Source organism: Streptomyces sp. NBC_01260 (genome assembly GCF_036226405.1).
GTDB lineage: Bacteria > Actinomycetota > Actinomycetes > Streptomycetales > Streptomycetaceae > Streptomyces > Streptomyces laculatispora.
The window spans coordinates 9043404-9099351 of record NZ_CP108464.1; the positions used below are offsets into that span (position 1 = coordinate 9043404).

The 55948-nt window shown below is 68.4% G+C and carries 53 protein-coding genes and 14 pseudogenes (2 of these 67 only partly in view); 34 read left to right on the top strand and 33 right to left on the bottom strand.

The genetic code is table 11. From position 1 onward, the window contains the following. Positions 1-111, bottom strand: partial view of a hypothetical protein gene (locus OG322_RS40360; RefSeq protein ID WP_329305865.1) — the 5' portion only. It extends 282 nt beyond the left edge of the window; 111 of the gene's 393 nt are visible here — the first part of the coding sequence; the start codon lies at positions 109-111; its stop codon lies beyond the left edge, outside the window. A gap of 436 nt (positions 112-547) precedes the next feature. Here OG322_RS40360 and OG322_RS40365 point away from each other — a divergent pair, with 436 nt between their 5' ends. The 3 genes from OG322_RS40365 to OG322_RS40375 all read left to right on the top strand — a co-directional run bounded on the left by OG322_RS40365 (position 548) and on the right by OG322_RS40375 (position 2792). Next, the gene (locus tag OG322_RS40365) at positions 548-814 is read left to right on the top strand and encodes a helix-turn-helix domain-containing protein (protein ID WP_329305864.1); all 267 of its coding nucleotides are present in this window, start codon (positions 548-550) and stop codon (positions 812-814) included. 239 nt (positions 815-1053) lie between these two features. Beyond that, complete coding sequence (locus OG322_RS40370; RefSeq protein WP_266413005.1) at positions 1054-1866, top strand: phytanoyl-CoA dioxygenase family protein; 813 nt, start codon at positions 1054-1056, stop codon at positions 1864-1866. 59 nt (positions 1867-1925) lie between these two features. Next, entirely contained in the window at positions 1926-2792 is an 867-nt protein-coding gene (locus OG322_RS40375; RefSeq protein WP_123466040.1) for an AraC family transcriptional regulator, read from the top strand. Between the two features lie 478 nt (positions 2793-3270). Here OG322_RS40375 and OG322_RS40380 read toward each other — a convergent pair whose 3' ends face one another. The 8 genes and pseudogenes from OG322_RS40380 to OG322_RS40415 all read right to left on the bottom strand — a co-directional run bounded on the left by OG322_RS40380 (position 3271) and on the right by OG322_RS40415 (position 9960). Beyond that, positions 3271-4650 carry an IS1380 family transposase gene (locus tag OG322_RS40380; protein ID WP_329305863.1) on the bottom strand — a complete coding sequence of 460 codons (1380 nt, stop codon included), beginning with the start codon at positions 4648-4650 and terminating at the stop codon, positions 3271-3273. 423 nt (positions 4651-5073) lie between these two features. Further along, a complete protein-coding gene (locus OG322_RS40385; RefSeq protein WP_329305862.1) occupies positions 5074-6198 on the bottom strand; it encodes an NAD(P)/FAD-dependent oxidoreductase in 1125 nt (374 codons plus the stop codon). A gap of 60 nt (positions 6199-6258) precedes the next feature. Next, a pseudogene (locus tag OG322_RS40390) lies at positions 6259-6498 on the bottom strand (TnsA-like heteromeric transposase endonuclease subunit); the annotation flags it as partial. A gap of 227 nt (positions 6499-6725) precedes the next feature. Then, positions 6726-6932 carry a hypothetical protein gene (locus OG322_RS40395; protein WP_123466047.1) on the bottom strand — a complete coding sequence of 69 codons (207 nt, stop codon included), beginning with the start codon at positions 6930-6932 and terminating at the stop codon, positions 6726-6728. A 165-nt stretch (positions 6933-7097) separates the two neighbouring features. Next, positions 7098-7481, bottom strand: coding sequence for a WhiB family transcriptional regulator (locus tag OG322_RS40400; RefSeq protein WP_123466571.1), 384 nt, complete (start codon positions 7479-7481; stop codon positions 7098-7100). 131 nt (positions 7482-7612) lie between these two features. Beyond that, complete coding sequence (locus OG322_RS40405; protein WP_123466049.1) at positions 7613-8269, bottom strand: RNA polymerase sigma factor; 657 nt, start codon at positions 8267-8269, stop codon at positions 7613-7615. Positions 8270-8826: 557 nt separating this feature from the next. Further along, positions 8827-9126 (bottom strand): hypothetical protein, encoded by a 300-nt coding sequence (locus tag OG322_RS40410; RefSeq protein ID WP_123466051.1) that lies wholly within the window; start codon positions 9124-9126, stop codon positions 8827-8829. 210 nt (positions 9127-9336) lie between these two features. Further along, positions 9337-9960, bottom strand: coding sequence for a hypothetical protein (locus OG322_RS40415; RefSeq protein WP_260147226.1), 624 nt, complete (start codon positions 9958-9960; stop codon positions 9337-9339). A 266-nt stretch (positions 9961-10226) separates the two neighbouring features. Here OG322_RS40415 and OG322_RS40420 point away from each other — a divergent pair. The 6 genes and pseudogenes from OG322_RS40420 to OG322_RS40445 form a co-directional block, all read left to right on the top strand. Then, positions 10227-10343 (top strand): annotated as a pseudogene (locus OG322_RS40420) (GNAT family N-acetyltransferase); the annotation flags it as partial. 1564 nt (positions 10344-11907) lie between these two features. Then, positions 11908-13374, top strand: coding sequence for an IS701 family transposase (locus OG322_RS40425; protein WP_329305861.1), 1467 nt, complete (start codon positions 11908-11910; stop codon positions 13372-13374). A 32-nt stretch (positions 13375-13406) separates the two neighbouring features. Beyond that, positions 13407-14337, top strand: a pseudogene (locus OG322_RS40430) (IS5 family transposase). A gap of 164 nt (positions 14338-14501) precedes the next feature. Continuing rightward, the gene (locus OG322_RS40435) at positions 14502-15071 is read left to right on the top strand and encodes a TetR/AcrR family transcriptional regulator (protein ID WP_260147227.1); all 570 of its coding nucleotides are present in this window, start codon (positions 14502-14504) and stop codon (positions 15069-15071) included. A 135-nt stretch (positions 15072-15206) separates the two neighbouring features. Beyond that, the gene (locus OG322_RS40440; RefSeq protein ID WP_123466062.1) at positions 15207-16412 is read left to right on the top strand and encodes an MFS transporter; all 1206 of its coding nucleotides are present in this window, start codon (positions 15207-15209) and stop codon (positions 16410-16412) included. Beyond that, a pseudogene (locus OG322_RS40445) lies at positions 16409-16636 on the top strand (leucine zipper domain-containing protein); the annotation flags it as partial. The gene OG322_RS40440 and the pseudogene OG322_RS40445, both read left to right, overlap by 4 nt. A gap of 37 nt (positions 16637-16673) precedes the next feature. Here the strand turns inward: OG322_RS40445 and OG322_RS40450 are convergent. The 3 genes and pseudogenes from OG322_RS40450 to OG322_RS40460 form a co-directional block, all read right to left on the bottom strand. Continuing rightward, complete coding sequence (locus tag OG322_RS40450) at positions 16674-17327, bottom strand: response regulator transcription factor (protein ID WP_123466064.1); 654 nt, start codon at positions 17325-17327, stop codon at positions 16674-16676. A gap of 74 nt (positions 17328-17401) precedes the next feature. Next, positions 17402-19114 (bottom strand): sensor histidine kinase, encoded by a 1713-nt coding sequence (locus tag OG322_RS40455; protein ID WP_123466066.1) that lies wholly within the window; start codon positions 19112-19114, stop codon positions 17402-17404. Positions 19115-19320: 206 nt separating this feature from the next. Then, a pseudogene (locus tag OG322_RS40460) lies at positions 19321-19541 on the bottom strand (IS1380 family transposase); the annotation flags it as partial. On the opposite strand from OG322_RS40460, the gene OG322_RS40465 reads away from it, so the two are divergent. The 5 genes from OG322_RS40465 to OG322_RS40485 are packed head-to-tail and all read left to right on the top strand — an operon-like array spanning position 19492 to position 22950. Further along, positions 19492-19797, top strand: coding sequence for a hypothetical protein (locus OG322_RS40465; protein ID WP_266413011.1), 306 nt, complete (start codon positions 19492-19494; stop codon positions 19795-19797). The pseudogene OG322_RS40460 and the gene OG322_RS40465 overlap by 50 nt on opposite strands. Continuing rightward, complete coding sequence (locus OG322_RS40470) at positions 19794-20021, top strand: hypothetical protein (RefSeq protein WP_123466068.1); 228 nt, start codon at positions 19794-19796, stop codon at positions 20019-20021. The genes OG322_RS40465 and OG322_RS40470 overlap by 4 nt, the downstream gene beginning before the upstream one ends. Continuing rightward, a complete protein-coding gene (locus OG322_RS40475) occupies positions 20018-22057 on the top strand; it encodes a hypothetical protein (RefSeq protein ID WP_123466070.1) in 2040 nt (679 codons plus the stop codon). Before OG322_RS40470 ends, OG322_RS40475 begins: the two co-directional genes overlap by 4 nt. Before the next feature lie 24 nt (positions 22058-22081). Then, the gene (locus tag OG322_RS40480; protein WP_123466071.1) at positions 22082-22549 is read left to right on the top strand and encodes a hypothetical protein; all 468 of its coding nucleotides are present in this window, start codon (positions 22082-22084) and stop codon (positions 22547-22549) included. After that, entirely contained in the window at positions 22549-22950 is a 402-nt protein-coding gene (locus OG322_RS40485; RefSeq protein WP_123466072.1) for a hypothetical protein, read from the top strand. The genes OG322_RS40480 and OG322_RS40485 overlap by 1 nt, the downstream gene beginning before the upstream one ends. A gap of 181 nt (positions 22951-23131) precedes the next feature. On the opposite strand, the gene OG322_RS40490 is transcribed toward OG322_RS40485, so the two are convergent. After that, positions 23132-23329 carry a hypothetical protein gene (locus OG322_RS40490; protein WP_123466073.1) on the bottom strand — a complete coding sequence of 66 codons (198 nt, stop codon included), beginning with the start codon at positions 23327-23329 and terminating at the stop codon, positions 23132-23134. 257 nt (positions 23330-23586) lie between these two features. On the opposite strand from OG322_RS40490, the gene OG322_RS40495 reads away from it, so the two are divergent. Then, the gene (locus OG322_RS40495; protein ID WP_148085561.1) at positions 23587-26145 is read left to right on the top strand and encodes a terpene synthase family protein; all 2559 of its coding nucleotides are present in this window, start codon (positions 23587-23589) and stop codon (positions 26143-26145) included. 88 nt (positions 26146-26233) lie between these two features. On the opposite strand, the gene OG322_RS40500 is transcribed toward OG322_RS40495, so the two are convergent. Beyond that, positions 26234-26383: a hypothetical protein gene (locus tag OG322_RS40500; RefSeq protein ID WP_164494527.1), complete on the bottom strand. Its 150-nt coding sequence runs from the start codon at positions 26381-26383 to the stop codon at positions 26234-26236. Positions 26384-27078: 695 nt separating this feature from the next. On the opposite strand from OG322_RS40500, the gene OG322_RS40505 reads away from it, so the two are divergent. From OG322_RS40505 to OG322_RS40535, 6 genes are all read left to right on the top strand, one after another. Then, the gene (locus OG322_RS40505) at positions 27079-27345 is read left to right on the top strand and encodes a hypothetical protein (RefSeq protein ID WP_123466076.1); all 267 of its coding nucleotides are present in this window, start codon (positions 27079-27081) and stop codon (positions 27343-27345) included. Beyond that, complete coding sequence (locus OG322_RS40510) at positions 27314-27847, top strand: DUF6879 family protein (RefSeq protein WP_123466078.1); 534 nt, start codon at positions 27314-27316, stop codon at positions 27845-27847. Before OG322_RS40505 ends, OG322_RS40510 begins: the two co-directional genes overlap by 32 nt. Positions 27848-27863: 16 nt before the next feature. Next, the gene (locus OG322_RS40515; RefSeq protein ID WP_123466080.1) at positions 27864-28712 is read left to right on the top strand and encodes a helix-turn-helix domain-containing protein; all 849 of its coding nucleotides are present in this window, start codon (positions 27864-27866) and stop codon (positions 28710-28712) included. 96 nt (positions 28713-28808) lie between these two features. Further along, the gene (locus OG322_RS40520) at positions 28809-28991 is read left to right on the top strand and encodes a hypothetical protein (RefSeq protein WP_123466082.1); all 183 of its coding nucleotides are present in this window, start codon (positions 28809-28811) and stop codon (positions 28989-28991) included. Positions 28992-29035: 44 nt separating this feature from the next. Continuing rightward, complete coding sequence (locus OG322_RS40525; RefSeq protein ID WP_221198159.1) at positions 29036-29500, top strand: DUF6415 family natural product biosynthesis protein; 465 nt, start codon at positions 29036-29038, stop codon at positions 29498-29500. Positions 29501-30026: 526 nt separating this feature from the next. Beyond that, entirely contained in the window at positions 30027-30269 is a 243-nt protein-coding gene (locus tag OG322_RS40535; protein WP_123466084.1) for a hypothetical protein, read from the top strand. A gap of 57 nt (positions 30270-30326) precedes the next feature. Here the strand turns inward: OG322_RS40535 and OG322_RS40540 are convergent, their stop codons facing one another. After that, positions 30327-34862: a caspase, EACC1-associated type gene (locus OG322_RS40540; protein WP_329305860.1), complete on the bottom strand. Its 4536-nt coding sequence runs from the start codon at positions 34860-34862 to the stop codon at positions 30327-30329. Then, entirely contained in the window at positions 34859-35263 is a 405-nt protein-coding gene (locus tag OG322_RS40545) for an effector-associated constant component EACC1 (RefSeq protein ID WP_185095547.1), read from the bottom strand. The genes OG322_RS40540 and OG322_RS40545 overlap by 4 nt, the downstream gene beginning before the upstream one ends. 267 nt (positions 35264-35530) lie before the next feature. Between OG322_RS40545 and OG322_RS40550 the strand changes: the two genes are divergently transcribed. From OG322_RS40550 to OG322_RS40560, 3 genes are all read left to right on the top strand, one after another. Continuing rightward, positions 35531-36100: a carboxymuconolactone decarboxylase family protein gene (locus tag OG322_RS40550; protein WP_123466088.1), complete on the top strand. Its 570-nt coding sequence runs from the start codon at positions 35531-35533 to the stop codon at positions 36098-36100. A 28-nt stretch (positions 36101-36128) separates the two neighbouring features. Further along, on the top strand, positions 36129-36995 hold the full coding sequence (locus OG322_RS40555) for an RNA polymerase sigma-70 factor (RefSeq protein ID WP_123466090.1): 867 nt from the start codon (positions 36129-36131) through the stop codon (positions 36993-36995). Between the two features lie 67 nt (positions 36996-37062). Further along, entirely contained in the window at positions 37063-37569 is a 507-nt protein-coding gene (locus OG322_RS40560) for a nuclear transport factor 2 family protein (protein WP_123466092.1), read from the top strand. On the opposite strand, the pseudogene OG322_RS40565 reads toward OG322_RS40560, so the two are convergent. The 5 genes and pseudogenes from OG322_RS40565 to OG322_RS40585 form a co-directional block, all read right to left on the bottom strand. After that, positions 37562-37792, bottom strand: a pseudogene (locus OG322_RS40565) (alkaline phosphatase family protein); the annotation flags it as partial. The gene OG322_RS40560 and the pseudogene OG322_RS40565 overlap by 8 nt on opposite strands. A 42-nt stretch (positions 37793-37834) precedes the next feature. After that, positions 37835-38101, bottom strand: a pseudogene (locus OG322_RS40570) (transposase); the annotation flags it as partial. A 99-nt stretch (positions 38102-38200) separates the two neighbouring features. Next, positions 38201-38407, bottom strand: a pseudogene (locus tag OG322_RS40575) (transposase family protein); the annotation flags it as partial. 280 nt (positions 38408-38687) lie between these two features. Then, positions 38688-39248: a hypothetical protein gene (locus OG322_RS40580; protein WP_123466096.1), complete on the bottom strand. Its 561-nt coding sequence runs from the start codon at positions 39246-39248 to the stop codon at positions 38688-38690. 311 nt (positions 39249-39559) lie between these two features. Next, positions 39560-40238: pseudogene (locus OG322_RS40585) on the bottom strand (IS6 family transposase). Between the two features lie 67 nt (positions 40239-40305). Between OG322_RS40585 and OG322_RS40590 the strand changes: the two are divergent. Beyond that, a pseudogene (locus OG322_RS40590) lies at positions 40306-40434 on the top strand (IS6 family transposase); the annotation flags it as partial. 848 nt (positions 40435-41282) lie between these two features. Next, positions 41283-41621 (top strand): helix-turn-helix domain-containing protein, encoded by a 339-nt coding sequence (locus OG322_RS40595; protein ID WP_123466098.1) that lies wholly within the window; start codon positions 41283-41285, stop codon positions 41619-41621. Positions 41622-41954: 333 nt separating this feature from the next. Here OG322_RS40595 and OG322_RS40600 read toward each other — a convergent pair whose 3' ends face one another. The 3 genes from OG322_RS40600 to OG322_RS40610 are packed head-to-tail and all read right to left on the bottom strand — an operon-like array spanning position 41955 to position 42630. Further along, positions 41955-42143, bottom strand: a complete 189-nt coding sequence (locus tag OG322_RS40600; protein ID WP_124287013.1) for a hypothetical protein — start codon at positions 42141-42143, stop codon at positions 41955-41957. Between the two features lie 29 nt (positions 42144-42172). Beyond that, positions 42173-42409, bottom strand: coding sequence for a hypothetical protein (locus OG322_RS40605; RefSeq protein ID WP_123466100.1), 237 nt, complete (start codon positions 42407-42409; stop codon positions 42173-42175). After that, positions 42406-42630: a hypothetical protein gene (locus OG322_RS40610; protein ID WP_329305859.1), complete on the bottom strand. Its 225-nt coding sequence runs from the start codon at positions 42628-42630 to the stop codon at positions 42406-42408. The genes OG322_RS40605 and OG322_RS40610 overlap by 4 nt, the downstream gene beginning before the upstream one ends. Positions 42631-42722: 92 nt before the next feature. Between OG322_RS40610 and OG322_RS40615 the strand changes: the two are divergent. The 3 genes and pseudogenes from OG322_RS40615 to OG322_RS40625 form a co-directional block, all read left to right on the top strand. Next, a pseudogene (locus OG322_RS40615) lies at positions 42723-43757 on the top strand (relaxase domain-containing protein); the annotation flags it as partial. Between the two features lie 64 nt (positions 43758-43821). Next, positions 43822-44100, top strand: a complete 279-nt coding sequence (locus OG322_RS40620; protein WP_329305858.1) for a hypothetical protein — start codon at positions 43822-43824, stop codon at positions 44098-44100. 569 nt (positions 44101-44669) lie between these two features. Then, the gene (locus OG322_RS40625; protein ID WP_329305857.1) at positions 44670-45116 is read left to right on the top strand and encodes a hypothetical protein; all 447 of its coding nucleotides are present in this window, start codon (positions 44670-44672) and stop codon (positions 45114-45116) included. A 360-nt stretch (positions 45117-45476) separates the two neighbouring features. Here the strand turns inward: OG322_RS40625 and OG322_RS40630 are convergent. Then, positions 45477-46407, bottom strand: a protein-coding gene (locus OG322_RS40630; RefSeq protein WP_443066535.1) for an IS5 family transposase whose coding sequence is annotated in 2 segments (ribosomal slippage) — positions 45477-46071 and positions 46070-46407 — 933 coding nt in all. Because the reading frame shifts where the segments join, the coding sequence is not laid out codon by codon here. Between the two features lie 81 nt (positions 46408-46488). On the opposite strand from OG322_RS40630, the gene OG322_RS40635 reads away from it, so the two are divergent. Continuing rightward, on the top strand, positions 46489-46881 hold the full coding sequence (locus tag OG322_RS40635; protein WP_329305856.1) for a hypothetical protein: 393 nt from the start codon (positions 46489-46491) through the stop codon (positions 46879-46881). A gap of 73 nt (positions 46882-46954) precedes the next feature. Here the strand turns inward: OG322_RS40635 and OG322_RS41870 are convergent. Then, positions 46955-47166 (bottom strand): annotated as a pseudogene (locus OG322_RS41870) (Tn3 family transposase); the annotation flags it as partial. A 207-nt stretch (positions 47167-47373) separates the two neighbouring features. Between OG322_RS41870 and OG322_RS40645 the strand changes: the two are divergent. Continuing rightward, positions 47374-48365: pseudogene (locus tag OG322_RS40645) on the top strand (IS5 family transposase). Between the two features lie 48 nt (positions 48366-48413). On the opposite strand, the pseudogene OG322_RS40650 reads toward OG322_RS40645, so the two are convergent. After that, positions 48414-48728: pseudogene (locus OG322_RS40650) on the bottom strand (transposase); the annotation flags it as partial. Positions 48729-48748: 20 nt separating this feature from the next. Further along, positions 48749-49825, bottom strand: a complete 1077-nt coding sequence (locus OG322_RS40655) for an IS110 family transposase (protein WP_443066585.1) — start codon at positions 49823-49825, stop codon at positions 48749-48751. Positions 49826-50300: 475 nt separating this feature from the next. On the opposite strand from OG322_RS40655, the gene istA reads away from it, so the two are divergent. Next, a complete protein-coding gene (gene istA / locus OG322_RS40665) occupies positions 50301-51716 on the top strand; it encodes an IS21 family transposase (protein WP_329305853.1) in 1416 nt (471 codons plus the stop codon). Next, a complete protein-coding gene (istB, locus tag OG322_RS40670; RefSeq protein ID WP_329305852.1) occupies positions 51713-52483 on the top strand; it encodes an IS21-like element helper ATPase IstB in 771 nt (256 codons plus the stop codon). The genes istA and istB overlap by 4 nt, the downstream gene beginning before the upstream one ends. Positions 52484-52492: 9 nt before the next feature. Here the strand turns inward: istB and OG322_RS40675 are convergent, their stop codons facing one another. Together OG322_RS40675 and OG322_RS40680 are read right to left on the bottom strand one after the other, a co-directional pair. Continuing rightward, a complete protein-coding gene (locus OG322_RS40675) occupies positions 52493-52756 on the bottom strand; it encodes a hypothetical protein (protein ID WP_260146888.1) in 264 nt (87 codons plus the stop codon). A gap of 180 nt (positions 52757-52936) precedes the next feature. Beyond that, entirely contained in the window at positions 52937-53935 is a 999-nt protein-coding gene (locus OG322_RS40680; protein WP_443066584.1) for an IS630 family transposase, read from the bottom strand. A gap of 185 nt (positions 53936-54120) precedes the next feature. Between OG322_RS40680 and OG322_RS40685 the strand changes: the two genes are divergently transcribed. Further along, positions 54121-55152: a hypothetical protein gene (locus tag OG322_RS40685; protein WP_329305851.1), complete on the top strand. Its 1032-nt coding sequence runs from the start codon at positions 54121-54123 to the stop codon at positions 55150-55152. On the opposite strand, the gene OG322_RS40690 is transcribed toward OG322_RS40685, so the two are convergent. The 3 genes from OG322_RS40690 to OG322_RS40700 form a co-directional block, all read right to left on the bottom strand. After that, positions 55096-55479 (bottom strand): hypothetical protein, encoded by a 384-nt coding sequence (locus OG322_RS40690; protein WP_329305850.1) that lies wholly within the window; start codon positions 55477-55479, stop codon positions 55096-55098. The genes OG322_RS40685 and OG322_RS40690 overlap by 57 nt on opposite strands. Positions 55480-55717: 238 nt before the next feature. Continuing rightward, positions 55718-55906 (bottom strand): hypothetical protein, encoded by a 189-nt coding sequence (locus OG322_RS40695; protein ID WP_329305849.1) that lies wholly within the window; start codon positions 55904-55906, stop codon positions 55718-55720. 30 nt (positions 55907-55936) lie between these two features. Next, positions 55937-55948 carry the end of an RNA-guided endonuclease TnpB family protein gene (locus OG322_RS40700; RefSeq protein WP_329307686.1) on the bottom strand. It continues 3762 nt past the right edge of the window, so only the last 12 of its 3774 coding nucleotides appear in the window; its start codon lies off the right edge, out of view — the gene reads right to left on this strand; its stop codon occupies positions 55937-55939.

Sequence of the window (55948 nt, forward strand, 5' to 3'; positions counted from 1 at the left end):
GTCGAACCTGCGATGAGAATCATCAGCAGCCCAACGGTGCAGCTTGGTCTGGATCTCCAGTACCCGGCGTTCGGCCTTCATCAAGGCCCATGCCAGCTCGCCGGAATTCACCGGCGACCACCTCCTGGCATTCCAGCATCCTTACTGCCGACTTGCTGGCCCCCTTCCCCATGTGGCCGGCTTTCCCGGCCTCGGAGTACTACGGAGCCTCCGTCCTGCCCGACGGCCATCAGCCGGCGATGGGCCTGCCCTCCACCGGACTGGATATCCGGCATCGGGCGACTGCGGGCAGTTCCCACGTTCACCACGGAATCGATTGACGGGTGAGGTGCCCAGCTCTACCCCGGCAGCATCGCCACGCTTACGCCGCAGGCTTTCGGCGTGGCCTCCCCACCGGTAGGTAGATCCGGCTTCGGAGTCGGCCGCCGCCATCGGCGACCGTACACTGCATCCGGCCCGCATCCGCCAGGTTGGACCGGTGTCGTAATTACGGGGCGTCAAGCACTGATTCCTCGCGTGCACCTTCCCGTCTCACTACTGAACTTGATTGGGTGATGTCAGGCGAACGGCCCGACATCACCCAATCAAGTTCAGTAGCCGCCGCCGCGCCCGAGGCAAGGTCGGCGGGCGGCCGTCGGTCGTCAACGACGACCTCATCCGGGCGGCCCGGGACATGCTGCCCAACCCCGAGAACAGCGTCACCACCATCGCCAAGATCCTCGGCGTCTCGGTCGGCACGCTCTACAACCACATCCCGGACCTCAAGGAACTGCGGACCTCCCGCGTCCCGCGCCAGCTGGAGGGCAGCAAGTGATCCCCGCCTTCCATCGGGCCAAGGGCGGCGCGGCCCAGCTCGGCGTCACGCCCGGCCTGCCGGGCCCCTTGGGGACATACGAGGAAGAGCGGGTGTGTAGTTGCGGTACAGGAAGTACCGCTGAGCCGATCACGGTCGGCTGGGCGGTGCGCCGCCTGACCGCGCTCCGGTGATCACCCGACAAAGGCGGTGCGGGGAATGTCGGGTGATCGGGGCCGGTGTCGCCGCACGATGGGGGCATGGATGACACGACCTTGGTATCCCGTTTCCTGCGCGACGGCTTCGTGAAGTTGGAGGGCGCGGTAGCGCCGCGTGTGGCCGCGGACTGTGCGCGGCTGCTGTGGCGGGAGACGGGCTGCGACCCGGACGATCCGGCGACGTGGACGCAGCCCGTGCACTGGGTGGCCGGCATGGCGCAGGGGCCGTTCGCCGCCGCGCCCAACTCTCCGTCCCTGCAGCACGCGTACGACCTGCTCGTCGGCGCGGGATGCTGGGAGCCGCGTTACTCGCTGGGCACGTTCCCGCTGCGCTTCCCGCACGAGGAGGAGCCGGACGACGCGGGCTGGCACATCGAGGGGAGCTATCTGCCGGAGGGCGAGAGCTGGTACTTCACCAATCTGCGCTCCCGGGGCCGGGCGCTGCTGATGCTGTTCCTGTTCAGCGAGGTCGGTGAGGAGGACGCCCCGACCCGGATCCGGGTCGGCTCGCACCTCGATGTGCCGAAGGTGCTGGAGAAGCACGGGGAGGACGGGGCGAGCGGGCTGGCCCTCGCGCCCGACCTGGTGGCGGCGTCCGGCCACCGGCCCGTCGTCCTCGCCACCGGGTCCCCGGGCGACGTTTTCCTGTGCCATCCGTTCCTGGTGCACGCGGCGCAACCGCACCATGGGGTGCGGCCGCGCTTCATGGCCCAGCCGCCGCTGATGCCGGCCGCGCCGTACGAACTGGAGCGGGCCGACGGCGCGTACTCACCCGTGGAGATCGCGATCCGCCGGGGCCTGGGCCAGGACACCCCCGGCCCGGACGGGGACGGCACCGATTGCAGCGCAGCGTAACCGTGCCTCACGACCACCGCTGGCAAAGTGGCCGTGAGAGAAGAGGAAGGAGGCCGGGCATGCTGGAGCGGCTGAACCAGGCCATGGAGCACATCGAGTGCCATCTCGACCAGGCCGTCGACATGGAGGAGCTGGCACGCATCGCGGCCACCTCTGAGTACCACCTGCGCCGGATGTTCTCCGCGCTCGCGGGCATACCGCTGTCGGAGTACATCCGGCGCCGTCGGCTCACCCTCGCAGGCGCCGAAGTACTCGCGGGACGTGAGACGCTGCTGGAGATCGCGGTGCGCTATGGCTACAGCTCCGGCGAGGCGTTCGCGCGGGCGTTCCGTGCCATGCACGGCATCGGACCGGGCGAGGCCCGACGTGCCGGCGCCGCGCTCAACTCCCAGTCCCGGATGGCCTTCCGCCTCACCATCGAAGGGAGGAGCAGTATGCGATACCGCGTTGTGGACAAGGCGGACTTCAACGTCGTCGGACTCAAGACCCGGGTACCGCTGGTGCATGCCGGGCCGAACCAGGCGATCATGGATTTTGTCCGCGGGATCGACCCGCCGACCCTGGAGCGCCTGGAGAAACTGTCGGACCAGGAGCCGCACGGCATCGTCGCAGTCTGCGACGGCATGGACCCCAGCCGCGCCGAGGGCACCGAACTCGACTATCACCACGGCGTCATCACCTCTCCGGCCGCTCTGGAGGGCACGACCACGTTGGCTGTCCCGGCTGGCACCTGGGCGGTCTTCACCACGTCCGGGCCGGTACCGCTGGCCATCCAGGAGCTGTGGCGGGACGTGTTCACCGAATGGTTCCCGTCGAACCCGTACCGCACCCGCACCGGCCCTGAGATCCTGCGCACCCGCCTGTCGCCGGAGAAGACCGAGGCCGACGCCGAACTGTGGCTCCCGGTGGAGCCCGAGCACGGCTGAACAAAGCGGCAAGCCCCCGGGGCCGGAGAAGGCCGGGCGCCCGACCTCCGAGACCTACGCCCCGGCCCTGGTCTGCTACGACGACGACCACACGGCGCCAACGGCTGGAACCTGCGCCTGACCCGATAGGTCACGCCTCCGTACGGTCCGGTGCCGGTTCTCCGGCACCGGCCTGGGCATCCGGTGTGAGTGGGCGTGTCGGTGGCAGCGGTTGTGCGTCAGCGGTGTTCGGTTGTTGATTGGCTGGTCATGCGGTGTGGGCGTGTGCTGGTCTGCTGTCATGAGGTGACCAAGTGGCTGCCGTTTAGCCTCGATCGTTCATGGGTCCTCGTCGGTTCGCTGATGGGGACTCTGTGCTTGCGAGGTGCGGAATTTCGTGGGCTGGGGCAGGTTGGCGGCCCGGCTGTCGCGTTGGGTGGGCGCCGGGTTCCACTGCTCCGGGATGTTGCTGGTTCGTCGGGGCGGTTGAAGTGGTTGGTCAGCCGGGGTTCGGCAGGGCTGCGAGTCGCTGGATCGCGCGGGTGATTACATCCGTCCAGGGCCATCGGGCGGTGAAGCGGAGCCAGCGGCGGCGGCCGGTGGTGACCAGCTGGGCAGCAGCGGAGAACAGCCGAAGGCGGAGCCGCTTGGGTTCCCAGCGGCGGGTTTTGCTGGTCAGGGCGAGCATCGGCATCCAGGCGAGGAGGTCGAGTGCGAGGGAGACGATCTCCAGCCAGATCTGGTTCTGTGCGGTGTCGTGCAGCGGCAGGTTGCGCAGGCCGGTGTCGCGGGCGTTTCGGATCCGGTCCTCGCAGCGGGCCCGCCGTCGATGACGTAGTTCCAGGTCGGCGAGCTGGCTGCCCTTGGTGTTCGTCGCGAAGCAGGTGAGCTGGAGTCCGTCGAGGTCGGTGAAGCGCAACTGGGCTCCGGTGTGCGGGCGTTCTTTGCGGACGATCAGCCGCATCCCTTTCGGCCAGGTGGTCAGGTCGGGCATGTCGGTGATCTCTGCGACCCAGGCGCCGGGCCGCTCGGTGCCGTCGGCGTCGTAGGCCGGTGTCCATGCCTTCTTCGGGATCTTCAGGACGGCCTGGTGGATGGCGTCGGTGATGGTCATTCCGACGGAATACGACAGCCACCGGCCCGGTTTGGAGAGCCAGTCGAGGAAGGCATGGGTCCCGCCGGCGGAGTCGGTGCGGATCAGCGTCTGCCGTCCCCGCCGCAGGTGCTTGGGAAGTTGAGCCACGGCGAGGCGGGTGGTCTCGATGTGATCGCTCGCGGTGTTGGACCCGGCGTTGCCGGGCCGCAGCAGCGCGGCCACCGGTTCCCCGGACCCGCTCTGGCCGTGGTCGACGGACGCGACGAGCGGATGATGACCGAAGGTCTTCTTCCAGGTCGCGGTGGCGTCCTGCTTCTCGGAGTGCGCAAGGACGAGCACGCCGTCGATGTCCACGATCGCCGAGCCGTCGGCGGCGGGACCGTTCGCCCCGGCCAGTTCCCAGACATGCGAGCGTACTTCCGCCCGAGCCGACCGGATCGCGGTGAGCGACTTCGGTCCGGCAGCGGCAAGGGCGTCAATGAGCCGTGAAACCGTCGGGTCGGATGCCACTGGTCCGAACACGTCGGGCTCGGCCCGCAGCATGGCGACATCGGCGAGGCAGTCCCCGCCCAGAGCGACTCCGAGCGCGACATCCAGAAGGATCTTGCCTGGATCATGCACCGTCCGCGGTTCGCGCCACGGCTCCAACGCCGTCGATATCGCGGTGTCCAGACCCAACTTGCGGACCGTCTCGACCAACAGCACCGCGCCGGCCTGCGAGACCGTCCCGCTGCCACCGCCCTCGACACGGACACGCGGGTACAACCCGATACGCTTACTCACCTGGAGAGTGCTTCTTTCCGTGCAGCCAACAGGACCCTAGACAAGTCCCATCGTTGCAGGTCAGAAGCACTCTCCGCTTATTTGATCAAGACCCGGACAGGCTCACTCGCGAAAGCCCGAGGCTAGGTTGGATGTCAATGAGTCTGCTCGTGCTGACGCTGTTCGGGGTGATGTCCGGAACCTCGCTGACACGACGGTCATGTTCCTACTGACATATTCTGTGGCTGGTGCCGGTTGCGACACGTCTCTTGGCGTGGTGCTCACTGAGACGCGGGTAACTCATGCGCGAGGTGGAGTGGCAGAGGTGGCGGACCGTCCTCCCTTCCGGCCTCTGTGCCGCAGTAGCGCGGCTTTACGGGCCTGTTTCAGACGCACGGAGACGCCCCCGCCTGGTCGCGGTGCTGGTGGCACTTGCCCGGGCTGTCACGGGGAGAACCGCTCCGGGCGGAAGTCCGCGAGCATCTCGTCTCTCTTCCCGCTCAGGATCTCCGAAGCAAGCAGCCGGCCGATTACCGGCCCGAGCGTGATGCCGCTGTGGGAAACGGCCTCGTAGTAGCCCGGCACGGACGGTACCGCTCCCACCGAAGGGAATCCGTCGGCTGGGATGGGTCGGTTGGCTACCCGCGTCTGAGCGATTTGTGAGCTGCCGAGCTCGGGAACGACGTGCCGCGCCGATTCGTGGAGCAGCCCTGCGAGTTCCGCTGGGTCTTCGCCTGTGTCGATGAGTGCGTCGATCTCGCGGCTGTGGAGGACCACCGAAGAGTCTCCGTCAGGACGGATCTCGATGTGAGGCGCGTGCATGGCCCGGTGAACCGGGACCTGAGCACAGCCGATCCGAGTGACGACGCCGGGTTCCCGGCGCATCGGCAGGTGCCGTGCGATGAGTCCGGCGACGTGGGAGGCGCCGGGGCCCGCTGCGTTCACGACGATGTTGACGTCGAGATTGGTCCCATCGGATAGGGCAACTGTCCGGATGCTCCCGTCAGCACCGATACTGATGTCACAGACCGCGGTGCCGGAGCGGCGTTCGGCGCCGGATGCTACGGCCTGGCTGACCAGGCGGCCGACGAGATGACGTCCGTGCACCCAGGCTTCGTCGGGGTAGAACACGACTGGAACCTCGCCGGGCATGGTGAGAGCAGGTTCGAGGCGGCGGCGCACCTCGGCCCCCGTGCGTACCTCGACTTGGTAGTCCCAGCTAGCCAGCAGTTCGGCTGTTTTCAGGAGCTTCGCCTGGGCTGCGGGATTGTCTGCCCAGCGCAGGTGGCCAGTGGGATACCACCAGGAGTCTGGCCCGATGGTCCTGGCAAGTTCATGATGCGCTGCCATGCCCGCGACGTTCAGGTCGAAGTAGGACTTGCGCGCGGTCTTGTTGCTGGCGTTGACCCAAGAGAAAGACCAGTTGGTGACGCCTTCGCCCGGTTGGCCTGCGTCGATGAAGACCACCTTGGCACCGTGCCGGGACAGGTTCCAGCCCACGCTGGCTCCGAGGGTGCCCACTCCGATGACAGCTACACATTCCGGCCGCTTCGCGGACCCGATCCTCACAAGCGTCTCCTTCTCGGATCACCGGCGAACTCGACTCCCGTTTTCAGCATGCAGGCATGTGGAGCGGTCCCGCTCCAGCCACGACTCGAAGCCGACGTGCTGCCCGGTCGTCGCCGACCAGTACCAGCCCGGGAAATGGCGCGAACCTCTTGCCCACCGAAACGGCCGTACCGGAACCACGTCCTCGAACCTGACCGTCGCACAGTCCAGCAGGGGACGCCGCCGACGCCTGCCTGCGGCATCCACGCACGACACCTCGACGTACGGCACGGCCTCGTCCGTCCCAGCCGGTACAGCCATACAACACCCCCAGCGCGCTCACCCCGCACGACTAGGTTCGCTGTCATAGAAGCCGAAACGGCTGGGTTCGCTGTCAAATGCCTCGATTGGATGACAGCGGTCAAACGGAATGTGTGCCAGAACCCGAGAACCCGACAGCAGATGTTCACCACTTCGGAAGGCGCCTGAGAGGGCCCCGGCATCGAACTTGGCGGCGTCCGCTGACATCCCGGCTGGATGGTGTGGGTCTATTCGATAATCCGATCGAAGAACAGGACTCCGGCGGCGGTTGCTGCCGCGCCAGCCGTGACTGCCACTGGCCAGGGGTTCGCGGCGAGGAAGGTCAGCAGGCCGGCACCAAGGCCGACGAGTGTGGCCAGCAGGAAGATCATGGCGGATCGCTGGTTGAGCAGTGGCCTGTTCGCGTCGGGCTCGGGGGGATTGGTAGAGGCCATCGGTCGTTCCTCACGGGTCGGTGGCGGGTGGAGTGTGTGTCGGGTCTCGCCTGACGGTTTCTGCATTGGTTGGGGTGTATGGCGGCATCACGGAGTAGCCCGGCCGCCTTTGAACGCCGTGCTTGTGGCGGTGGTTGCGCGCGCGGTACGCGCCGCGCCCGCTCTCTACATGACCTGCTCCAAGATGATGGTGAGGTCTTCGTCCTCAAGCGGCAGGATCCCCGCACTGCGCTCGTACTCCCGACGCGCGGTCTCCAGCAGCAGGCGCCAGGAGGTCACTGTGGGGCGACGGCGCAGCAGGGCCCGGCGCTCGCGCTCGGTCATGCCTCCCCAGACGCCGAACTCGATCCGGTTGTCCAGGGCGTCCCCCAGGCATTCGGTCCGCACGGGGCATCCCGTGCATACGGCCTTCGCCCTGTTCTGTGCGGCGCCCAGGACGAACAAATCATCCGGACCGGTGGTGCGGCACGCTGCCTGGCTGATCCAGTCGGTGACCCAGTCGGAGGAGTGCCTGGGCGAGGTCGCGGTATCGGCCGAGGTCTGGGTGATGCCGACGGCGTCGGTGGTGAGTGCTTGGCCGATGGCGTCGTCCTCCAGCCGACTGTGGCCGATGGCCGGGTCATAGTCGGCGTACTCCTCGTCCAGGGCGGCACGGGCTGCCTGTGCCAGCTCGTCGATGTTCATGCGTGCTGCTCCTTTCCGCGGCCGAACCAGGACGGGCGGTAGTTCTCCAGGTGTTCCGCCAGCCGCTGTCGTCCGGCGGAGAGATGCGAGGACACCGTTGAACGCGTGATGTCCAGGTAGAAGCCGATCTGTGTGGGCGACAGATCGAGGAAGAGGTGGAGGCGGAGGCAGTCGGCCTGCTGTAGTGGCAGCAGTTCCAGCGCCTTCTCCACGTCGAGGCGGCAGATCAGTTCGCTGATGCCCCCGTCCGTAGCCGGCCGTTCGTTCATGGTCGTCAGCGGCAAGGCCCTGGGCCTGCGGTCTGTTGCCCGGAAGTGGTCCGCCAGCACGTTTCGCAGGACCTTGAAGCCGAATGCCGGTCGGTTGTCCGCCGACAGGAACGACTGCCCGGCCCGATACAGGTGCAGGAATGTCTGGCTGACCACGTCTTCGGCCTCGTCACGGGTGATACCGCGACTGCGCGCGTACTTCAGGAACACCACGCGGTGAACGTCGTGGAAGTCCGCCAGCTCGTGCGGAAGGATCCCCTGACCGACGCCGGTGTCTACCGCAGGTTTCGCCGAAAGCGCCCAGGGACAGGTGCGGCAGTCGGGCTCGGGTTCCGTGCGACGGCAGACCGGTTGGGAGCAGACAGGCTCGGAGGTGATCGTCATCCTGTGCTCCACCTCCCGCTATCCGCCCCTGCCCGTTGGTTGCGCATCCGGCCCCTCCCGAGATCTTCGACAGCGCACTGCCCTGTACAAGGGATGCCGTCGGCACGCCGCAAAGCGTCCAGCGGTCCGGCGAGCTTTTTTCGCCGTCTTCTGCATGCGCTCTGCAACGGGCCTTCGCAGGCGTTGTATCCGCGCGGCTGCTGCTTGTCACCGTGTGGGGCAGGCGGCGCGGTCGGCTGAACGGGTCGTGGCGGAGCCGGGACACAGGCCGCCCGGAAGTGTCGGGAGCGGACCGTCGCCTCCAGCCTGACCCGTGCGAATGCCGACGTGATCCCGCCCGCCACCGTGGTCTCTACAGCAGTCGGCCAAGCATGTACCGCCACCGGCCCCGCCCCCACACGCCAACCCGCAACGTCCGCAACTCCCCGCACGCGTCGCCCATCCCGGTACGCCGAGGATGCCACCGTCACGGATCTGCGGGTGAGGCCAGGGGTTTCGGTACGCAGCCGTAACAGCAGCAGTCGTCGACAAGACCACGCGGCCCGCCCTGCTGAGGCTTACGCTGTGCCTCCCCTGTCTTCCTGGGTGCGGTGGGCGATCCACTCCGGATCGCGTACGGGCGCTGGTGCCCGCGTCTCGGTGGCCGGGGTGCGTAGGATGCGCCAGCTGGTGCGTGGCGTTGTCACGGTGGCCGCCAGGACAACGACGGCCTGGCGGCCGTTGCCGCCCCGGGCCCATGATCCGGTGAACCGGATCTGATCGGCTGCCCAGGCGCCCAGCCGCTGCCAAGGCCGCAGCCGTCCGAGTAGATAGCCAGCTGTGAGGGCGGCGGCTACGGTCTTGACGGCGTAGGTCACAGCTGCATCCCGGCGGCGGTCAGCACAGCGCTGTCCAGGGGCGGTTTTTCTGATCAGTGGGTGGTGGGCTGGCCTGGGCTGATCAGTTTGGTGTGGGTGGCGATAGTGTTCCGGGTCGAGCTCTCACCGCTTGGTGATGGGGGACCGGGTTTCAGTTCTCTGAGCTGAGCTGCTGTTTCATCAGGTGGAGCGGGTGCTGGTCAGGTGTGGTCATGCTCCGGGTGTGTTGATCAGATTCGTTGAGTGCTGGTATGTGGTCATCCAGTACAGGGCGGTGTCGATGTCGCGGGCGGTCCAGTTGCGGATGGGGTCTGGAGCGGCGGTCAGGAGCTGGTCGATCGCTTCTATGTAGCGGCTGTAGCGTCCGGGTGCGTGGCTGAGGTTGATGCCGAGGGTGTGCAGTCCGTTGTGGGCTCGGCGGTCGTAGACGGCCATGCGGTCCGGTGCGGCTGCTGTGAGGACGGCGGAGGCGAGGGCGTCACCGGTGCGGAAACCGGGTAGTGAGGCCAGGGCTGCTCGGCCGGCTTGCGCTGCCGAGCTGCGGCTGAGAGAGGTGTCCCGGGCGGCGGTCGCGGCCGCGGCGGTTGCGCGGCGTACGTCAGCGTCCGCGAGCGCCATGAGTTCAGAGGCCCAGGGCGTATCGGCCCTGAGCCGTTTCCACATCAGCAGTGCTCCGATGTCGGCTTTGCCGATGCTTCCGCTGGTGCACGCACGGCGTGTCACTTCCTGCAGGGTCTCGTCGTAGTAAGGGCTGACGGTCTCGGTGTAGGCCTGGTGGGCGGCGGCGAGGCGCTGCCATCGATCGGGCGCGAGGGCGAGTGGTTGGTCTGTCACGGCTTGCTGCTCCGTCTTGTCCGGAGGGATGCGGCAGGGGGTGGTCAGCCGCTGACTGGGGGGTTGCCGCGGTGTTCCCGGAGTGCTTGGAGGATGCGTGCCGGGTGTTCGTTCTGGGGGTTGTCGGGGTCTGCTGGGGCGGCGAGGAGTGGGCCGAGGCGGCTGTGCAGCGTGTCGAGGCCGATGAGCGCGTCAAGGCTATGCAGGGTGTCGCTGTCGATGACGGGGAACGGTGGCCGGTCGGGCGGGAGGAGCACGGCGAGGACGCCAGCCTCACCCTCCACGAGCGCGCCGGGTTCCGCGTCATCGGCCATCGTGAGCGCATCGGCCGCCACTGGCGCGACGTCGTCCTCCTGGAACGCCGCAGCCCCACCGTCACCTGACGCGCAGCACGGCTCCCGGCACATCTGGCCCCTTCGGCGTGGCGTCCGGGGCTCACCGGTACGGCGGGCCGGTGAGCCGGTCAGCCCGGGAGTGCCGTCTTCGGGGGTGCGGTTCCATGCCTGCCGGTAGCGCTGAAGTTCGTCGTCGGGGAGGTCCAGGTGGCCTTCGACGCGGATGCTGGTGGTGTCCCACGGTGAGTTCCCGCCGCGGCGGGGGGTGAGCAGGACACCGAGCGTGGCGGTCTGCTCAGCCAGTCCGGTACGCGTGGTGACCTCGTGATGCCGCAGCAGCACGTAAGCCTGAAAAGCGGCTTTGACGCGGGAGTCGAGAAGGGTGGCCGCTCCGAAGATGAGCTGGCGGGTGTCGTCCTCGTGGAGCATGCGCCGAAAACGCCATTTGCAGTGTTCCTCGGGAACCTCGGGTACGTCGCGGAGCATGTCGGCGAGCAGGTGACCCCATTCGGTGCGGGCGTCGACGGGCAGCCGGTCGAGGTCGTACAGGAGAGCGAAACGGTTGGCTTCGGTCAGCGGGGGCTTCAGGGGGCTGAGGGCTATGTCCTCGAACAGCAGGCGGATCACGAGGTGGGCCTGGGTGCCGTCGTCCCCGGCCGGGGCCTGAGGCAGCAGCGGGGTGGAGTAGGCAACGCCTCCGGGGCCCACGAGCTCCGTGTCGAACTGCGCCGGCGAGGCGTCGGCGTCCGCGGCGGCGAACTCGTAGTAGCGCACCGGTTCCTCGCCGAGTGGGACAGAGGGCTCCTTCGCGGCGCGGAAGAGGTAGTCCAGCACTGCAGTGGTGGAGCGCAACTGGTCGAAGAGGAAGTCCCAGTCGCGGCGGGTCAGCGCGATCCCCGGCATGCCGATCTCCTGCCAGGTGACCACCGTGCCCGCGGGGACACCGGGGTGGTCGAGCAGGAACACGGCTATCCACTCGTAGGCGTTGCCGTCGACGTTCAGGATCCGCTCACGGCCGTTGACCATGTCGGCTGGCATCATCCGCAGTTGCCGGACGGTCCCTTTCGCCTGGCTCATCGCCTTGGTGGCCACCTTCTTGATCCAGGCGGCTTCTGCGGTGTCGTCCTTGGGCGCGATGGTGCGGGCCTTGACCTGCACGACCGCACCTCGATGGCCGGCCAGCAGCAGGCGGTCACCGAGTTCACGGAGGCCTGATCCTTTCTGGGCGTGGGCGGCCTGGCGGAAGACGAAGTCGGGCAGACCCCAGGCCGCCGCGGCATGATGGGCCGCCTGTTCCGCCGCAGGGCCGTGCTCGACGCCCGGGGCCAGAGGCAGCGCCGGCGGGACACGGCGGGTGTAGACCCCGGCCGGAGGGTCGACGACGAGCGTCAGCGCGGTGGCATCGTCCTCGTCGACGAAGCGCCACAAGGCAGAAGGTGATGGGGTCATGGGCGCCATTAGACGCGACCGGTCGCCCCGGGCGCCCAGGTTTTCCGCACAGGCCGGCACTGTGCCTGGCCGCGCATCAGCTAGCGGTGGTTTGTTGACGGCGGGTCAGGGCCGTAGTAGGCCGGTAGCAGAGGAACGTCGCCTCGCCGCCTGGGGGCTTGTGATGACTCGCCGTCTGCCGTGTCCGCCCGCTCCGGGCCCGCTGGAAGCCTACGCCGCGCGCTTCGATGACCTGCTCTCGACGTTGGCACAGCGCCGCGGGTTCCGCGAGTACCTCGCGGGACTGCTGCTGCCGCGGGACCGGAACAAGACACTGAGCTGCCTGGCCGGCGCCGAACCCGTCGTCGGGGCCCAGCGCGCCTCGGTACAGCGGCTGCAGTTCTTCCTGTCCGAGTCGTCCTGGGACCACGAGCAGGTCAACGCCCGCCGACTGGAACTGCTGCTGACCGATCCCGCGACCGCCCCGCACCCAGGCGGGGTGCTGGTGATCGACGACTCGGGCGACCGCAAGGACGGCAAGGCGACCGCGCACATCGGCCGCCAGTGGCTGGGCCGGCTGGGCAAGACCGACAACGGCATCGTCACCGTGACCACCTGCTGGGCCGACGAGAACCTCTACTACCCGCTGCACGCCGTGCCCTACAGCCCCGCCCATCACTTCCCCAAGGGCAAGAGCGACACCGGCTTCCGCACGAAGCTGCAGATCGCCGCAGAACTGGCCCACACCGCGAAGGCTGCCGGGGTGGCCTTCCGCGCCGTGGCCGCCGACTGCGCCTACGGCGACCAGGACGGCTTCCGCAGACAACTCGCCTCGGCAGGACTGCCGTTCGTCATGGCTCTCAAACCGAGCCACGGCACCTGGGCCCACGGCAAGGATGCCTACACCCCCGTCCATGCCGCCCACGCCTTGACCTGGACGGACCCCGAGCACCCGGGTGGCTGGACCTCCGTCGAGCGCACCTTCCGCGACGGACACACCGAGACCTGGTGGGCCGCCGACGCGACCCTTGGCTGGTGGGGACCCGACGGGAACGTCCGTCTCGTCGTGGCCACCACCGACCCGGCCACCCTTCCCCCGCAAGCCACCTGGTATCTGGCCACCGACCTGCCCCGCCCCGGCGGACCCCGCGAGGCCGACAACCCTGAACCGGCCGCCGACCTGCATGAAGTCGTCCGGATCTACGGCATCAGGCACTGGATCGAGCAGAGCTACAAGCAGATCAAGGACGAACTGGGCTGGGCCGACTTCCAGGTCCGCTCCGATACCGCCATCCGCCGCCACCAGACCCTGGTCACCTGCGCGTTCTCGTTCTGCTGGGACACCTGGTTCGCTCAACCTCCGGACCGGGAGCCCGCCGTCGTCCCCACGGCCCCGCCGACTGTCACAGCGGTGGGGCCGGCTGAGAGGGGGCCCAAGCAGAACCCACCAGCCCCAACCGGCCAGCTGGCCGCAGGCAATCCGCGCCGTCCGGGCCTGGCTCGACCCCTGGACCACCCTCCAACGCTGCTGGCGAGCCTGGAGCAACGCACCCCCGCCACCCGAACTTCAAGCCCTGATCAACGCCGTCGGCGCAGGCCACCCACTCGATCTCTACTCCCCGGTCTAGGTCCTGTTTCTCGGATCTCCTGACCTGCGAGGGGTGTTGGGGCCAGGCTGGGTTCATGGGCCGTGGGGATCTGACGAATGCGGAGTGGGATCGGCTGGAGTCGTTCCTACCTCCTGGTGGTACGCGTGGAGGTCGGTGGAGCGATCACCGCCGGGTGATCAACGGGGTTCTCTACCGGGTGCGGACCGGCGTGCAGTGGCGGGATCTGCCGGAGCGATTCGGGCCATGGGAGACGGTCTATAAACGACATCGTCGCTGGTCAGCCGATGGAACCTGGCAGATGCTGCTGTCTCGCATCCAGGTAGCCGAGGACGCCGAGGGCGGCATCGACTGGGACGTGTCGGTGGACTCGACAGCCGTGCGAGCCCACCAGCACGCCGCCGGTGCGAGGAAAGCGCCCCCGGCCGCCGTCCCTCAAAGGGGGGCCAAGTGGGGGACGAACCAGGTCGATCCGGTACTGCGGAGACTGACCATCCGCCTGGAGGAGGTGGTCAGGTCGGCGAATGTCTGGGACGTTCCCGCGGAGGATTCACCACCAAGATCCACCTCGTTGCCGAGGGACGATGCCGGCCCTCGCCTTCGTCCTGACACCCGGACACTACGGAGACGGACCCCAGCTCGAGCGGGTGCTGGAACAGGTTCTGGTGCCGCGAGCCGGAGTCGGCCGGCCACGCACCCGGCCCGACCATGTCTTGGCGGACAAGGCCTACACGTCCCGGAAGAACCGCCGCTACCTGCGACGACGCGGAATCCGGCACACCATCCCCGAACGTCTCGACCAGCAGAGACACCGCAAGAACCGAGGTTCACGCGGCGGTCGGCCTACCGGTTTCGACAGCGAGCTCTACAAGAAGCGCAACACCGTCGAACGCACCATCAACCGCCTCAAAGGCTTCCGCGCCGTCGCGACCCGCTACGAGAAACGCGCCTACATCTACCTCGGCACCGTCACACTCGCAGCACTCATGATCTGGCTCCGTACATGATCCGAGAAACAGGACCTAACAAACCACCGCTAGTTGTTGCGGGGCATGACGTTGATGGCGCTCGCTTGCCGGCGTGCGGCGAGCCGATAGATTCTGGACTTCAGAATCTATAAAGCGTTACGGTGAGCGGCATGGGTAGGCCACGGTCATTCAGAGAGTCCGACGTGCTCGACGCGGCGGCGGGCGAGTTCCGCGTGCACGGCTTCGCCGACACGTCGACCGAGAAGCTCTGTGAAGCGGCGGGCGTGCGGCGTAGCAGCCTCTACAACGCCTTTACCTCTAAAGAGGAACTGTTCGTAAGGGCGCTGGAGCGCTATGTGAACGTCACTGGCGGCAGGCATGAGTCGATCCTGACCGATGAGAAGCTCAGCGGCGCGGCGCGCTTGGCCGGCCTGCTCGGTCTCGTGATCGGCGAGGAGCGCGAGGCGGCTGTCCGAGGGCACGCCGCTGGATGCATGGCGGTGGCCACACGCATGAATCCGGATCTGGGAGTGCGAGACGCTCGCGTCGAGCGGATTCTCGACGGGGCTCTGCAGCAGCAGATCGCGCTGCTCAGTCAGGCCCTCCGTGCGGGACGGCTCGATGGCACCTTGAGGTCGGACTTGCCGGTGCGGGAGGCTGCGCTGTCCGTCGTCGCCCTCATCTCTGGGTTGCGGGTCATGGCCCAGGCCGGTACTCGACCTGAAGAGCTCGACCGGATCGCACGACTGGCGCTTGGGGCGCTCGTGGCCTGAGCGTCACAAACGGTCAAGCATTAGCGTCCTTGTGGGCGTCACTTCCGTATGCCCTGATTTTGAATTCTCAAATACAAAAGAATGGATTCGCCGGTCGACACACGGACTCGTCGATCGGCGGAGGAAGGTCCTGAAGTGAAACGACAGCTCTATGTGCTCATGCTGACGATCCTCGTCGTGGTGATGAGCGAGCTCCAGATCGCCGGAATGATGCCGGCGATCGCCGACGATTTCGGTGTGAGCACCAGCCAAGTAGGCCTGTTGGTCTCCTTGTACGCCTTGGGCATGGCGATCGGAGGCCCGCTGCTCGCCTTCGTCTTCCGGCACAGCCCACCCAAGCGAGCTCTGCTGACCGTGGTCGTGGCCTACGCCGTAATAGAGGTGATGGTTCCGCTCGTGCACGCGTACTGGTGGGTGGCACTGGTCCGCATCCTGACTGGATGCCTGGCCGGTGCCGGGTTCGGACTGTCGGTCACCTTCGGGGCACGCCTGGCGCCGCGTCCGGAGAAGATCGGTGAAGCAATCTCGGTCGTGCTCGGCGGAATCATGGTCGGGACCGTGATCGGCCTGCCCTTGTCCCACTTCATCGCTGGCCGGTGGGGATGGCAGTCCAGCTTTTACGTACTCGGGGCCGCCGCGTTCCTGCTGTTCGTGATCAGTGCGGTCGCACTTCCGCCTCTGGCAGCTGCCTCTCAGGATGATGCCGCCCAGGACATACGCAACCTGCGCTCACCCCGGTTGTGGTCGCGGTACCTGGTCAGCCTGCTCACGGTCGGGGCCGCCTACGCTTCCTTCTCCTACTTCACCCCGCTCCTTGAACAGAGCGCCGACTTCGCCACCGACACCACGACCCTGATCCTGCTGGGCTACGGCCTCTGCTCCTACGTCGGCAATCTGATCGTCGGCAAGTTCGCCGACCAGCACGCAGTGAAGGTGCTGCGGTTCGGGCACACGCTGCTGTTCGTCTCACTGGGACTGCTGGCGCTGCGCGGCCATGTGCCGGCCGTGGCACTCGGGATGGTGCTCGTCGTCGGCCTCTCCGGGGTGACGATGAACCCGGCACTGGTCACCCGGGTGGCCGAGATCGGTGGTGTCGGCAACCTGGTCAGCACCGTGCACACCGCGGTCATCACTATGGGCGTCACCCTGGGGACCGCTATCAGCGCCATCACCATCAGCCTGTTCGGAGACGACCCCGCCGTAGCGATGTGGACCGGCGCGGCCTTTGCCGTCCTGGCCGCCCTGGTGCTCGCGACCCAGACCAGGCGGACGGCGAGCACAAGCCCGATCATGGCGTCCCTTCCGGCCGGAGGCGAGCAGAGCGCAGAGGTGAAGTCATGACGACGCACGCCAACGCTTCTTTGTCTGTTGAAGGACGACGACGACTGATCGAACGTTGCAAGAGCCGCCCCATCGCCCACGTCGCGGCTGAGATGGGAATCTCACGAGCCTGCACATCCAAGTGGGTCAACCGCTGGCGCCAGCATGGCGACCTCGGCCTGCAAGATCGCTCTTCGACACCCCATGTCAGCCCGAGCGCCACGTCAGCGGAGGTCATCGAACGATCTTGCAGCCCGGTTCGACAGTGACGGAGTGGTGTGGTCAGGTTCCCAGGTCGGCGTCTCGTGCCAGCAGTGCGGCCTGCACTCGGTTCTCGCAGTCCAGCTTGGTCAGGATCCGGCTCACGTACGATTTGACCGTGGCCTCGCTCATATGGATCCGCTGACCAGCGTCCGCGTTGGACAGGCCCTCACCCAGCAGTGCCAGGACCTCCAGCTCGCGGTTGGTCAGCGCGTCCAGCCGGCAGCGGGCCTGCTCAGCACGGTGGGCGCTCTGGCTGGACGCCAACGAGTCCACGACACGGCGGGTGGCACCCGGCGACAGGTACGCGTCTCCGGCCGCGGCAGCCCGGACCGCGCGCATGAGTTCCGCGGGCGCCGAGTCCTTGAGCAGAAAGCCCACGCTGCCCCCAGTCAGTGCGCGCAGTACGTTTCGCTGTTCCCCGAAGGTTGTCAGGATCAGCACCCGCGTGTCAGGCACGGTCCGGTGCAGCTCGGCCAGGGCCGTCAGTCCGTCCATGACCGGCATCTGGATATCGAGCAGCACGACGTCCACGCGGCGGGTCTGGGCCAGTTCGACAGCCTCACGGCCGTTCACCGCCTCGGCGACGACTTCGATGTCGTCGGCGGAGGAGAGGATCATCCTGACGCCTGCCCGGATGAGCGGCTCGTCATCCGTGACGAGAACCTTGATCATGACTCCCCTGCGCGGTCCTTGAGTGTCTACCTGCGGTCACTCGCCATCATCCCTGATCGAGCGCCCGCTACTCCTCAGTTCCTCACCTCGAAAGACTTCTTCTCGGTCAACTTGCCGTCCTTGAAGCAGAACCGGAAGACCGGCTCCTTGTCCGGATTGTTGCTGGACTCCGTGGAAGTCAGGCTGAGGCACTTCGCGCCCTTGGGCACGGGCGGCGCATCCGTTTCCAGGCCGTCGGTCACGAAGGAGTTCTCCTTGGGCAACTGCTTGCGGATCTCTGCCTCGGACTGGCCCACCTTCACCGCGTCGTACTGCTTCGGCTCGATCCTGGCCTCTTCCGCCTTGTTCAGGAGGAAGTATCCCCCGACGCCGAGGGCGGCGATCACCAGCAGCAGAGAAATCAGTACCGCCATCCCGCAGCCGATGGCTATGCCGCTTCCGTTCTTCCTGCTCATTGCCTTGGCCAGCTCCTTCAGACCGTTCCCATTCATGACGGGACCACCCTCGTCCAAGGAGTCCCCCGGGGTCTGCTGCCAAAAGGTGTTCGTTGGATCAACGAACGTCGTCGTCACGTTGCCGGGCTCGGGGCTCGGGATCCCGCCTTCCGGCGATGTGTACGGCAGCACGCCCGCCAGCCGGAAGCCGCCGTCCGCCGTCGGGCCCGCGTGCGCCAGGCCCCCGATGAGCCGGGTCCGCTCACCGAGCCCGGTCAGCCCCTGGCCGCCGCTCACCACGCCCCGGCCGTTGTCCGTCGTCCTGGTTGCGGGACCGTTGGCGACCTCCACGACCAGCGAGTCCGGCTCATACCGCAGCTCGACGGTGATCGGGGCGCCCGGGGCGTGCTTGTGGGCGTTGGTCAAGCCCTCTTGGACGATGCGGTACGCCGCGTGATCGGCGGTCGGGGGGAGCGGGCACGGCTCGCCGGAGTGCCGCAGCTTCACGGCCGCGCCCACGCTCCGGGACGTTCCTACCAGGCCCTCGATGCCCGCCACCCCGCGCGACAGCGCCGTGGTGTCCTCCGCCTCCGCCGCAGCAGCCGCGACGCCTGGGGTGGTGCGGTCCTCGTGTGGAGCCTCCGTGCTGTCCCGCATCACCTGTACCACCTCGCGCAGCTCATGCATCGCGGCCACCGACGCCTCGCGCAGCACCCCCACTGCCTCCCGCTGCCGTCCGGTCAGCTCGCGGTCCACCTCCAGCGCGCCCGCGTGCACCGAGATGAGCACCAGCTGATGGCCGAGGCTGTCGTGCATGTCCTGCGCAATGCGCTGACGCTCCCGCGCCCGGGCCTGTCCGGCGATCATCGCGCGCTCGCGTTGCTGCTGGGCCTCGTACTCCCGAAGCGTGTCGGTCAGCGTATGGTGCTGCGACCGGTAGCGGCCGGCCAGGCCGGGAACGATGATCGCGACCAGCGGCCACAGGACGCCGAAGACCAAGCGGGGCAGTGAGAGGTGAGGCAGCGCCTGCACGACTGCCAGGCCGAGGTTGAGGACGTATGCGAGGGCGAAGGTGCCGACGGCCCTGCCGACCCCGTCGATCCGCCGCCCCGCCGACCACGCGGCGACAAGGACCAACGGAGCGAGACCGCCGAACAGGACAGAGCCGACGGCCGTCACCAGCAGCACGGACGCGGGCAACGTCCGGCGCAGAAGTGACAGCGCTGCGATCGCCAGCCCGGCGGCAGCGATCCGTACGGTGCCGCCGTGGTCCAGGGCCGCGAGACCTGCTCCCAGCAGCCCAAACGCTACGCTCAGCAGCGATTCGCCCACGATGCGCCAGGGAGACCACATTCCGGGAACCAAGAGAGCCCTGCCCGGGGCAGCCAGCCGCAGGGTAGCCGAACGCAGCCTCGCTGCCAGTGCCTGGCGAGCCGATGCTTTAAGGGCCGTAGATTCCACACGAGTCACCCGGTCACGTTAAGCCCCTCTCAACCCGCTCCGCACCGGCCATTGGTCGCGACGGCCAACGACGAAAGTCCAACCTGGCGTGGCGGCCCGGCATCCGTCGGCCACCCACAAGACCCCGGCCGCAGCAGAGCGCCGACGGGCTCGCCGGACCCTGCCCGGCCGGGGTCGACGAACGCGAACAGCGAGTGATGACCGAAGGCCTTCCGCCAGGTCGCGGCCGCGTGTTCCTTCTGCGAGTGCGCGAGACCAGCACCCCGTCGATGTCCACGTTCACCTCGCCGCCCGCGTTCGGGGCCGCCTGGCCCGCCAAGCACCCAGCGTCGGCAACCCAGCCTGCTGCGGTGACACCCCGCCCCGCCGCGATCCTGCGCGAGGTCCAGGAGGACATCGACGTCCCCGGCGGCCTCTTTCCCGCGCTTGCGCAGCTCGTCTCGGCCGCCGCACGGCGGGCGGAGCAGACCGACCGCGACGGCGACGCCTCTTGCCCGCTGCACGAGGCCGCCGCCCTGTTCACCGACAACGCCGGGCCACGCCTGAACTGGGCGGCCCGCGCCCTTCACCCGTGACAGCGCCGATCCCGCGCCTTCTGCTCCTGTCCGATCACATCGAACGGATGCGGACCACCCTCGCCCCGCCGCACTGGCAAGCTCTGTGGGGTCGGCAGGCGGCCGCTCTGGCGGAGGTCTTCGAGGAGTGCGCCGACCTCGTGCCGGCCGCGCGCCGCGAGATCGCCGAACGCGGCCTGCGCCTCGATCTCCCCCTGGGCATGAGGACGGAGTTCGACCGATGACGGCCCGCCCTGCTCCCGCGCCCCTGTCGTCGCTCACCTTCCGGGACGACGAGAAGGTCTTCAGCCACGGCGGCTACCAACTCCTCGACGACATTGCGGTGCCGCAGTTCGGCGACACCCGGTGCTGGCCGGCCGACTGCCTCGGCCGCCCGGCCAATCGGAAGCCGTCGGAGTGGCGGTTCGCCTTCTCCCAGGATGACCCGCTGATCAATCTGCAGCTGCGGGAGTACTGCTTTGCCCTGCTCAACCCCTCCCACCCGGTCTTGCGTAAGTCGCTGATCTTCCTGCCCGCCGTGCCGCTTGCCGTCGCCACCATCAATGCGTCGATGCTGGAGATCAGGAAGGTCATGCGCTGGGGCCGCGAACAGGGACTGCCGGCAGACCTTGGCCTGTGGGACCAGGAAGACTGGCACGAGGCGATCGTTCACAAGGCGTCCCAGGTCGAAGGCGCGAAGACCGTCGCCTTCCACGTGACGGCTATCCGCCGCCTGCGCCAGCTCGCCGAGGTCATCACCGGCATCAGCCCCTTCGACGACCCGTGGGGCGACGAGACAGCCGAGGCCATCGGAGCCAAAGCGTACGACGAGGACATCCCCAGCAAAGACACGCTCGCCACCCCGTCCATCCCGCCCGAGACCTGGTGGCCGCTCCTGCGCGGAGCCTGGACCTACATCCACACCTTCGCCCCCGACATCTTCCGCTGGCGCGACCACTTCGCCCAGCAGAGGCAACCACGGCCCGATACACCGCTTTCCACCAGCGCACGACCGACCCCTGCCGAAGACACCGACACCCTCTTGGAGGAGTGGCTCAGTGCGCCGGGCAACGCGGTGCCGGTCCACGAGGTCGACTACCAGAACACCAAGGCGGGGACGCCTATGTGGACTGCCCTCAGCAAGATGGTCACCAACGGCAGAACGATGAACATCTTCGGGGCGAACAACACGAGCAGCAGGCCAGAGAAGCGACGAGCCATCGTCCTCGCCGCGATCGGTGAAGGCCGCGTGGCGACCGCAACGGCGGGCGTGGGCCGTGGCAAAGGCTCCGCCGCGCCGAGCTACATCGCGCCGGGCACCGGTCCGGGCGTCACCCAGGAACAACTGGACGACGACGTACGACGCTGGCTGGCCGATCCCTCCACGCTGGTGCCCGTGCACGCCACCGACGACCACGGGAAGACGGGAGAACCGATCTGGGCGATGGCCGCCCGCATGATCTGGGGTCCCCCTCCCCCAGGGGCCCACCGGAAGCGGTACGCCAAGAGATTCGACCCGCGCCACCGGACAGGAGCGGCACGCATGCGACTGCTGAGGCAGGCCGTGGCCGCCGGCCGCGGCCTGCCCGTCGATCTTGGCGTCGGAGTGGGCTGGCGCGCCTACCCCCTGCAGTGCCCGGACGCCGCCCACATCCACCGTGAGGACGGCACATCGGCGCCGTGGCGAGCACAGATCAGTGCCATAGAGCTCACCTTCGAACTGCACATGCTCAGAGCAGCGGTGTACGTGTTCGTCGCGGCGCTGAGCCTGATGCGCGACTCGGAGGTCCAGGAGATTCAGCGCGACGCCGTACGTACCTACTTCGGCTCCCCAGCCATCGTCTCCCGCAAGACCAAGATGGACCCGGCGCGCCCGGAACTGCACTGGTGGATCATCGAGCCGGTCGCTGAGGCTCTCGCGGTCATCGAGGAGCTGTCCTGGCACTCCACGCACCTGTTCGTGGCGCTGGCCCCGCCCACCGGAAAACAGACCCACACCGAGCCCGGAATCCAATCCGAGGCCGAGATCGACTTCTTCATCAACGCCGTCAACACCACTGCTCACCAGCCCGGCCTGGCCAAAATCCCGCCCGCGCACGTCCGCTCGCACATGTTCCGCAAGACCATGTCGCAGCTCGCCGGACGTGAACCCGACTCGGAGATCGCGCTCGGCCTCCAGCTCAAGCACGCCGCGCGCCGGGCGTTCGCCAACCGCACCACCCAGGCGTACGCACAGATGGACGCGAGCTGGGCCAAGGAGTTCGACACCGAACTGCAGTAGGCCGCCGCCCGCAAACTCGTGGATTTGCTGCGTGGCCGCCGCCAGGGCGAGCGCGTCGCGGTCGGACCCGGCGCCGCCCGGCTCCACGCCGGCCTCGACAAGGTCATCGCCACCATCGACAACGATCCACAGCTACGGGCGCAGATCGCCGACGAACGGGTCGAAGAGGCCCTGCTCGCCGACGAGTTCCCCAACCTCCACCTGGGCACCGTCAACCACTGCATGTTCGACGCCCCGCAGGCCGAGTGCCAGGACGAGCTCCCTGAGGATCAGCGCGGGCTGGCCCCGCTGATCGGCGCCTGCCAGCCGGCCCGCTGCCGCAATTCGACCATCACCCGTGCCCACGCCCCGTACTGGGTCGCGGAAGAGGACGACCTGATCGCATTGTCCAAGGACCTGCGGTTGTCGCCCCCGAACCGAGAGGCGGTCTTCGTCCGACTCGCCGACGTCCAGCGCATCACGCGCGCACTCGAAGAGGAAGGCACCGCCTGATGCCGGTATCCGCAGCGTCCGCCGAGAAACTGAGAGCGGCCATGGCCCGGCTGCTGGCCGGCAAGCCCCTGCACACCGACGGCGCGCTCACCAAGGAGAACCTCGCCCGCGAAGCACAGGTCAGCCACGCAACAGTGCACCGCGCCGAAGACGTCCTCGCCGAGTGGGACGCGCAGGTCGTCCGCCCCGTCCTGCGCACACCCGGGGAGGTCCAGCGTGACGAGACGATCGCCGAGCTCCGCAAGCAGCTGCGCGGGGCGAAGGCGCAAGTCGCCGAGCAGCAGGGGAAGCTCGATGCCCTCGCCACGGTGACGGCGAACCTCTACGCAGAGAACCTCGCGCTGAAGAAACGGCTCGGACGCAAGGGCGTGGCGGTCTTGCACACCGAAGATCACGAATAGCTGGCCCCGCCCTCTCCGCGTTGCCTGAACCTCCCCTCTCGAGGGTGGCCGCCGCCAGCGCCTCGCATGATCACGGCAGCATCACGCCGTGCCGCATCGCATTCGTCGCTTAGGATCCGCCCCCGGTTTCGGCACGGGCGACCCTTAGCTGCTCAGGCCGAGGAGTCGTCCCGATAGCAGTTCAGAACCCTGGGCTCACCCAGTGAGCCATGACTCCGGTGCGTCCGTCGCCACCGCTGCTGACGGCAGCGACGCCGGCCGCGGGCCCTTGGCGGTGCGCGTAGAGCGCCACTTGGTCCTGGGCGGCGAAGGTGTGCAGGAACGTCTGCCCGGCGGTGGTCTGGAAGCCGAAACCCGCGGCCGACTGAATGCCGGACACTGCTTCACTGCCCTCAATGAGCACACCGTTTTTGTACAGCGCTGTGCGGCGCTGACACCGGCCGCTGTGACGAAGCAGCCTTGTTGGCAAGGAGCGGCCTGCTTCGTCGCTGGTGAGCCGACCGTGACGTCCGGTAGTTGGCAAGCCGAGCGCAAGTCAGTTGGCACGTTGTGGTCACGGGCGGTGATCTCTCTGACAGCCCGTCATTGTGCGTGAACCTGGCATTACCAAAGGGCTGGGTCTGCGTTGGGCAGGCCATGAACGATTATCTGCGCAGTAATCCGCCTCGGTTCCTTGGTGCGGACGAAGGGCTCTCGCTCCTGGTGCGTGGGGGCGGCGGTCTTGCGGGGGCGGGGGTGTGCAGTGCCTGGTGGCAGGGGGCCGAGCTCGGGGCACGGTCGTGGGCCAAGCGGTGGGGCCTGGTGGGGGATGCGGCCCAGGCGCGGCGTCTGGCGGGGATGGGACACGGCCGGATGGCGGGGTTCGTGGCGCCTGCGGGCTCGTCGGCGGAGCTGGAAGTGCTGGCCTGTTGGGGTGCGTTCATCACGCTGGTCGACGACGGCTTCGACCAGGGCGGTGAACATGCCTCGGTGTCCGAGGTGCGGGCTGTGCTCGATCCTCTGGTCGAGGTACTCAAGGGGACGACCGGTGCCCGGGCCGGGTGCGATGCGCCCGCGGTGGCCGCTCTTGAAGATTTGTGGCGGCGCACCGTCGTGGGGACGGCGCCGGGGTGGTGTGCACGCTTCGCGGCGTCGTACGCGTCGTTCGCGAAGGCGACCTGCGAGGAGGCGCGGTGGCGGCAGGAGTCGTACACGCCGTCGGTGGCGGAGTACATCGCGGTGCGGCGGCGCACGATTACGGTGGCCCCGCTGCTGCTGGTCTCCGAGCGCCTCCTGGACGCGTGGCCGCAGGCTGAAGTCCTGCACGATGTCTGCTCCGATGCCGTGGCCTGGACAAACGACGTGTTCGACGCCGGTACGGAGCACGCCGGTGAGATCGGCCTGGTGGGTGTCCTGGCGCGGGAGCGGGGGGTCGGGCGCGGTGAGGCGGCCGCGATGGCCCGCGCCATGATCGAGGAACGCCTGGACGACTTCGAGTCAGCCGCCGAACGCCTCGCGGTTTTGAATCCGCATGACGGGGGTGTCCGTTCGCGGATCGAGCGGGTGCGTACCTTCTTGTACGGGGCGGTGGCCTGGCAGTACGAGAGCCGCCGCTACCGCGCCACCCTCCCCGTACAGCATGCCCCCCGTAACCGGGCCGCGGATCCGATAGAGAGCGCCGCCGTCCGGCTGGAGCGGCGGCTGGCACTGGCGGTGGCGCCAGGCGGGGCGCTGCCGGACCGGTGCGCGGGCCGCGTGCTGGAGACGGCGCTGCTCCTGGCCCTGCTCCGCGCCCGCGATACCTACCCTAAGGAGGAGCGGGAGCTGGCGTGCTGGCTCGAGGAGCGGCGTGCTGGCGCCGACGCACTCGACGGGATGCTCATCGACGCGGTTCTGCGCCCCCAGACCCTGCCGGCCGACGCCGCCGCAGCGGCGGCCCCCTTCGTCGGCGATGCGGTGTCATCTGCGGGCAGGCGGGGCCGGCTCAAGCGGAGCATGCTCCACGCCGTACTCCACGTGCTCGGCGGCCTGAGACTGAACCCGGCGGAGATTCCCCCCGCGGCCGGTGGCACCGTGTCCACGTTCACGCTGGCCAACCTCCTGGCCGTACGCGTCATCTACGCCCAGGCGACCGACCGGCCGCACGCGGTTTCAACCGGTGAACGGTTCCAGCTGGCCGACGTGCTGGAGAAGGGGAGCGGCAGGCTGCTGTGGGAGGCCAGCGCCGCCACCCATCTCCTCGCGCTGAACGCCCTGCAGTCCTGCCGGCCCGGCCACCCGGTGGTCGCCCCGGCCGTGACCGGCCTGCTCCTGGCCCGCGACAGTGACGGCGCAATGCCGTTCCTCGACAGCCAGGACGTATGGCTGTCCGCCGTGGGCGGCCTCGCCTTCCTGGCCCGGCGATCCTTGCGCCCCTACACGGCACGGATGGGCGCGTTCGTCGCCGCCTGGCAGGCCCCGGACGGCGGCTGGCCCTTCGCGGCCGGTATCCGCCAGACCGACGTCGACACCGCCGCCCGCTGCATGGAATTCCTCCACGCCCTCGACCCCCACCGCTACCGCACCCACCTCGCACGGGGCGCCGCCTACCTCGCCGCGAAAGCCGGACCCGACGGCGGCTTCCCCACCTGGAGAGAAGGCGACGACCCCGACCTCGACATGACCGCAGGCGCCGTCCTCGCCCTGACACCTCACGGCCGCACGCACGCGCCACTGGTCACCGCCGCCACCCACTACATCCTCGACACCCAACACGGTGACGGCACCTGGCAGCGGAGCTGGACCTTGAGCGAGTCCAGCGTCATCCTGCGCGCCGTCGACGCCCTGCACGCTGCCCGCGACACCCTGGGCGTCGACTCCGTACGGGCCGCCGCAGCGATCACGCGCGCCGTGGCGAGGCTGACCGCCACCCAGCAACCCGACGGAGGATGGGGCCACACGCCCGACCACGACACCGACCCGCTGTCCACCGCCCAGGCCATCCCCGTCCTCGCCCGCTACGGCCCACCCCACGCCACCGCCGCCGCGACCGCTTGCCTGCTCTCCTGCCAGGACGACACCGGCCGCTTCCCTGCCCCGCCCGACCAGACCGGCCCACGGCCCCTGGCCTTCGACTATCCCGTCGTCGCCGACCTCCACGCCCTCACCGCCCTCACCCGCCCCCAGGCAGATGTCCTTGATCGATTCCAAGGGATGCCGGCGCGCATGCGTCGATGAGCGCCGGCTGCGCTACCGCGGGTCAGCAAGGCAAACCGCGAAGGTGGTTCGGGATCCTGACCAACCCCGGCGTAACTCGGTCCAGGCGTTACCTGGCGAGACTCACCGTGGCGTCGGCGTGGTCGATCTCGCCCAGGACCAGCTTGGGCTGGTCGGGGTCGACCAGGCGCAGGGGGACGCCGAGCTGGTAGTCGCCGCGGGTCGCGTGCGGCGGCAGCGAAGGGTCCTCAAGGTCCAATGGTTCCCTGCCGACCAGTGTGACCTGGCGGCCGCTGCGCCAACAAGCATGCTGATTTGCCAACTGAACTGCGTCGTGCCACACCCGCTACGGCGACAGACGACCCTCATACCTGCACGCGCTCTATCCGGGTGGTTGGGCATGAACGCCAGGACGGTCCTGTAGCCGGGGCCCTCGGTCACGCCGAAGACGTGGCCGCGCCCGGCCGCGAGGGCCGTGCCCACCTCGTTCAGCCCGCCGTCGACGTCGTTGCGTAGGCGCAGCGGCCAGGAGGCCGGAAGACCGTCGATCTCGGCAGGGGAGGACGTGATCAGGATGCCGTTGCCGGACTGGCGAACGTCCAGGTGCTGCATTCCCTCGGTGGAGTGGAACGCGGTGCCGAACCACTCCGTGGTCGGCTGGCCGCTCTCGCTCCGGGGGCGGCGCGGCTTGTGCTGCTTGTGACGTCCCATGCTGTGCCTCGCAGACGTGGCCCCGTGCGCGGGCCGATCGGTCCGCTGAACCCACCAACCGGCAGCACGCCGACCGGGCTACGCCCGGGGCTCGCCGTTCACTCACCCGGCCCACCCGGCTGTCGGATTGAGCACGCTGTTGACCGAACGTGGGACCGAGCGGCCCCCGGTCTTGACCGAGAGTGCCGGTGCGCGAGACGGTTGGCGCAACTAAGCGCAACCGACTCGACACGGGAGAGCGCCATGACGTTACGGTTCGTCGGGATCGACCCGAACACGGGAGGCGGTGGGTCGCCGACGGTGTGGGTGGAGGAAGAGAGCGCCGACCTGGTCCTCCAGGGTGCGGAGGCCGAAGCGTTGTTGAAGGCGATGATCGGCGGGACCGAGTGGGTACCTGGCCACGCGGTGGGCGTCCCGCCGCACGAGACGGTGATCCGTATCCCGGTGCGGATGGCGTCGATTCTGAGGGAGGCGTGTGATGTCGCAGAGCAGCGTTCCGGACTTCGCTGAACTGCTGAGGGGCGCTCAGCACAGCGCGGTGCATCTGGAGATGCGCGACCACTACGGCGTTGGCGATGAGGCCGAAGAGATCGCTCAGTTCGCGCGGACCGGCGAAATCACGCTGGACCCCACTGCCCGCTGGTGGCCCGAGTGGCTCGGTCTGGTCAAGGAGACCCTGGCCCGGGGCGTGGTGATGCGCCGCGCGCGGATCGTCTCGGAGCCGGTGACCGACTACATCCGGTGGGAGCACGCGGTGACCGAGATGAACGTGGGCGCTGGCGAACAGGTCCGCTGGTTGCCCCGCCGCAACGCCTCGGACATCGCCCTGCCGGGCAACGACTACTGGCTGATCGACGGACGCCTCGCGATGTTCCACTTCTTCAGCGGCGACGGCGACTGGGTGGCCCCCGGCTGCGAGATCACCGAGGACCCGGCCGCGGTGCGCCTGTGCGCGGCCGCGTTCGAGACCGTCTGGGAGCGCGGCATCCCGCACGAGAAGTACACCGTCTAGGCCCCTGAGCAGCCACATGACCGCATCTCCATCGTCCAGCGCCCAGGGAGCCCGCGAGGCGCTCGCCGTGCGGTTGCAGCACCTGCGCAAAGACGCCGGCCTCACCGGGCGCGAACTCTCCGCCCGGTGCGGCTGGCACCCCGCGAAGACCACCCGGATCCAGAAGGGCGCCGCCCCGCCCTCCGATACGGACATCCGCACCTGGTGCCAGGCGTGCGGCGCCGACGACCAGGCCGACGACCTGATTGCCACCGCCCGCGCCGTCGACTCCATGTACCTGGAGTGGCGCCGCCTGCACCAGGGCGGCATGCGCAAGGTCCAGGAAGACTTCTACGCCCTCTACGAGCGCACCCGCGTCTGCCGGGCGTACCTCTCCAACGTGCCGCCCGGGTTCCTCCAGACCCCCGGCTTCGCGACCGCCCTCATGAACCAGATCACCAGCTTCCAGGGCACTCCGAACGACGTCTCCGAAGCTGTCGCCGCCCGCGTCGCCCGCTCCCGGTTCCTCTACGAGGGCGGCCGGCTCTTCGTCGTCCTCATCGAGGAGTCCGTCCTGCGTTTCCGCACCGCAGACCCCGATGCCATGCGCGGGCAGTTGCGCCACCTCCTGGCCGTGATGCCGCTCGCGTCCGTCTCGCTGGGGATCATCCCGTTCACCGCGCAGCGCACCGTGTGGCCGCTCGAGGCGTTCTATTTGCATGACGACTTCCAGGCCGTGGTGGAGACACTCACCGCAGAGATCAACGTGACGCAGCCGCGCGAGCTCGCCGACTACGCGAAGGCGTTCACCGGCCTCGCGGAGATGGCCGTGTACGGCGACGCCGCCCGCACGCTCATCCAGGCCGCGATCGATGCCCTGGAGTGAACCTCCGCAATTACTCGCAACTTCGTTGAGGACGGGCCCCAACGCTGCGTAGCGTCGAAGTCACCGACGAACCACCGGCCGGAGAGGCGGGTCCCCATGCGCGTACATACCGACACCCCCGCCCCCGAGCCGGTGGGCCGCGGCCTCCAGTCGCCCGCCTACGGCATCCCCTCACCGGCCCTGCTGGCCCGCGCGGACCGGGGCTTCGCCAGGTTCCTCGCTCCGCGGACCGAGGACCAGGACGACAGGCACGGCGACGGCGAGGACCCCCAGCGGTGACCGCCGGCCACCCGCGCGAAGACGCCCCAGCAGCAAGGCCCGCCGTGCACACCAGCGCCCACACGGTCCTGTACGACCCCGACGGCCTCATCGAGGCGGAGCTCCCGCTCGACCGCGAGTCGTACGAGTGTCTCGTCACGGCCGTCCTCGCATGGACCGGGGAGGACACGCTCACCACCCGAGACCTGGAGCAGATCGCCCTCCAGCTCACAGGTCACGCCCGCGCGGTCGCCGCCGACGTCCGCCGCCGCGCCGACCAGCTGCCCAAGGACAGCGGGCCGAAGGCACTCGCCGACGTCGTCCTGCGTGAGGCGGAAGGCCGGCTGTCCACGATGATCGAGGGCACCGTCCGCTGCGCCCAGAGCCGTGCGCGGCTTGTTCGTGCCCTCTACGCACGCCTGGACCGCCTGGAGACCGCAACCGGTCAGCCTGCCGCGCCCTCAGCCGATCAGGGCGTGTCACCCTCCCATACCCACGGACCGCCAGGACGGCTGAAGGTAGGCCCGTAGGAGGCCCGCCCGCCCGGCCCGTATGCGCTATGAGGGGTGATCAGGTACGCGCCGGTGGTGATCTCCTCTTCAGTCCAGCCGGTCACCTCGATCAGCTGCCCGTCCGCCCACCGGTCAGCTCGCGGTAGTCGCGGCCGGGCTGTGGCCCGTGCTCCGGGTCATCACGCTCGCTGCCGCACACCCTCGGTCCCTGTGTCATGCGACCAGTCTGGTGCGACGCGGGTCCACCAGCACGGGAATCGGCGCGACTTCACCACGAAGAGTCCCTGCCCGCTGCGCAGCCCATACAGGTGCAACACCAGCCTGTGGCAGTGAAACGCGACCGGTGAAACGCTCCTGCACGTTTCACCCCTGAACTGCGCCGATGCCCTGGATGGAGGTGCGTGGAGCCGGTGCAGGGCCGTGCGTTGCAGGCCCCCGCCATGTTCGGTGGCTGCCGGTAGGGTCGTGCGGATGATCGGGCAGCGAGCACGGACGCGCGTGTCCAGACGTGACAAGAAAATCGAACACACGATCTAATGCGGGGATGAATGCCCCCACCTTCCCTGCCGACCTGGTGCAGGCCCAGCGCGACCTCAACGCCACGTACGACGCCCTCGCAGCACCCCGCCAGCACGGCAACACCGCACTGCGCCGCCGCCTGCTTCTCCTGTCCGCCCGCATCTGGTGGCACCCCTTCTGGAACACCCGACCGCCCGGCAGGCCGGCGGACCGGATTGAGCTGCGCCGTCAGGCCCGCGGCGACTATCGCGGAGTGAGGGCGGCATGAGTGTCGATGCCCCGACCGATCGGCAGGTCCAGATCCGCTCCGCCGCTCCGCCCGTGACTAGGACGGACGACACGGCGGCTCGTACGGTTTGTCGGGCAGGTAGTGCTTCCATTCCTGCCCGCTGATGGGATCGCCCGCCGAGTCGCAGAGGTCGGCGATGACCCGTTCCGGGTTGGTGTCCCATATCTCGACGCCCGCGGATGCCCTGACGATGGCGAGGAATTCGCCGTCCGGGCTGAACTGGAGTGCGTAGAAATCGGCGGCGCGCGATGAGCTGGGCAGGTAGGAGTATCGTCTGGGATACTTCGGATCGGTCAGGTCCCAGATCTCGGGACGTTCGTCGGCAAGGATGGTTTTCGTCGCGGTCAGGGCGAGGTGGGTTCCATCGGGGCTGAAGGCGATCGTGCCGCCATGAACGCCCACGGTGACGCGAGACAGCTCCTCGGTGAGCCGGTGTCCTTCGACGCGCCACAGCCTCAGCGTGCCCCCATTGTCGTAGACGGCGAGCAGCTTGCCGTCCGGCCGGAACGCGACGTGCACTGAGTCGATTCCGGTCTCAACGGGGCGCGCCCACTGCTCCTCGGGCTGCGCTGGGTTGGTGAGGTCCCAGCTCTCCAACTTCTGTGCGGGCTGGGGCTGGGGATCGTCCGGGTCGGCGAAGGGGGAATTGGTGAGGAGGAGCGACTTACCATCGGGGGAGAAGTCGAGCTTTGTGGTCGCCGCATGGATTCGGGCGATCTGCCGCGGGCGTTTGGGGTTCGCGATGTCGTAGAGCCGTACGACGGGTGTCTTGTGGTTGTTGTCTCTGAAGCCGTTCATGTCGGACACGGCCAGGACGGGCTCGGTGGGACTGAAGGCGATCGCCGCCACACCGTTGTCCAACTCGTCGATGGTAGCCAGCGGTGCGCTTCTTCGGGGCGCCGAGGTGCTGCGCAGCCGCAGACCGACTTTCTCCTGCTTCTTGCCCTTCTTGTCGACCCTACTGCCCTCGTACACTTCCACGTCGGCGAGGAGGCGTCCGTCCGGGCTGAGGGCGATATCCCCGCCGGTGAACATGTCGGGGGAGCGGGTCGCGGCCAAGAGCGTGGCCGAGTCCGGCATCTCTGTCACGTCCCACAGGTAGTTCAAGCCCACTCCTTGAAGAGCAATCAGTTGCCTCTTGCCTGCCAACCGGTAGTCGAACTGGCCTCCGGTTCCGGGCGTCGCTGGAAGGAATGCCTCGGCACCTGGTTGGGCGGAGTTGTTGATGTAGAAAACGCGCACGCCGTGGTCGGTGGCCTGCAACAGTCTGCGGGGCTTGGCGGGGTCGAACAGGACCATCCCCACCTCGTCGCCGCTTCCCTGGCCGCCGCCCGACGCCCCGGACAGAAGTGCGCCGGGAACGAGGGTCTTCTGGTAGATCCATACTCGCCAGGTGCTGCCGCAGGTCCCGGCGACGTAGTCGCGGGTCGGGTTGAACGCTAGGGAATTCAGGCCTTCGTAGCAGGAGGTGGATGTGTCGATCGTCGAGTCGTCCTTCTTCTTCTCCATCTTTCGGGGCTTGTCGGGCGCGTCTAACTCCCACAGCCCGAGCTTGTCCCCATTCTTCACGGCGAGGGGAGCTGCGAGCATCCGTCCGGTGGGGTTGAAGGCCACCCGGTGCAGCGGTCTGGGGTTTATGAGAATGCTGCGGCCGTACGATGCCCCCTTGAGCATGGCGACGCGCTCGGGGCGCCCGGAGTCGGCCGCCTTCCAGAGCTGGATTCTGCCGTCGTCGCTCATGCTGGCGAGCAGGTCACGTTGGGGGGACACTGCCAGGGAGTCGATCCGCGCCGAATGTGCCCGGAGTGTGGGCAGTGGTCTCGGTGCGGCCTGGTCGCCGATGTCCCAGACGCGGATCTCACCGGTCGTCAGACCGCCGTACAGGGTCTTGCCGTTCGTGCTGAGGGCGAGCGCGTGGACGGCGTGGTCCAGCTGCGGCGCGGCGGTCTGCCTCGGGTGGGCGGGATCCGATATGTCCCACAGCTGCACCCGCGCCGTTTTCGGCCGACGCTTGTCGTAGGTGACTGCGGCGAGTGTCTGGCCGTCCCGGCTGATCGTGACCGGGCCGATCACGCCCGCTCCGACCCGCGCGGAGCCGCCCGGGAAGCGCAGCTCGATCCTGTCTAAGACAGAGATTGCGAGGATGCGGCCGTCACCGCTGTAGGCGAGGTCTTGGGCAGGTTCTTCTGCGTTGATCACACCGGGCGTGCGCCGGCTGTTGAGTAGCGCCCCGCGCCCCGCGTCTTTGTTCATCCGGTACGAGACCAGGCTGAGCTGCTTGGCCAGACCGGGCTGCTGGTCACGGAGGTCCTCGGATTCGGCGGCGAGGTACCGGGCCAAGTCGCGTTCGCCCGCCCGCTCGGCCCGCCGCTGGAAGGCGACGGAACCGATCAGCCCGTATGTGGCGAGCACGACCAGAGCCACGAGGAACGCCACCGCGATTCGGACCCGGCGCACACCCCGGCGCTCCTGATGCCAAGAGGCGTCCACGAACTTGGCGAGCTCAGACTCCGGTTCGACGGCGCTCACCGGTGACGACTCGGCGCGTTCCCGTACAGCAACCAGCCTGCTCCCCCGGTACAGCAACGAGGATTCCCTCCCGGCTTTCTCCCAGGCCCGGGCATCGGCGGCGAGTTGCTGTCGGGCGCGTAGCCAGTCCCGGTCCGCGTCGACCCACTCCGTCAGCCGGGGCCAGGCGCGCAGCAGCGTCTCGTGGCTGATGCGCGCGGAGTCGTGATCGAGCGTGAGTAGGCGGGCTTCGGTGAACTGGTCAATGGCCCGCTGTGCGGCCGCTGTGTCAGGCAGCCCATGCAGAAGCGCGGAGCGGTCCACCGGCTGGGCTGTGTCGGCGGAGTCCTCTCCCACGCGCACCAGCCGGGGCAACATGAGCCGTACGGCTTCCCGGCCCTGCAGGTCGAGCCCGTCGTACGTGTCGTCGGCGGTGGTCTTGATCGCCTCCGCGATACCACCGGCGGCCCGGTACTGGGCGACGGTGAGCCGCGATCCGGCGCGGCGCAGCCAGGTCGCCCACAGGACATGGGACAGCAGCGGCAGTGCCCCCGCGGCCGGCTGCCGGTCTGCTGTCGCGCCGAACTCGTGCAGGATCACGTCGGCGAGGCCCTCGTCGAGGACCAGCCCCCCGGCGGCGGCTGGTCCCTCGATGGCGGCGTGGAGTTCGTCGGCGGTCATCGGCTCGACCAACAGCTGGGTGTCGCGCAGAGCGGCGAGCAGTTCGGGGTGCGCGGCCGCCTGACCGTAAAAGTCCGCCCGGAGCGCGAGCACCACCAGCGCCCCCGGCCGGCACCCGCCCGAAAGCCGGGCCAGGGCAGTTACCGCCCGCAGGAACGCGGTGCGCTCCGACGGGTCCGTGCACAGCGTGAACAGTTCCTCCAGCTGATCGACAACGACGATCAGCCTCTGCTCCGGCCGGCCGGCCAGCAGCCGTTCGGCCAGCTCGGCCGCGCGGTCGGGATCCTCCCGGATCAGATCGACGGACTCGGGGCTGGTGTCGAACCGAGCTGCCAGCCGCCGCAGCGGGCTTCTGCCGGGGGTGAGGCGCAGGGAGAGCCAGGAGGTGGTGCCGAGCAAGCCCCGCTCACGCAGCCCGGCCATGAGACCGGAGCTGAGCAGAGAGGTCTTTCCCGAACCGGACGGGCCCACCAGAACCAGCGGGCCCGGCTCATCCGTCGCGGCCACCTCCGTCAGCGCGGCGAACACCCGCTCCGTCATACCGTCACGCCCGAAGAACACGTCGGCGTCGTCCACCCCGAAGGCATCCAAGCCCAGATACGGGCAGCGGCCGGGCGCGGGCTCCGCTTCCTCTGGAGGACCCGCCTGCGTTGGCACCGCCGAGTTCGGTGCGATGACGAGGTGTCCCGAGCGGTCCCCGGCCTGACGCCGGGGCAGCGGCCCCTGCCGGTCACTCATCGCCCGGAAAACCCCGTCGAACACGGCATCAAGGGTCAGCGGCTGGAGCCCGCGCGGGTCGCCGTGCGTCAGCAGCTCGATGAGCGCACCGGTGAACGCGGTGTGCACGGCGTGGGGAGGCGCGAGAGCCAGTTGTTCGGCGGACCCCATGAGGTACATGCCGTGCGCGGGCGTCATTGTGAACGCAGGCAGGGACGGGCTGCCGCTCAAGGAGACCCGCCCGGAGAAGCAGCAGTCGAGTACGACGACAACGGACGACGCCCGGCTCGCCTCCAGCGCCTGGCGCAGCGAGGAGAACGACAGTGCCTGGTGCTCGGCCATTCCAGGGGTGAGGCGGTCGGTGCTGGTCGCCGCCAGGTACAGCTCCCCGTCCGGACCGAGCAGACCATGCCCGATGAAGTAGACCAGCAGCACGGTTTCCGCGCGCTGCGCCTCCTCGGTGACGGCCCGCGCCATGGTCTGCGCGTCGGCCGGGTCAAGCAGCGGGCGCAGGTGGTCGGGCCGCACCCCACAGCGTTCGATCAAGGCGGTGCGCAGATCCTGGCAGGAGGTGGCGACTGCGGGCACCGACGTCAGCAGGGCGCCTTCGTGCGTGGCGGTCGCGATCAGCAGGACCCGTACGCCCGCGCCGGACAGGTCCGTCATGGCAGCTCGCGACGCTCGGCCCCGCCCGTGTCTCCTTGTTGTCGGCTCAACAGATCGGTGACCTCGGTCACTTGCTGCTGCAGGGCGTCAGCGTCGAGACCGGATACCCGCTTCGCGGTCAGCTCCAGCGAACTACGGTCCGGGAGCGTGACCTTGATTTGTACATCACCCCGGCGGGTGCGCAGCCAGGCGATGAGACCGGTAGCGAACGCGCTCGCCGCACCGGCCGGGCCGAGTGCGACCGACAGGGCGTCCAGCACCGGGCCCAGCGTGCCGGTCTTCGGCGGCCGCTCCACGCTGTCGACCCGCCCCCGCAACTCCTGAGAATCGACCAACCATCCCCGTAAGGAACGGAGTTTTTCTCCTCCGTCGGGGCCTTCTGCGATCACCGTGACGTCCATGGCTCCCCCGTTCTCACCGCATGAGATACGCGGCTGTCAATTGCGACTCCTGAGGTTAGCGATGTTCGCCGCTGCGAAAAAGACCGCACCCGGACGGGCGAGCCGGGGCCGACAGTTCCACACCAAGGCAGCTGCGGCCAGTTGTCACACGGGTCAGGCTCCGGCCCCCTGCGGCACATCCACGATCCTCACAGTTGTCACACTCGTGCGCCCGGCGGTGTCTTCATGTCAAACAGGCCGCAAGGCCGCTGAAACAAGGAGAACACCATGACACCGCGTATCCCCAAGGCCGAGCTTCCCGCCGAGATGAAGGAAGCTCTCATCCAGCAGCTCGGCTCCGTGCCCGAGCCCGTTGAGGTGGTCTTCAACAACCCCGCCGTCGCCACCTCCAACCTGGAGTTCTCGGCGAAGGCCGCCGCGTGGGACGCGGTGGACGAGGGCCTCAAGACGTTCGCGCACATGGCCGTGGCGGCCCAGGTCGGCTGCAGCTGGTGCCTGGACATCAACTACTTCGCCGCGCTGAACCAGAACCTGGACCTGACCAAGGCCAGCCAGGTGCCCAACTGGCGTGACTCCGACGCGTTCACCCCGCTGGAGTGCGAGGTGATGGAGTACTCGGAGGCCATGACGAACACCCCGCCGACCGTCTCGGACGAGCTGTCGGCGAGCCTGCTCAAGCAGCTCGGCCCGGCGGGCCTGGTCGAGCTCACCGTGTTCGTCGGCTTCGCCAACCTCTCCACCCGGGTCAACACCGCGCACGGGATCACCTCGCAGGGCTACTCCGAAGCCTGCCAGATCCCGCTGGCCGAGCGGCCCCGGACGGCCGGCGCAGTCTGACACCATGATCGGTGTGACTCATGACGCCATGACCGGCGACCCGTTCGTCGCCCACCGCAGCCTGCTGTTCACCGTCGCCTACGAGATGCTCGGCTCCGCGGCCGATGCGGAGGACGTGCTGCAGGAGACCTGGCTGCGGTGGGCCGACGTCGATCACTCCCAGGTGCGCGAGCCCCGGGCGTATCTGGTGCGGGCCGTCACCCGCCAGTCCCTCAACCGGCTGCGCTCGCTGTCGCGCAGCCGCGAGGACTACGTGGGGGAGTGGCTTCCGGAGCCGCTGCTGACCAGCCCCGATGTGGCCGAGGACGTCGAACTGGCGGAGAGTGTCTCGATCGCGATGCTGACCGTGCTCGAGACACTCGCGCCCACCGAACGCGCCGTCTTCGTGCTCCGCGAGGTCTTCGACATGCCGTACGGGGAGATCGCGGAAGCCGTCGGCAAGTCGGCGGCCGCCGTACGGCAGATCGCGCGGCGCGCACGCGAGCACGTGGCGGCCCGCCGGCCGCGGATGCAGGTGAGCCGCTCGGAACAGCAGGTCGTGGTGGAGCGGTTCCTGACCGCACTGCGTACCGGGAAGCTTCAGGACCTGCTGGAGGTCATGGCCCCTGACGTGGTCATGATCGCCGACGGGGGCGGGATCGTGTCGGCCGCTCTGGTGCCGATCTGCGGTGCCGCCCAGGTGGCGCCGGTGCTCGCCAGGGCGGAGCGGCTCGTCGAGGCGCTCGAGACGACGCCCGTGTGGCTCAACGGCGCCCCCGCGGGCCGTATCGAGTTCGACGGCGAGCCGGCCGCGGTGAGCATCGAGGTCGAGAACGGCCTCATTACACGGATCTATGTGGTGCGCAACCCTCACAAGCTGACACGCCTCGACGAGCCGGCCCGACTGGCCAGGTGACAGGCGTCATGACTGGTCCGGGCGGTGCCTACCGCCCGGACCGGTCCATATCCAGACAGGGAGTGTCATGGACACCACTGCCCGCCCCACCCCCGGCTGGGGCACCGCCGCCGGGATTCTCGCTCTCACTCCGCCGCGCCCCCCGAGTGGCGAGCACGGCGGTCCGACCCTGGACCGTCTGCTGATCACCGAGCGCATCGCCCGCTACGGCTGGGCCTACGACGAGCGCGACCAGGCCGCCCTCGCCGAGTGCTTCACCGCCGACGCCACCTGGCAGGCCACGGTCATGGGAGAGATCGAGACCCCGCTGCACCGGGGCGCCGAGACCATCGCGGCGGCCGAAGCGGCGCTCTGGCCCCAGCAGGGCGACCAGCGGCGCCACCTGTTCAGCAACCACGTGATCGACCTGTCCGGCGACGAGGCGACCGCGCATGCCTACATGATCCAGCTGCGCATCCAGGATGCCACCTCCTCACTGGCCGTCTCCGGGGCCTACCGCTTTCACCTGCGCCGCGAGGCGGACGGGGGCTGGCGCATCGACACGCTCCGTAGCGCTCTCGACAACCTCAGGTGAGCCCCGCGAGTCGCAGCAGCAGCGACTTGACCTCCGTGGCGGGGAGCGTTCCGCTCACCTCGCCGGGGCGCGAGCACAGGAGTACGGGACCGTCCTCGGGCCGCTCCGGCAGCCTGCCGTGGCTGCCGCGCACCGGAGCCGGGTCCAGCGGGACCACGGCCATCCGGTAGCGCATGCCCAGCTTCTTGCGGGCCACCGCACCCGCCGCCTTCACCTTCATATAGGCGGCGGCTTTCCGGAGGATCTCGTTGTCCTCCTTCAGCCGGGCGTTCTCCCGCCGCAGGCGCTTGAGCTCTTCCTTCGCGTCAGAGGTCATGCCGGCGTCACCCCCGCCGTCCGCCGCCTGGACACGGGTCCGGTCCTCCCGGACCCACTTGCGCAGGGTCTCCAGATGGATCCCCAGGCTGTGAGCGATGTCGGTGAGGGAACGGTCCGGAGAGGAACCCACCAGGTCCACCGCGTCCCGCTCGAACTCTTCGGGGAGTTCTTCCGCTTTGCCACCTTGGATCACTTCCCCTGGATGACGAAACATCCAGCGTCCAGGTGTCGGAATTTCGGGGGTCACTCCACCCCGCAACCACCACGTTGCCCGTCCTCGTGCGCACCGCGAAGCTCAGCTGGCGCATCGAGAACGGCAGACGGTCGCGATGCCGATGCCGAACCCGGCGGCGAGCTTGGCGTAGGTGTCGTCGCACCGCAGATGAGCCAGTGCGAGCAGAGCCTGACGACCGGCACCGAGGCGCTGCCATCGCGTACCGGCCTCCCGCCTCCGGGTAGCGAGTTGGCTGGTCGAGTAGCGCAGGGAACGGCTGGACAGATTGATCGACGACGGGTGCACGAGTACGCGGAGCTCCTGGCGGTGCGGGCGATCTTGGTCGAGAACCCGTCTACCAGGAGCTTCCTCGTTGCGTGGGAGCGTTCAACTCCTGGTCGACACCAGCAGGTGGAAGGACCCTCGCTGATGGCCCTCCGCCCCCGAGTGTCGGGCACCGGAGACCCCTCGGGCGCTTCGGGCGGCGACACCGGACCGCGCGTGCCCGGTACGCCACGTGGGTGCGGATCGTGGCCGCACAGAACCCAGGTTGCTCCGCCACCGTTGCTCAAAGAACGTCCACCGCTCAGCTGTCACAACCATCGATGTCGTCGTCACACCCGTCCACCACATCCCGGGCGATGGTGTCCAGGCGCCACAGGATCAGGCCGGTGCCGTTCTTGACCGGGTCGACCCGTGCGGTGAACGGCTTACCCGCGGGGATGTTGAACTGGTCGGCCTCCCGGTCCCCGCACTCGATTCCGTACGCCTGCTCCTGATCGCCTCGCGACAGGGTGAGGGTGAGTTCCCCGATCCCGTCTGTGTCACAGGTGATGCTGAGGAGGTACGGCCGGTCGCCGGGCGTCTTCTGCTTCCTGTCCAGGCCGCTCGCGACGAACGCGCTAGCGGTGTGGACGAGTTCCGGACGCGCGTCGCTGTCGGAGGCCGATCTCAGAGCCCGCTCTGCCCGTTGCAGCGCGTCGTCCGGCTCCCAGGCACGGCTGCCGTCACCCGGCGGCTTGCTCTGCCGGTCGGCGGGCGCCGACGACCGGTCCGTTGCGCCGTTCGGCTCCTTGTTCGCTTCGGCACAGCCGGCGAGCAGAGCGATCGTTGCGAGGTAGATCGGCAGGAATTGACGTATACGCATGTATCCACCGTAGGTACGGGGCCGGCGGCGGGGTCGTCGCCCCGCCGCTGGCTCAACGCGGGTTGTTGCTCACTTGTCTGCGGTTATCCGCCGCAGCAGACCGGGGCCGCACACCGAGTCGCAGGACTCTTCGGCGGCTGTCTCCTCTCCGGCAGGCCGACCGCTGTGCTGCTCGCGACGGAGCGCCGAGGGGCGCTGTCACGTTGTTGGGTGTGTGAGTGCCTGATGGTGTGTCGGGTGTGGCGGGGGGTTGGGTTCCGGCTCCGTGCTCAGGCCGCGGCGGGCAGGTCGGCGACGCCGGTGGCCTGGTCTCAGATGGCGAAGCGGGTGGTCATCTCGGTGCGGTATTCGGGGGCGGTCATCAGGTGGCGGTGGGGTCGGTAGTGGGGTGAGATGCCGCTGAACGCGGACAGGAACTGCTGGGCTCCGCCGACGCTACGGAAGCCTTTCGTGGCGCGTTCGCGCTGCCGGGTGGGCTGGTGGCTGTTCTCGGCCCGGTTGTTGAGGCCCTTGTGGGCGCGGTGCTCGACGGAGGGCATGACCTCGCGGTGGGCCGCGCCGTAGGAGCGGAGCTTGTCGGTGACGATCACCCTCGGCACCGAGCAGGTTCTCTTGAGCAGTTTGCGGAAGAAGCGCCGGGGCCGCGGCCTTGTCCCGGCGGGACTGGACCAGGATGTCGAGCACGTTGCCGTCGGCGTCGACGGCCCGCCACAGGTACTTCTGCTCTCCGTTGATCTTCACGAAGACCTCGTCCAAGTGCCACTTGTCCCCGGGCCGGGGCCGGCGGCGGCGCAGGCCGTTGGCGTGGGCCTGCCCGAACTTCGCACACCAGCGGCGGACCGTCTCGTGGGAGACGACCACGCCACGCTCGAGCATCAGCTCCTCGACCTCGCGGAACGACAGCGGGAAGCGGTGGTACAGCCACACACAGTGGGCAATGACCTCGACCGGGTACCGGTGCCCCTTGTACGACGGCGATGCGCTGTCCACGGACGCCCCCTCCCAGCATGACCAACCAGAAGATCATCCCACCCGGTCAGTCAACGTGACAGTGCCGGGCATCTCACCCCACTTCCGACCCCACCGCCACCTGATGACCGCCCCCGAATACCGCACCGAGATGACCACCCGCTTCGCCATCTGGGACCAGGTCACCGGCGTCGCCGACCTGCCCGCCGCGGCCTGAGCACGGAGCCGGAACCCAACCCCCCGCCACACCCGACACACCATCAGGCACTCACACACCCAACAACGTGACAGCGCCCGCCTCCCTCAACCGGCAAGGTCCGATTATCTCGCTGTCGAGCACATGGAAATCTATGTCGGTCGGAGTAGACATTGGGTGGCAGCGTGGTTATGGTTTCTCTCGTAGCCGAGATCAGCGAGGCCCGGCAGAGACGAACTGGCGGGCAGCAGCACGCAGTTGCAGGTAGCAGGACGGTGCGGTGGTGGAGTTTCGAAGCCAGGGTTGTTGCAGGACGGCGACGGGACTGACGGCCGGACCGGGTGGCCCGCAGGTTCAGGGGCCGCCGTGAGCAGGGCCGCGGCGAACGCGGTGGCAGTACCCGAATGTGCAGTTCGCAGGACCGCAGTGCGGTTGTCAGTGGTTCCTCGGTAAAGGCGTCGGCTGCGGACGCGCGTGCCGGGAGGTTCGGCAGTGGGGTTCTAAGCCAGAGAAGACGCAGGACGGGCGACGGGGCTGGCTGCCGGAGAGTGGCGCTTGTTCAGGTCACCAGCAGTTCGCATCACCAGCAGTGCAAAGCAGTAGTTGATCAAGAGGGAAGAACGGAGGAGCCAGGCGCCATCAGGATCGCCCGGGCGGAATCGCTGAGCCCGGGTACCGCAGGACATCGATAGTGAGGTGGTCTCCGGTCAAGCAACCGCGATCCCCGCATCCCCGACAGAACTCAGGTCGGGCCAGCGGAAACAGAAGGCCGGCGCAGTTCCAGGGCCGGCAGATGGTGTAGCAGTTCCTTCGGGGCCCTGGTGCCAATGGCACCAGGGCCCCTCCAGCGTGTTTCACAGAGAGGTGCAATGACAGCAGACGACTCGTTCGGCCGTCTCGATGACGACGACTACCCCGCCTACACCATGGGCCGGGCCGCCGACATGCTCGGTACTACCCAGGGCTTCCTCCGCGCGATTGGCGAAGCCCGCCTCATCACCCCGCTCCGTTCCGCTGGCGGGCACCGCCGTTACTCCCGCTACCAGCTGCGCATCGCGGCCCGAGCGCGTGAGCTCGTCGACAACGGGACCCCCATCGAGGCCGCCTGCCGCATCGTCATCCTCGAAGACCAGCTCGAAGAGGCCCAGCGCATCAATGCCGAACACCGCCGCGCCGCCGAATCGGCGAATCCCACGGCCGTGCCCTGAGACGCCTGGCATCGGCCACTTCGTCGCCTCCTTTCATGCACGTCGACCGGAACGCCTCGGCGTCCCGGTCGACAGGGCCGTCGAAGCATCGGCGTTGCGCCGCGCGATGCCGGCAAGAAGACGCAGGCGCGGCTGGGGCGGTTGACCGGAGCCGCGGCCCGCAATCGTCTGGGAGGCCCGTGAAAACGCTGTGACGAGGGTGGGGCTGCCGGACCGGAAGGGGCCCAACGTGACCGGCCGGTCCGGCAGCCTCGGTGACCGGACAGACTCCGAGGCTGCCGGCCGGGTGCAGCGGGTGCGGGCCGTGGGGCGACCACCGCACCACACTGGTCTCTATCGCAGGGGCCACGGGCTGCCTGCCAGCATGACCCACTCCCGGTCCACCTGACCGGGCACGACACGCCCCGCCGCCATCCAGTGCGCGGCCAGCGCCGCGAAGATCGGCTCACCTGGCGGAGCGGGAGGCGGCGGTGCGGCGCGGTCGCTGATCTGAGTGGCGGGCCGCGTCGTCGTCTTGGTCACACCGTTCTAACGCCCGACCGCCGCGACGGTTACCCGTGGCGGGTACGGCGTTCGCGCAGCGCGGTGCGGGCCTGGGTGATGCCGAGCAGGAGACCGAATTCCTGGAGCGCGATGTGCTGGACGTCCTCGGCGGTGGCGGGACTGCCCTCGCTGCTGCGGGCGTGGGCGAGTTCGGCGGCGCCCAGGGCGAGCAGCTGCTCGCGGTCGCGCTCGTCATGCTGGTCGGTGGTGTACGCGGCCAGGACCTGCCGCCAGATTCCGCTCACCGGCCGCGCCCGTCGCGTGGGGCGGGAACAGCAGCCGCGTACGCGTCCTGCGGCGGATCGTCCGTCTCCGCCTCTGGGCGGTGAATGCCGAACGGGCCCGGGGTGCCATGGGGAACCCCGACCACCGTGGTGGACGACGGCACCCGGGCCCTGCGCGGCTGGGCCATCGCCACCGCCCCGACCTCCGGCACGGTCCTCACCGCGATGCGCATGGCGCTCACCCACGAGAGCGACGTCTCGCCGTTCGGCGCGGTGCCCGAGCTCGTACGGATCGACCGCGGTCTGGAGTTCGCAGCCGGCGCGGTGAAGGAGGTCCTGGGAGCCGCGCGAGGTGACGCCCGGCCGCCGGCCCGTCATGGAGATTTCAGGTATCGACCAGCGGCTCATCGGCTGGCAGTCGACCCGCCGCCAGCAGATCGAGGACGCCATGTCCGTCCTGACTGCCACGTACGAGAAGAAGCACGGGCACACGCCGGGGGAGCGGGCCGCCCACGCGCTGGCCTGCCAGGCCGCCGACCGGACGCGCCCGCACAAGCGCACCGTGCTGCGGTCGCTGTCCGAGCTGCGCGAGGGATGGCGGGAGTCAGCCATCGCCGCGTTCGGCGCCGATGTCGTCTCCCGGCTGGCGGAGCGGGCGCGGGCGGCAGCCGCCGCGGCGGTGTGGGCGCGGGTACGGCCGGTGGTCGACGTGGTTCTGGCCGCCGTCGACGTCGTCGCCGTGGTGTACGTCATGCGCGGGGCGTTCAAACGCCACCACCTGCTTGCCGAAGCCCGCCGCCACCTCTCCTACGTCCTGCGCGGCCGCCCCCACCAGCCGGGCCTGGACGAACAGATCGTGCAGACGGCCGTCGACGACTACACCCGCCCCGTCGGCCGGGGCCGGACGAGGACCGCCGACCTGCGCGCCCTGTACCCGCGCGACACTGACGACCAGGCCGTGCTGCGCCCGCTGACCCGCAAGCGCACCGCGCCCCCGTACGAGCGGGCCCGCCTCGCTGCCGGTGCCCTGGCAGCCCGGGTCAACGCGGCGCGGCGTGCGGAGCGACTGGGCTCCCGCACCCGGCCGCGCACCGTCGCCGTGCCCGCTACCTCGAGCTCGCACCCGCGCCCGTTCCGCACCGGACCGAACGGCGGCCGCCTCCTGGAGCCGGAGACCGGCGTCGAGACGGTGGAGCGGACCCGCCAGACCATGGAAGCCGCCGCCGCGCAGTTGGCCGCCACGATCCAGGACAGCAAGCGGGCACGCGAAGTCGCTCACGGCCTCCGCCCACAGCCCGCCCCGGCGCCGCACACCCAGCAGCCCGGCATCCAGCACACGCCGGGCCGACCCACAGGAGGAGTCGCGTGAGTACCCCGGAGAACTGCCCAACCCGCAGGACGCCCTCGCCCGAGCTCGCGCAGCCCACCAGGAGATGGCCACCGCGCTCGACGAGGACCAGGAGCCCGAGCCCGATGAGCCCGCGGGGTGGCAGCCGGTCTGGAAGCGGCCCCGGACACCGAAGTCGAAGGCGGCGAAGAAGCTGGAGCTGCACAAGCAGCGGCGGCGGCTCCAGGACGCCGGAAAGCGCCGCCTCGCGGCCGGGGAGTCCCGCCGGCCCCGCTCCCGGCAGAGCCGGATCGGCAACGCGGCCGCGCGCCGCGATGCCCGCGCCCTGTCCCGTGTGCGGCACTCCAGTGCCTGGCTGTGGTGACGATGCCGGGCATCGCCCACCGAGTGGAACCCACGATGCTCAGCATCGAGTGGACGATGTCCGGCATCCGATGCTCCGCACCGCACGCGAAGCGCACCTCCCGGATCGGGCGCACCGGCCAACCGCCCACCCCTTGTCCAGCTCCGGACGGGCGACCCGGCACCCCTTGTCCAGCTTCGGGCGGGAGCCCGCCCACCCCTTGTCCAGGTCCGGACGGGCGCACGTTTCTCCTTGACCACGTTGGATAGCGGAGCGTTTCCCCTTGTCAGAGCAGGTCCCGGCCGCCGATCAGGTCGCGGTCTAGGGGGTCTGTGATATAGGGCCCGCCGCCGCGCGCCCGGTGCGGCGCGGTGCGGCGGCGCGCACCGGATACGCGGTGCGGTGGTGCGCCCCGGATACGCGGTGCGGTGTGGTGGTGCGGCGCGCGCCGCACCACCACAGTCCCGGATGCGCTCTACGCGGTGGTCCGGCGCACCAGGTGCGCCTCCATCGCCTGCTTCATCCCCGCGGCCTCCAGCTGCCGGAGGACATCGGCGACGTTGCCGTGGTCGTCGGTGAGGATGTTCTCGGTGAAGCGGATGATGGTCTGGGCGATGCCCGGCGCACCGGCCAGGCACTCGCCGTCGCAGGAGCTCCAGCAGAAGCCGTCCGAGCGCCGCCGCCAGGAAGGAATGCGCGCAGGGCTCCCCGTCGTGGTCGTCCACGGCGGTGACCGGGATGAAGATGCGCGCGGCGACGTCCAGGAGCATCTTGAGCACCTCCGGGCCCATGCCGTCGACGACCGCGCAGGCGGTATCGATGTCGCCGGCCTGCAACGCCTGGATGTAGGCGAAGGCGCCGACGACACCCTCCGGCTCCATCGGGGCGAGCGGCGCGGTGACGGTGTTCTCGGGCATGACGACTCCTCACGTACGGGCCGCCCCGCTGATCGCGGCGGCCTCAAGAGGAGCCTCTATTTGCGGCCCTGTGGACAGAGTCCGGCCGCTGAGGAGGGAGACCTCTCCCCCGCCGGTTGATTGTGACGACGCAGCGCAGTTGGCAAAGCAGCACGCTTGTTGGCAAGCGTCGCCGATGTTGTCCTGTGGTTACTCTGCGGAGTGCCAGATTGGTCAACGGCTCTGGGGCCGCTGTCCAGAGCGGTGGCGTACGGCGACTCTGGCTGTCCACGGTGCGATGAACGCGGCATCCACGGAGATGCTTGCCAGGAGAAGCACTTCCCGCAGCCGGCGGCCGAGGGCGGCCGTTCGGGTGGTTGCAGAGGCCGTGATCATCCTCAGGGGTGAACGCGGCTGGGGCGAGACGTGGGCGGCGGGAGTGAATGAGGAGCTCCCGGTTTCCGACCGGGCCTTACCTCTGCCTAGGTCCTGTTTCTCGGATCATGTACGGAGCCAGATCATGAGTGCTGCGAGTGTGACGGTGCCGAGGTAGATGTAGGCGCGTTTCTCGTAGCGGGTCGCGACGGCGCGGAAGCCTTTGAGGCGGTTGATGGTGCGTTCGACGGTGTTGCGCTTCTTGTAGAGCTCGCTGTCGAAACCGGTAGGCCGACCGCCGCGTGAACCTCGGTTCTTGCGGTGTCTCTGCTGGTCGAGACGTTCGGGGATGGTGTGCCGGATTCCGCGTCGTCGCAGGTAGCGGCGGTTCTTCCGGGACGTGTAGGCCTTGTCCGCCAAGACATGGTCGGGCCGGGTGCGTGGCCGGCCGACTCCGGCTCGCGGCACCAGAACCTGTTCCAGCACCCGCTCGAGCTGGGGTCCGTCTCCGTAGTGTCCGGGTGTCAGGACGAAGGCGAGGGGCCGGCATCGTCCCTCGGCAACGAGGTGGATCTTGGTGGTGAATCCTCCGCGGGAACGTCCCAGACATTCGCCGACCTGACCACCTCCTCCAGGCGGATGGTCAGTCTCCGCAGTACCGGATCGACCTGGTTCGTCCCCCACTTGGCCCCCTTTGAGGGACGGCGGCCGGGGGCGCTTTCCTCGCACCGGCGGCGTGCTGGTGGGCTCGCACGGCTGTCGAGTCCACCGACACGTCCCAGTCGATGCCGCCCTCGGCGTCCTCGGCTACCTGGATGCGAGACAGCAGCATCTGCCAGGTTCCATCGGCTGACCAGCGACGATGTCGTTTATAGACCGTCTCCCATGGCCCGAATCGCTCCGGCAGATCCCGCCACTGCACGCCGGTCCGCACCCGGTAGAGAACCCCGTTGATCACCCGGCGGTGATCGCTCCACCGACCTCCACGCGTACCACCAGGAGGTAGGAACGACTCCAGCCGATCCCACTCCGCATTCGTCAGATCCCCACGGCCCATGAACCCAGCCTGGCCCCAACACCCCTCGCAGGTCAGGAGATCCGAGAAACAGGACCTAGAAAGGGCACGATTCACATGCGCATGCGTTCCAAGCTGGTCCTGGCCGGCCTCGGCGTCGTCACCGTGGGCGCCACCCTGGGCGGGATCGCGATGGCCGCCGATCCCACCAGCAACACCGTGGCCCCCTACGCGCAGGCCGCCGCTACCGTCAACTCGGACGGCGGCACCTCCCAGAAGACCAACACCGTCACCTCGGTCAGCAGGCCCGCCACCGGCTCGTACTGCGTCGTCCTGGCATCGGGCGTTCAGGCCTCCAAGTCCATCCCGATGGCCACCCTCAGCAACACCGCCCCCCGGAACAGCGGCGTCCGCGTCTCTCGCAACGACTCCTCCTGCCCGGCCAACTCCATCCGCGTGACCACCAGCACCGACGGGGCAGCGGCGAACCAGCCGTTCTACCTGCTCATTCCGTAACAGCCCGTGCTGAGCGGTCCCGTCCGGAAACCCGGACAGGACCGCCACACGCGTCTGGCCGTCGAGGCCACGTTCACCCCTGGTCGGCGGCATCCGGATCGCGCAGGGGCCGCAGGCCCCGGGCAGCTCCGGCAGATGGAAGGAGTACCGGCCGAGCATGTTGACGTGGTGACGCACGAACGGGGAGAGCCTGGCCACCTCCTCGTCGCGGACCTCGAAGCCCTCAGTGCGGAGCTGGTCGAGGGCTGCGTCCATGTAGCGGGTGGTGAACAGCACCAGGGCGTTGCCAACACGATCCTCGGATAGGCCGGTCACATTTCGTGATCACTGGTTGCCAACTAACCTGCGGCATCCTTGCCAACTACGAGGCGTCACAGCTCCCTGCCTTGGGGCGCCCTGCCGCCGTTTTTGCCAACTAGGGCGTGTATCGGGTCGTGATCAATCTGTGGGTTTTGTTCTCGTGGAGCGGGTGGATCGGGTAGTCCGGTGTGTATGACACGGCGGCAACTGACGGACCAGGAGTGGGAGTACGTCGAGCCGTACCTGCCGATCGGCGAGTACGGTCCGTATCCCGCACGACTTCGGCAGCAGTTCGAGGGCGTGATCTGGAAGTTCCGCTCGGGAGCGCAGTGGCGGGAGATGCCGGCCGAGTTCGGCCCGTGGTCCACCGTGCACAACCGCTTCCGGCAGTGGCGGGACGCCGGAGTCTTCGAGACCCTGCTGGAAGGGCTGATCGCGCAGGCGGCCGCGCGGGGTGAGGTGGACCTCTCCCTGGTCAGCGTGGACTCCACCACCGCCCGGGCCCACCAGGACGCGGCCGGTATGCGTCTGGCCCCCGGCGTGCTCGACGCCCTGGAGAAGGCCGCGGAGGAAGAGAAGGTCCGGTCAAAGGGGGCACCGAAGAAGAACAAACCGGACCGGGCGCCGATGGCGTCGCCGCGCGAAGACGCCTCCGGCACCGCCGCAAGCTCCGGTTGAAAGCCGCCCTGCTCGGACGCTCGCGGGGCGGCCAGACCAGCAAGGTACACATCGCCTGCGACCGCAAGTGCCGACCGCTCGTACTGACCCTGACCGTGGGCCAGGCCGCCGACAGCCCGCAGTTCATCCCGGTCCTGGACAAGCTGCGGGTCCGCGGCCCGGCCGGCCGACCCCGCACCCGGCCCGGCGCCGTCGCCGGCGACAAGGCGTACTCCTCCCGCGGCAACCGCGCCTACCTGCGCAGACGAAACATCAAGGCTGTCATCCCTGAGAAGAAGGACCAGACCACCCACCGGAAGAACAAGGGCCGCCAGGGCGGCCGACCCCTCACCCACGACACCGACCTGTACAAGGAACGCAACACTGTCGAGCGCCTGATCAACAAGCTCAAGGCGTGGCGCGGCATCGCCACCCGCTACGACAAGACCCCCGAGAGCTACCTTGCCGGCCTGCAACTGCGTGCCTCGATGATCTGGATCAAAGACCTCACCCGGACCGTCGATTGATCCCGACTCGATACACGCCCTAGTGTGATGCGCCAGAAATCCTGATGGTTAGTTCTGCCCTGTCTGCTGGCTATCGGTTCCGACCTTGGCGAGGTAATCGGCGAGGGAGTTGAGGATCTCGTCGGCGGTCTTGGTCCAGGTGAAGGGCCTTGGGTTCTCGTTCCAGGTGTCGATCCATGCGGTGATGTCGTCCTCCAGGGCCTTCACGGACCTGTGGACGCCGCGGCGAATGAGCTTGTCGGTCAGTAGGCCGAACCACCGCTCGACCTGGTTCATCCAGGAGGAGCCGGTCGGAGTGAAGTGGATGTGGAAGCGGGGGTGTTTGCCCAGCCAGGTTTTGATCTCGGCGGTGTTGTGGGTGGCGTAGAAGCCCCTATGTTTCGTCAAGCCGCAGAGGGGACCGGGTTGGCGGCTCGGGGCTGGATGTGCCGGTAGAGCTCGCGGGCGACATACCGCTTCAGACACCGGATGATCTCGCGCTTGGACATGCCCTCGGCGGTGCGTCGCTCCAGATATTTCTGGGTACGTTCGTCCCAGCGTATGCGGGTCTGCACGACGCGGTAGAGCGCGGCGTTGGCCTGGCGGTTGCCGCCGCGGTTCAGGCGCCGGCGTTGCGTCTTGCCGGAGGACTGCTCGAGCGGACTGACACCGCACAGAGCAGCGAAGGACGCCTCGTCGGTGATCCTGTCTGGGTTGTCACCTGCGGCAATGAGGAGGACTGCGGCGCTGTCGGGTCCGACGCCGACCAGGTCCAGCAGCTCGGGGCGGCAGGAGCGGACGGCCCGAGTGGTGCGCCGGGTGAGCTCTTTGACCTCGTCGGACAGGTACTGGACGCGGCGGGCGAGCAGACGCATGGTGAAGACGGCCTCGCCCCGGTCGCCGATGTCGAGGGCCGCGCAGGTCGCGACCAGCGCGGGATTGCTGAGTCTGGTGAGCAGTTCTCGCAGGTCCGGGTCGATGGACATGAGGACGGCCTTGAGCTGGTTCAGCGCCTGGGTGCGGGCTTTGACCGCTGATTCCTTGGCCAGTCGCAGGACCCGCATGTCTTCCGCGGGCCCGTCCGCGCTCTTCGGCACGGTGGTGGCCCGTCCGGACAGCACCGCGCGGGCGGCCGCATCCGCGTCGAGGGCGTCTGTCTTGCCTCGCTTGCGCCGGGTGGCACGGTCGGGCTGGTTGATTTCGACGACTTCGATGCCCTCCCGACGCAGAAGACGGGTCAGTGCAGTTCCGAAGGATCCGGTGCACTCGACCCCCGCCCGACGCAGAACGCCGAACGACTGTCCCCAGGTCAGTAGCTGGTGATATCCGGCGGCGGTGGCCGGGAACTCCTGGTGGGCGAGTGAGGCGCCCAGGACGGTGATGACGGCGGCGACATGGACGTCCTTGTGAGTGTCCACCCCGAGGACCACTTCCTCCGCCGGCCGGGGGAGGTGCTGCGCGGGCAGCGCCGGCTGGGGCATGCTGGTGACGGTCACGAGGCTCCCTTGGACTGGGTCTGGTGGCTGGCACCGGTCCGGTGGGCGGTCAGAACTGTGACGGTGCTTTGTGCAGCAAAGCCCCTATCGGGACACGCTCACCGGGCCGGCGGCAGTACGCACCGCAGGAGGCCGGGGCCGACAGTTCCACACCAAGGCAGCTGCGGCCAGTTGTCACACGGGTCAGGCTCCGGCCCCCTGCGGCACATCCACGATCCTCACAGTTGTCACAGACGAGATGGACGTCGAGCCCGACGGGCACCGCTTTGTCGATCCGGATCAGGAACTTCTTGAACTCAATCGCGCGGTGGCGGCGGTGAAGCTGAGATATGACGGTTGTCGGCGTACACGTGAACGCACATAGCCGCGTACGGATGAACGTACAGAGCTTTTGATGCGCTGAGGGCCGGCCCCCGGCACGCTGCTGCTTGTCGTCCAAAGTTGCAGAGAGGGGTGGGCCATGGTCCTGGACCCGCAGCGGTGGCTGGAGCTTCGGCGTTTCCGCGGCCTGGTGGAGTCCGGGGCGATAAGCCTGTCGGAGGTCGCCAAGGAAACCGGGCTGAACTGGCGGACGGTCAGCAAGTACCTGTCTGCTGACTCGTCCGCGCCTCCGCGCCGGACGGCGAGTGGTCAGCCGCGCAAGCGAGTGGTCGACGACGTCGCTCCGCTGATCGACGCGATGCTGCGGGCCGAGGTCCTGATGAAGGCCGCGGTGATTCACGAGCGGCTGGCCACGGAGTACGGGTTCACCGGGAACTATCAGCGGGTCAAGCTCTACGTGCAGGAAGCCCGCCCAAGGATCGCGGAGGAACTGGGGATCACCCCGCGAGAGCTGGCAGGGATGCATCGCAGGTTCGAGGTGATCCCGGGTGCTCAGGCTCAGGTGGACTGGGGCGATGAGGGCAGGATCCTGGCCCACATGGGCATCCCGAAGGTCTACTCCTTCCACATGGTGCTGTCGTACTCGCGTGATCCGTTTTGCTGCTTCACCACCAGCCTGGACCTGCAGACGTTCTTCGACTGCCATCGGCGGGCATTCGCGCACTTCAACGGGGTGCCGATGACGATCGTCTATGACCGGACCAAGACAGTCGTCCGCCGTCACGTCGCCCCAGGTGAGGCGGTTCCACTGCATCCGGAGGCGGTCGGATTCGCCGGCCACTACGACTTCGACATCGATGTGCTGGCCGCCTACCGCCCCCAGGGCAAAGGCCGCGTCGAACGCCAGGTCCTGATCGTCCGCGACCACGTTCTCTCCGGCCGGGCCTTCTCCTGCATCGAGGAAATGGACGCCGCCTTCACCGCCTGGGTGCCGAAACGACGAGCCCAGACGCACCGGACTCACCAGCAGGTCATCGGTGAGCGGGCAGCTCGTGACCACGCGGCTCTCAAGCCGTTGCCACCCACTCCGTATCTGGTGGCCGAACGTCATCTGCGGCCGGTCGGCAAGGACTGTCTGGTCGCCTTCGGCGGGAACCTCTACTCAGTCCCCGCCCGCAAGGTCCGACCGCGTCAGCTGGTGGAGATCAGGGCCACGAAGTCGCAGGTCATGCTGCATTCCACCATTGCCGACTCCGGTGGCGAGACGCTGCTTGCCATGCATCCACGGGCAGTCGGACGCGGGGTCCGTGTCGTCGAAGAACAGCACTGGGACGAGCTGCCCACCGGCAAAGGACGCCGGACCACCACCGGCGACGCCTTGCCCCGGCCGCGTCACGAACGCCCCTTGGGCGAGGAGGCCGGACCGCTGCAAGCTCTCCTCAACCGGGCTGCGGCGACCCGCGTCGAGGTCGGCCGCCGACCGTTGTCGGTCTATGACGAGCTGACCGGGACCCGCCCTTTCACCAGTAACCGAGCGACGAAGGAATCGTCTTGAGCGAGCTGACCGGCAACCGCATCCGCACCACGGCGACCAAGCTCGGCCTGCCCCACCTGGCGGAAACCATCAACGAGTACACCCGGCGGGCGGACGAGGGGAAGATGGGCTACCTCGACTTCCTCGACCTCGTTCTCTCCGAGGAACTCGCCGTCCGAGACGACCGCCGCTTCCGACAGGGCCTGCGGCTCTCCCGGCTGCCGCACCACAAAACGATCGATGAGTACGACTTCTCGTTCCAGCCCGAGCTCGACCCGCGCAAGATCAAAGACCTGGCCACCCTGTCCTTCGTCGAAGCAAAGGCCAATGCCGCCCTGCTGGGGCCGCCCGGCGTCGGCAAGACCCACATTGCGATCGCGCTGGCGGTCGCGGCCTGCCGGGCCGGCTACTCGATCTACTTCACCAGCCTCGACGACATGGTCCGCAACCTCAAAGCAGCCGAGGCGGCCGGACGTCTGACCAGCAAACTGGGCTCCTACCTGCGGCCGAGCGTTCTCGTGGTCGATGAAGTCGGCTACCAGCCCCTCGAACGCGCCGAGGCGAACCTGGTCTTCCAGGTCATCTCAAAGCGCTACGAAAAGGGCTCAATCATCCTGACCTCGAACAAGACCTTCAGCGAATGGGGCCAGGTCTTCGGCGACGAAGTCCTCGCCACCGCCATCCTCGACCGCCTCCTGCACCACTGCGAAGTCGTCGCCATCAACGGCCCCAGCTACCGGCTGAAGAACCGCCTCAAGGCCATCGAGCGCGAGACGGAAGTCGCCTGATCCGGGGACTCAATCCTGGCCCAGCTCCTCGCCCGGCGGGATGAAGGCGTCGGCACTGTCGGCATCCTCAACATGCCCGTGAGCGTCCATCGTGATGGCCGTTGCCCGGCCCTGCGAGGTGATCAGCCACGCGAGTACCTGTTCCGTGAGCGGGGTGTTTCCCGGGCCCTCGTCCTTCCAGTGGGCCCGCCACCCGCCACCAGGAACGGCGGCTACGACCTGGTCGGCCTTCTCAAGGTGGGAGAAGGCCTCGTAGTCCGTGACGGGACGCATAGCTCCTCGCCTCGGGTCGACTACAAGCGCCGTTCCAGTTGCCGGGTCCCATGCCTCCACCCGCACCATGCGGCCAATCTCGGTCTCGGTGCCATTGAAGATCGCGGTCCAGCCGGTCTGATTGAAGTAACGAAGGTCCACCGCCCCATCCTCTCGCATGGCAATGAGCGCAGCGGGCGGCTACTTGCTCTGCACGTTCAACCGTACGCACCTCTGCACATACGCGAGTACGCCGACAACGGTTCCGTCAGTGATGTTGAAGGCGGCGAACAGGCTGGTGATGCCATGCCGGTAGTAGTCGTGGGTCCGGCGTTCGGGCATGCCCGGCATCATCGGCAGGACCGGCTGTGAGCGGTCCAGGGCCTGGATCTGGGATTTCTCGTCCACGCAGAGCACGACCGCCTTCTCGGGCGGGTGATGGTACAAACCGACGACATCGACGACCTTGGCGACGAACTGCGGGTCGGTGGACAGTTTGAAGGAGTCCTGCAGGTGCGGCTTGAGGTCGAACTTCTTCCAGATCCGGCCGATGGTCGACTTCGACAGGCCGGTGCGCTGAGCCATCGAGGCCCGTGACCAGTGGGTGTCTCTGCCCGCGGTCGACTCCAGGGTGGCCACGATGACCTCTTCGACCTGGTCGAGAAGGATCGAGGGTGGCCGACCCGAGCGGGGCTCGTCGTGCAGACCGTCGAGGCGTTGGGCGATGAACCGGGCCCGCCAGCGGTCCACGGTCGATCTGTCGACGCCGAGGTCGGCCGCGGCCTGCTGGTTCGTCCCGCCCTCCGCGCAGCGCAGCACGATCTTGGCTCGCAACGCGAGGAACTGGGCGGTCTTCGCCCGCCGCGCCCACTGCGTCAGCTGCGTCCGCTCAGCCTCGTTCAGGACCAGGTCGGCCTTGGGTCGGCCGATCCAGCCGGCGTCCTCAAGCCCGGCCATCCGCTCTGCGGCGAAAGCCCGACGCCACTTGCCAACCGTCTTGGCCTGGACACCGACGACGCGTGCGACACCCGCGTTCGACATGCCCTCAGCGCACGCCAGGAGGATCCGAGCCTTCTCGGCCGAGCGCCGGTCTGGCCATTCCGTCCGGCGCACCAACTCGGCACGCTCTTCCCCTGACAACGTGATCTTCACAGCAGAAGGGCCGGGATGTGACATGACAACAGGGTACTGACTAACCATGGGATTTCTGGCGCATCACACTAGTGCGTACTGCCGATCACCGCCCGCCTCCGGAGCCACGCCGCCGGACGCGGGGGTCAAGGTCCTGCGGGGCCCGCTCCTTCCCGTTCTGCGTTCCGTCGTGTCCACGGCAGTCGTACGAGCCGGGACCGGGGGCGTGGCCCGGCCCGGCAGAGGAGTACGTCATGCCGAAGAACCAGTCCACCGCCGCACAGACCGCCCGCAGGGCGAGCCGGGGCGGAGCCAAGTACACCGAGGCCCTGCGCCGTGCGGGGACCGGCGATGCGCCGCACGCACCACACGTCCTGCGGTTCCTGGCGGAGCGCTCAGGGAACCTCTACCACCTGGTTGGCGGGATCGCGGCGGCCTGGGCACACAGTGGACAGCGGGTCCTGCTCCTCGAGGAAGCCGAGGACTACTGGAGCTGGACCATGAGCGGCGCGCGTCGCGGCCGGGGCCGCCGCAAGATTGAGCCGGCCACCCCGCCGGAGCCGACGACCAGCACGCTGTGGGCCTCGCCGGACGGCCCCGGCCTCCTGACACACCACGCCTGCATGTGGCAGGTCCGCCACGCCTCGCAGGAGAGCGACCGCGGCTTGCCCCGCACCGACCGCAGCCCGCTCACGTCGGCGGTGACCGACGCTCTCGGCACCCACGACGTGATCGTCCTTGTGCCGAAGCACTGGTCCTACCCCGACCGTGAGAACGCAACGGCGCACGTCGTGATCGGGGAGATCGACATCTTCCCCGACACCGACTGCAGGACCGCACTCCCCGGCCCCGGGAACGAAGAGAAGGGCGTCCCGCTGAGCCCCGAGCAGAGCGCGGCAGTGCTGCGCGAGCGCTGTCTGGGCTTCCTCTTCGGATTCCCGCACCTCCCCATCGCCCTGGACGGGTTGATCTGGCAGTCGAACTGGGAGCTGCCCGTCGACGCGGACTACCTGGCGGGAGTCGACCGGGACATGGGCCGTGCCGGACTGCGCCCCATGGGCTGGTCGCTCGCCGGGCAGCGCCGGTCTGACCCGCACAAGCAGCTGCCCGAGCCCGACCGGCTGAAGGACCCCGGCTTCGTCCAGCAGTACCAGCTCTCGAACTCGCCACCTGATCAAGTGGAAAAGGCTCACTGTGACCGATCCGGTAACGCGGGAGCTGAAGTGAATTCACCAATCCCACGAATCGAATATCTTTTTAACATCTTCAATACTTGTGATGCCTAGAAATGTGCACACGGCTGCGGTGACAGCGAAAAAGGTTGACCAGTATGTTGAATAAGAGAGCTTTCCCTTTCTTATCTCTCGAGCCAACTCCTCTCCGAGTAGTGAGAGAAGAGCTATAGGGCCGAGGAGGAGAGAGCAGAAGACCACGTCTTGCTCCCATGACGGTTTTTCACCAGGTTTAAGGTCGAGGGAGTATACATAATCAAGCATCAGAAATAGCCCGACGCCAATTCCTAAGTAACTCCAGATGCCAGTTAGAATACCGTTGGATTCGGTGTTGGATTCAGTGCTAAATTCCCCGTTTTCTTCACCATCGTCTTCCTTCACGTTTCCCCCGGTTTCGGATTCGTCAGTCGCGATAGTTGATCATTCTGCGGATGCGTCGCACGGCAAGATACCGCTACCGGCCTCAGCTGTGAGGAGGATGGCGTGGCTGACCTGTTCGGTGGTACGGGTGGCCACCTGCGGTTCTCGTTCGTCGGATGCGACGTCGACGCGTGGTAGCCCAGGTGGCTTCTTCGGCCCCGCCAGCGCTGGGCTGGGGGCGCGGGTGCGGCGGTGCCGGTCAGTTGGTGGGCCAGGGTTTGCCCTGCCAGCACCACCGGCCGTGTCCGTCGCGTACGTAGGCGGGGTCACCGGGGCCGGTGTCCCCGCCCACCAAGGCGCCGTACTCACCGTTCTGCTCCTGGACGGGGTGGAGTTCGACGGTCTGCCCGTTCAGCGGGCCGCCGGTCATCTGTGCTGTCTCACTCATGGTGTGTCCTCGACCTTCAGTGCCTGGTTCTTACCGCTGGTC

What these genes read in the sequence shown, in the direction of transcription:
- OG322_RS40370 (WP_266413005.1), top strand. Translation starts at nt 1,054, where the DNA reads ATGGATGACACGACCTTGGTATCCCGTTTCCTGCGCGACGGCTTCGTG.
- OG322_RS40375 (WP_123466040.1), top strand. Translation starts at nt 1,926, where the DNA reads ATGCTGGAGCGGCTGAACCAGGCCATGGAGCACATCGAGTGCCATCTC.
- OG322_RS40395 (WP_123466047.1), bottom strand. Translation starts at nt 6,932, where the DNA reads ATGGCCTCTACCAATCCCCCCGAGCCCGACGCGAACAGGCCACTGCTC.
- OG322_RS40405 (WP_123466049.1), bottom strand. Translation starts at nt 8,269, where the DNA reads ATGACGATCACCTCCGAGCCTGTCTGCTCCCAACCGGTCTGCCGTCGC.
- OG322_RS40425 (WP_329305861.1), top strand. Translation starts at nt 11,908, where the DNA reads ATGACTCGCCGTCTGCCGTGTCCGCCCGCTCCGGGCCCGCTGGAAGCC.
- OG322_RS40450 (WP_123466064.1), bottom strand. Translation starts at nt 17,327, where the DNA reads ATGATCAAGGTTCTCGTCACGGATGACGAGCCGCTCATCCGGGCAGGC.
- OG322_RS40455 (WP_123466066.1), bottom strand. Translation starts at nt 19,114, where the DNA reads ATGTGGTCTCCCTGGCGCATCGTGGGCGAATCGCTGCTGAGCGTAGCG.
- OG322_RS40465 (WP_266413011.1), top strand. Translation starts at nt 19,492, where the DNA reads ATGTCCACGTTCACCTCGCCGCCCGCGTTCGGGGCCGCCTGGCCCGCC.
- OG322_RS40475 (WP_123466070.1), top strand. Translation starts at nt 20,018, where the DNA reads ATGACGGCCCGCCCTGCTCCCGCGCCCCTGTCGTCGCTCACCTTCCGG.
- OG322_RS40485 (WP_123466072.1), top strand. Translation starts at nt 22,549, where the DNA reads ATGCCGGTATCCGCAGCGTCCGCCGAGAAACTGAGAGCGGCCATGGCC.
- OG322_RS40495 (WP_148085561.1), top strand. Translation starts at nt 23,587, where the DNA reads ATGAACGATTATCTGCGCAGTAATCCGCCTCGGTTCCTTGGTGCGGAC.
- OG322_RS40505 (WP_123466076.1), top strand. Translation starts at nt 27,079, where the DNA reads ATGACGTTACGGTTCGTCGGGATCGACCCGAACACGGGAGGCGGTGGG.
- OG322_RS40510 (WP_123466078.1), top strand. Translation starts at nt 27,314, where the DNA reads ATGTCGCAGAGCAGCGTTCCGGACTTCGCTGAACTGCTGAGGGGCGCT.
- OG322_RS40515 (WP_123466080.1), top strand. Translation starts at nt 27,864, where the DNA reads ATGACCGCATCTCCATCGTCCAGCGCCCAGGGAGCCCGCGAGGCGCTC.
- OG322_RS40520 (WP_123466082.1), top strand. Translation starts at nt 28,809, where the DNA reads ATGCGCGTACATACCGACACCCCCGCCCCCGAGCCGGTGGGCCGCGGC.
- OG322_RS40535 (WP_123466084.1), top strand. Translation starts at nt 30,027, where the DNA reads ATGAATGCCCCCACCTTCCCTGCCGACCTGGTGCAGGCCCAGCGCGAC.
- OG322_RS40540 (WP_329305860.1), bottom strand. Translation starts at nt 34,862, where the DNA reads ATGACGGACCTGTCCGGCGCGGGCGTACGGGTCCTGCTGATCGCGACC.
- OG322_RS40545 (WP_185095547.1), bottom strand. Translation starts at nt 35,263, where the DNA reads ATGGACGTCACGGTGATCGCAGAAGGCCCCGACGGAGGAGAAAAACTC.
- OG322_RS40550 (WP_123466088.1), top strand. Translation starts at nt 35,531, where the DNA reads ATGACACCGCGTATCCCCAAGGCCGAGCTTCCCGCCGAGATGAAGGAA.
- OG322_RS40555 (WP_123466090.1), top strand. Translation starts at nt 36,129, where the DNA reads ATGACCGGCGACCCGTTCGTCGCCCACCGCAGCCTGCTGTTCACCGTC.
- OG322_RS40560 (WP_123466092.1), top strand. Translation starts at nt 37,063, where the DNA reads ATGGACACCACTGCCCGCCCCACCCCCGGCTGGGGCACCGCCGCCGGG.
- OG322_RS40580 (WP_123466096.1), bottom strand. Translation starts at nt 39,248, where the DNA reads ATGCGTATACGTCAATTCCTGCCGATCTACCTCGCAACGATCGCTCTG.
- OG322_RS40595 (WP_123466098.1), top strand. Translation starts at nt 41,283, where the DNA reads ATGACAGCAGACGACTCGTTCGGCCGTCTCGATGACGACGACTACCCC.
- OG322_RS40620 (WP_329305858.1), top strand. Translation starts at nt 43,822, where the DNA reads ATGGCCACCGCGCTCGACGAGGACCAGGAGCCCGAGCCCGATGAGCCC.
- OG322_RS40635 (WP_329305856.1), top strand. Translation starts at nt 46,489, where the DNA reads ATGCGTTCCAAGCTGGTCCTGGCCGGCCTCGGCGTCGTCACCGTGGGC.
- OG322_RS40655 (WP_443066585.1), bottom strand. Translation starts at nt 49,825, where the DNA reads ATGCCCCAGCCGGCGCTGCCCGCGCAGCACCTCCCCCGGCCGGCGGAG.
- istA (WP_329305853.1), top strand. Translation starts at nt 50,301, where the DNA reads ATGGTCCTGGACCCGCAGCGGTGGCTGGAGCTTCGGCGTTTCCGCGGC.
- OG322_RS40675 (WP_260146888.1), bottom strand. Translation starts at nt 52,756, where the DNA reads ATGCGTCCCGTCACGGACTACGAGGCCTTCTCCCACCTTGAGAAGGCC.
- OG322_RS40680 (WP_443066584.1), bottom strand. Translation starts at nt 53,935, where the DNA reads ATGGTTAGTCAGTACCCTGTTGTCATGTCACATCCCGGCCCTTCTGCT.
- OG322_RS40685 (WP_329305851.1), top strand. Translation starts at nt 54,121, where the DNA reads ATGCCGAAGAACCAGTCCACCGCCGCACAGACCGCCCGCAGGGCGAGC.
- OG322_RS40695 (WP_329305849.1), bottom strand. Translation starts at nt 55,906, where the DNA reads ATGAGTGAGACAGCACAGATGACCGGCGGCCCGCTGAACGGGCAGACC.